We start from the raw sequence: 52835 nt of genomic DNA, 5'->3' as shown, positions 1-52835 counted from the left end.
CGAGACGAGCGTGCCGATATAGCCGCCATCGGTTGCCGATTTCCGGATCTGCGCGACGATTGCCGGCGTCAGCTGCGGCGGCGTGATCGTGCCGTCGATGACCGGGCTCGCACGAAAGCCGTCTTCGGTAATCTCGTTGACGAACGCGTTCGGGGTCCACAGCGACTGCACGCCCTGCCGGTCGACGTTGGGCAGAAAAATGACCGCCTGCGTCACCTTGTACAGCCGCGTCAGACCCTGCGGCGTCCAGATGCTGCCGTTACGCGCGCGCACCACGACAGTGATGCGGTTCGCGCCGAACAGATCGTTGCGGTACTTCTGGAAGGTCTGGATGTACTCGTGGCCGATCGGCATCTGCTTCTCGAAGCCGGCTTCCATGCGCAACTGCACGGCAAACACGGCCATGACCGCGGTGAAGATGCCGATCGCAGCCAGCACGACCGCACGGTGCCCGAAGAAAAGTTTCTCGAGGCTGATGACAAAGCGATTCAACACGGCGCTATCCTTCAAGTAGATCGGCGGTGCGCATCAGTGCGCACCGCCTTGCTGCGCTTGCTGCACTAGAAATTGCGCGTCGCGAACAGGCCCACGAAGTTCCGGTCTGCGTACGGCTGACCAGCCCCACCGTGCCCGCCAAAAAACGCCGTGTAATTGATCCCCGCCTGCCACGTTGCCGGGTTCTGGTTGAACAGCACGTAGACATTCAACGACTTGGCGCTCTGCATGTAATTGGCCGTGAAGGTCGGCGTATAGCCGTACAATCCGTCGGTGAAGGTCAAGCCGGGTGTGACCTGCCAGCCCGGGATCAAGCTGCCGTCGTAGGTCCAGTTGAAATCGAGCGTGAGTCCCACCGAACTCGACGTACCTTCGCCGGCGACGATCGGGTAACCCAGGCCCGAACCGTTGTTCAACCACGTGAAGTAGCCCGAGTCCGCCACCTGATGCGCGGTCTGCCCATCGACGGTCCGTGTCACGCCGTTCGAGCTGAGCCCCGGGTAGTAGATCCAGGTCAGTTCCGCGGTCAGCACTGCCATGTCCGCGTGAATCAGCTTGAGAAACGGATACTCGCTCTGCGTGAGATTGAGCTGGCCGTTGATGTCGTACTGGAACTTCTTCATGTCCATCCACTGCGAACAGTTGACGCCAGAAATTCCATTCGTGTTCAGATCGAGCGCCCCGTTCGCACCGAAGCAGCTGGACAGCGCGACCGCATCACGCGGCCGGTACGACAGCTCCGTGCCGATCGCCCAGTCGCCGAGGCCAAAGTTCGCGCTGGCGCCGAACAACTGCCGGTTCTCGAGATAGCTGAACTGGCTGGTGCCATTGGCCAGGGTCGAGAGAACCGGCGATTTGTCGGTATAGTTTTCGTAGTAGAAGCCGAAATTCACGTCAATGCTTTTCGGCCGGTAGCTGAGCTTGATGCCGAACTGCGGCTTGTATTCCTGCGGCAAGGCGGTCGTCGTCAACACACCGAAGGAGTTGTATGGAGATCCCGCATACTGGCCGTTGAGGAGTCCGCCGTTGATTGCGGACAGCGTGGCCCCACTGCCGCTGTTCGATCCGGCGATGGTTCCCGCATCGACACCATTGACGTTTGAGTTAGTCGAACTAACCGTTGTGGCGACGGCTCCACGCCCGAAGCTGTTACCGACCGACCAGTACGAGCCGACAGGCGGATAGCGGTTCCCGTTCCACTGAAACTGATAGTAGGCTTCGGTACTGAAACCGTCCGGCAGACCAGCCGCGAAACTCAGCATCGGCGCGGGCAGAAGCGCCTGTTTCAGCTGCGTTCCCGGGATGAGGAGCTTCTGAATGTCGAGCGAGTTGGTCTGATTGATGCCGCCCGAGGCGAAATAACTCTCTCCCCAGTTGATGACCTGGTTACCCAGACGCACGTGCGCGGGTTGGCCATTGATCGTGAAGTCCTTTTCGCCCCACAGGTCGAGCAGCTGAACGGGATATTCCACCTGCGCGAGCGCCGAGCTCGACAGCGGGGTCCGCGCGGTATCGGCGACGAGGAAGTCGTACATCGCGGTACCGCGGATCATGAACTTGTAGCCTTCGCTCGGCATCGTCAGCAGCAGTTCGCTGGTCGCGCTCAGGTACGTACTGAACGGCTGTCCCTTCCTGTAGTTCAGGTCCCCGTCGTCGCCCGAGCCCCACTGATTGACGTTGGCCGCGGCACCGCAGCCGTAGGCGTTCGGGTCGCCCGTCAGCGAACAGCTCGGACTCTTGGTGCGGATACCCGCACCCGCCGTCAGATTCGATACCCACGAGCCGTTGAGATCGCCCAATCCTGTCGAAAAGTCGTAGGCCTCCGAATTCGTCGACACCACGCCAAGCCCCATCAGCGCAACGGAAACCGATGCGCGAACCGCTTTTGTTTTCATGAGTCTTCCTCTGGTCGCCAGGGGCCAGACGAGCGCTTCCGCTCATCGGGCCCACTGCCCGTATTAGCGTTCGCTGACGGAACGCAGGTTTTCAGGCGTGTAGTAATCCGAACGGAATTGTGGAGAACCCGACGACTCGAAGTACTGGACATCCTGTCCGTCACCGATCACGCTCTGATCCGTCACGTAACGACCGGTGACCAGGTTGTATTGCGAGAACGGTTCCACGTCGCAGGTTCCGCCCAGCTCCCAGATCGGGATCGGATAGCTTTCCTTGGTTTTCCAGAGCTTGCCCTGCGCGTCGTAGTCCTCGCCTGCAAGCGCCAGATAGGTGTCCTCGTCGAGATACAACACCTTCTTCTGCGAGATGTGCCGCATGTTGGGCTTGAGCGTGGCCTCCACCACATAGACCCGATGCAGTTCGTAGCGGCGCGCGGACGGATCGATCTGATCCGGCTTGAACACCTCGTCGATGTTTCTCTTGAAGTCGTACATCGCGAAGTCGTTGTACGGCACGTAGATGTCCTTCTTGCCCGCGAGCTTCCAGTCGAAACGATCGATATCGCCATTGAAGAGCCACGGCTCATCCACCGTGTACTGGTTCTCGAAGCCGATCTGCGGCGCGTCGTAGTTGTACGACGGCATGCGACGCACCCGTCGCTGGCCCGGGAAGTAATAGAACGCGGGGCTGTCGTTGTTCGCGAAATTGTCGGTCTGCACGAGAGCCTGTCCCGCGAGCGCGGCCGGCGTCTCATAGGCGAAGTAGATCGAATACAACCCTTCGTCGGCGGTCAGCGGATTCGCACCTTTCTTGCCCCACGGCATGTACACCACCTGGTGACTCGTCACCGAAATCCATTCGGAACTGCCGGGACGCGGCGACACCATCGTATTGAGCTTCCCCCACTGGATGCCGACGCCACGATAGCGCGCAAGGTAGTTCCACATCGCTTCCTGCCCAGTCCTGGCAGCGGGAAACGGCAAGCCAGGCATAATGGCACTCTGCAGGTGATCGCCGCTCGCATCGAGTTTGGCGGTACCCGCGTTCTTCTTCGTGTTTTCCTGCACCCAGTCCGGGTAACCGCAGTCTCGATGCGTCGGATACACGTCCATCCGATAGTTCTTGATCTGCTTGAACATCGCGAGTTGACCGGGCGTGAGATTCTGCGCGTACTGGTCGACGTTAGCCGCCGTGATGGAAAAGAGCGGCTTCTCGGATTTGTAGGGCGAATAGTCGCTTCTCACCTTACCCGGCGACCACCCTGCCGGTGTCTGTTGCACACCCTTAAACACGGGGATTCGGCCATCCGCGCTGCCCGCTTTTTCCGCCCCGCTGACTGTCAGGTCTCCTGACGACTGTGCCCAGGCCGCCGTGATCGCAACAGCGCATGCGACCGCAAGACCTGCCTTGAGATGAAACTGCATGAGAGATCTCCCGTAACCATGAACTTTCCCGCGACCGGATCAGCGATCGGCTGTGACCTGCCAGCATCGAACGAAGCGCGGCATGGGCGGCGCACCTTCGATGCATGGCGCCCATTATTCCCAGAATAAAAGATTCGTCAACACGTTCTAGCCGACTTATCGCGTAGGTACTTTCTCTAATCCCTCAATTCGGAACTGTTAAAAATTACGGTCGACTGACGGGTACACTGGGCCGCGCGCCGTTTAAGGCAAGGCATTCGCCGGCGCGCGAGATCTCCACGCAGAATCTTTCAAATTGCCAACAGCACGCCTGGCGTTTTTCGCTGCAGTCCCGGGACCACGACCAGGGCCGGGAAAATCCGCTGCGCGCCTGGCGATCGGTGTCAGCCAGATAATCAATACATCTAAGTATTTCTGGCGAACTCGCGCACCGCTCCGGCCTCCGAACACGGTGTCGCCGCGTTCCCGCCTCCCCCACGCCCGCAGGGTATTCCCTGGCCCGCGAGCCAGGCAGCGATTGCCGAAAGTGGACAAGCCTCCACAACTCGTGGACCTACAGTAGAGCCGAGCTGGACGCATGCCATCGCACACGAATCGCCAGCTTTCAAAGCCGTCTGGCAATCCATGCCGGAACCTCACCCCGACGCACGCAGACACCATGATTGATCTTCAGAACCTGATTGACGGCCGGCGCTGCATGGCGCTGTCCGGCAGCACCTTCGAAAAGCACGCACCGGCAACCGGTACGTTGCTGGCCCACGTGCCGGCCTCGAACGCCCGAGACGTCGACCTTGCCGTGAAGTCGGCGCATGCCGCGCTGCGACACGGCCCGTGGGCAAGCGCAGGCGCTGCCGCCCGTGCGCGCTGGCTGCACCGCCTTGCCGATCTCGTCGAACGCGAGACCGACGCGCTGACCGCTCTGCTTGCGGACGAACAAGGCCGCCCCCAGGTCGAGATGCGCATGATGGACGTACCGATGAGCGTCGACACGCTCCGCTACTTCGCAGGCTGGGCCGACAAGCTTGAAGGCCGCGTGATCCCCACCGACGGATTCATGGGCCGCCCAACGCTGAACTACACCCAGCGCGTGCCTGTCGGCGTCGCCGCCCAGATCATTCCGTGGAACGCGCCGCTCATGATCGCCGTCTGGAAACTGGCGCCCGCGCTGGCCGCCGGCTGCACGGTCGTCATCAAGCCGTCGGAAGACGCACCGCTTGCCGTGGCGAGACTGGGAGAGTTGATCAGCGAAGCCGGCATTCCGGACGGCGTGGTCAACATCGTGCATGGCCTGGGTGCGGAGGTCGGCCCGGCGCTGGTGGCACACCCCCTCGTGAACAAGATCAGCTTCACCGGCAGCACCGAAGTCGGGCGCACGATCGCCTGCGAAGCGGCACGCACCTTCAAGCGCGTGACCCTCGAGCTTGGAGGCAAGGCGGCGCAGATCGTGTTCGCCGACGCCGATCTCGAGCAGGTCGTCCCGGCTCTGGCGATGGGGATGTTCGTCAATCAAGGACAGACGTGCGCCGCCGGCTCCCGGGTGCTGGTCCATCGCTCCATCGCTCAAGCCGTGGAAGCACGGCTCGTCGACGCGGCGCGCGCCATCCGCGTAGGACCGCCGTCGGACACCACCTCCCGGATGGGCGCGCTGATCAATCAACGCCACCTCGCGCGGGTACGCGCGCATATCGATGTCGCCCTCGCCGAAGGCGCAATCAGACTGGCGGGCGATGAAGCGGTTCCCGACAGCGGCTGGTTCATGAGGCCGACGATCCTCGGCGGCGTGCAGCCCGGCATGCGCATCGCCCGCGAAGAGGTGTTCGGTCCGGTCGGGATGGTCATTCCCTTCGACACCGAAGATGAAGCCGTCGACATGGCCAACGACACGTTGTTCGGCCTGTCCGCTTCGCTCTGGACTCGAGACATCGCTATCGCACACCGCGTCGCGCAACGTCTGGATGTGGGCGCCGTCGCAATCAATTGCTGGAGTCCACTCGATGCGCGTCTGCCCTGGGGAGGAACCAAGCACAGTGGCATCGGGCGCGATCTGTCGCGGGCTGCACTGGATTCCTATCTCGAGGAAAAGGTCGTCACCGCGGCACTCTGATTTTCGTCAAAAACACTTCGTGAGCGATACACCATGAACTATCAAAACCGTCAAAAGCGCTTCTGGCACCCGATGAGCTCGGCGGCCGCCGGCCATTCGACGCCGACCGTCGTCATCGTCCGCGGGGACGGCAATCACATTGTCGACGCCGACGGGAACCGCCTGCTCGATGGCGTCGGCGGGTTATGGAACGTCAACGTCGGCCATAACCGGCCGGAAGTGAAAGCGGCGATCGCCGCGCAAATGGATGAACTCTCCTACTACCAGACGTTCGACGGTGTGGCGCATCCGCGGGTCTACGATCTGGCGGATCGGCTCTGCGAAATGTTCAGGCAGGAGGATATGCAGCGCGTGATGTTCGGCAGCGGCGGTTCGGACGCCGTCGAAACCGCGTTGAAGATGGCACGCCAATACTGGGTCGCCGCCGGCGAGCCGTCGCGCACCCGATTCCTGTCGCTGCGCAATGGCTACCACGGCGTGCACATCGGCGGAACGTCGGTCGGCGGCAATGGCGTCTATCACTATAACCACGGTCCGCTGCTGCCGGGCTGCGTTCTTCTCGATACGCCATGGCTCTATCGCAACCCGTGGGATTGCGAGGACCCCGAGCAGCTCGTCGCGCACTGTATCAAGCAACTGGAGGAAGCCATTGCATTCCATGGTGCGCAGACCATCGCAGCGTTCATTGCGGAACCGGTGCAAGGTGCCGGCGGCTTGATCGTGCCGCCAGCCGCGTATTGGCCTCGCGTCCGGGAAGTCTGCAACCGGCACGGCATCCTGCTGATCGCCGACGAGGTCGTCACCGGGTTCGGCCGCGCCGGCAGCATGCTGGGAAGTCGCGGATGGGGGGTTGCACCGGACATTCTGTGTCTCGCCAAGGGCATCTCCGCCGGGTACGTTCCGCTGGGAGCCACGATGTACAACAAACGCATCGCGCAAGCCATTGAAGGTGGAAGCGGATTCTCGCACATGGTGATGCATGGCTATACGTACAGCGGACATCCCCTCGCCTGCGCGGCATCGCTCGCGGTGCTCGACATCGTCGAAGCCGAGGATCTGCCTGCCAACGCGGCGCGCGTCGGCAAGCATCTGCTCGAACAACTGCTGCCGCTGCGGGACGAATTCGAGACCGTGGGCGATGTGCGCGGGAAAGGCCTGATGCTGGCACTGGACCTCGTGACCGACAAAGCCAGTCGCACACCGCTCGATCCGACCGAAGGGTTCGCGGCACGCGTGGCCGATGCGGCGCGCAAACGCGGTGTACTGGTGCGCGCCATCGCGAACAAGGTGGTCATGTCTCCGCCGCTGACCCTGAAACTGGAGGAAGCGGATCTGGTGTCGCGGACCTTGCGCGAAGCATTGCGTGAATGCTGTTGAGATTTGCGTTAGTGCGATTGCCCACGCTTGCCCGACGGGTACATGAACGTTCCGCCGGGCACGCGTGCGCTACATCCTCACGGGCAGATTGACGCGCGAGGCTCGTACAGACACCAGTGGCAAGGTCGGAATGCCCGCCGACATTGCGTTTCATTCTTCAAGGAAGGTCAGGCGATATGGATACTCAAGCCAGCGATTACACCGGGGTCAAGTACCCCATCCAGCTGCGGCTGCTTCACTGGGTCCGGGCGGTCCTGATCATCGCCCAGTTGTGGATGGGATGGACCATGGTCCGACTGAACGACGCCGTTCCCGCCAAGTTCGACTGGTACTACCCTACGCACAAACAGTTCGGCATTCTCACGCTACTGGTCGTACTCGTACAACTGGCGATCCGCTCGATGAAGACCCTGCCGGCTCCGCCTGCAGGGCTCGCGACCTGGGAAAAGAAGTGTTCCAAAGCGGCTCACTATCTGCTGTACGGCCTGGCAATCGTGGTGCCGCTGATGGGTTACTCCATGTCCAGCACCTACACGCAAAGCGACGGCGTACCGTTTTTCCTGATCCAGCTTCCGGAGCTACTCCCCAAGAACGACAACTGGTTCAGAGTATTCCAGTGGTTGCATCGAACGCTGGCTTACACGCTGCTCGCACTCATCGTCCTGCACGTGCTCGGTGCGCTGAAGCATCGATTTCTCGATGCGGATCCGCGCAACGATGTCCTGCGCCGAATGCTATAGGAATGCGAAAACAAGGATCGTTTATCGGGCGTTCACTGGATTTCGACCATCAACTTCCGATGTGTTGTTAGAAGAGCCCCTGCTTTTCAAGCAAGCCACGCAAGCGCGGCTGAGCGTTCGACATCGACAGCGAATCCGCGAGTTCGATCAGAGGCAGTACCCGCCTTTTAATCTTCGCTGCATGGTTTTGCGCGATGTCCGAAATCCGGTGGTCGAGATACGGATTGCTGAACCGATCTCGAACGCTGGTCAGGTAGTCTTCGGCTTGACTCCGCATGCCCAACGTCGCGAAAACAGGCAGGACTTCCTCTTGCCAGACGGATTCGACTTCAGCGCGCATCTGCGAATCCTGCATCGCATCGAGCACCGTTTCGGACAGCGACCGCTGCCCGGTGAGCCACTGTTCTGCAAACCAGCTGTGGCCGAGGTTGAGGAAGAACAATTTCAACCGTTCGTGGCTTCGCAGGTCATCCGTCAAAATCATGCTTTCGTGCGTGCAGGGCAGCTCCATTCCCGGACGTCGCTCGATCGCCCAGAGTGCATATGGCTCGGCTACTGCCCCCACGGGATCGATCGGCTCCGACACGATCCGGTCCACGAGCGAATTCACCCAGATGCATTGATCCTGAACGTAGGCGAGGAAAGCGTCGGGCAATGACCATTGCATGGCCAGGCTGAGCACGATCCCGCGCAGCGCATCCCCGTTGTTCTCCACCAGTTCGCACGGGAAGATCGACACCCCGTCGCAGGCGCGTTCGCGCCAGCGCGAATGAAGCAAAGCGAGAAGCTTCGCGGGGTAGCTGCGGGGCACGGCACCGTCATGCGAAAGCAGAACCGCCGAGTCGCGCTCGTCGAGGCGATAGCCCGTGTCGCCGGTGTTCGACACGATGACCCGCACCTCTTCGATCGCCGCGCTGCGAACTGCCGCCCAGTCCCGATCGGCGATCCACGCGTCACGAATGGCACGGCAGACAACGGCTTTATCGATGACAACGCCCCGCTCTCTCCCGCGGATGCGAACCGGATAGCCGTCCTGCCTCGACAACGCGGCCACACGCGCGCGACTGGCGGGGTTGGCAGTCGTCTGCACGACGCTGATTCCGCCGATAGCGTCGCCGCGCTCCAGCGCTTCAGAAACGAATAGCGCAACATGCGCCAGCAGGAACCGGCTCGTACCGAACTGAAGTATGGGTTGACTCATGCCAGCTGTCCCGAACGATCCATGGAATGTGCTCAGCACTCCACCAACGCTTTCACCACAGTCTGCCCCGGATCCAGCAGGCGAGGAAACGCTTCGGGAACATCGGCAAGCCGCATTCGATGCGTATTCAGCGCCTGATCCGGAATGCGGCCAGCGCGCATCGCGTCCAGCACGGTCTCGAAGTCGGCGGTGGTCGCGTTGCGGCTGGCAAGCAAGGTGGTCTCACGCTTATGAAACTCCGGATCCGAAAACGTCACCTGCCCCGGCACGATGGAGATCAGCGTATAGGTGCCGCCGTGCGCCACGAATCCGAATCCGCGGTTCATCGCATCGATGTTGCCTGTCGCGTCGAAGACGACATCGAAAAACTCGTTGTTCGTGAGCGACGCAAGCTGTTCGCTGTCAGAAGGGCCGACAGCGACAGCAGCGTCTACCTCCAGTTCAGATTTGCAGAACGCCAGACGATCGGAACGCGTATCGAGACATGTCACATTCGCGCCCCGCAGCTTCGCGAAGATCATCGCGGCCATGCCGATCGGGCCAGCCCCGACCACCAGCACGCGTTGATCGGCCAAGACGTTCGCCCGTCGCACCGCATGCGCGCCGATGGCCAGAAATTCGAGCATCGCGGCCTGGTCGAGCGTGACGCCTTCGGCCTTGTGCACGAACTGCGCCGGTACGCTGAGGTACTCGGTGAGCGCGCCGTCACGATGCACGCCCAACACCTTGACGTCGACACAACAGTTCGTCTTGCCTTGCCTGCACGCGACGCAACTTCCGCACGACAGGTACGGCATGACGTAGACGCCATCGCCGGGAGCGAATCCCGAGTCCTGGTCGGCCTCGACGACCACCCCGGAAAACTCGTGCCCCATCACGCGCGGGTACTTCAGATAAGGCTGGTTGCCCGTAAAGATGTGCAGATCGGTACCGCAGATTCCAACGCGGGACACGCGTAGCAATACCTCACCGGCGGCTCGCGCCGGTGTGTCGGTCTGCTCCGCGCGTAGCACGCCGGGTGATTCGCAAATGACGCTAAGCATAGGGAGTTCCTTGTGATCAAATCATGCGTGGCAAAGCTGATGGCAAATCGGCGCCCGCGGCGCTTACCGCTCGTCTCGCGAGTTGCGAGCAATCCCGATATGCATGCGTCACGCGTGGCCCTTGGGAACAGGCGCATTGGCGGCAATCAGTCCTTCGTCGCTCAAGGCCTGCCAGTACTGCTGCGGTATCGGACGCTCGAACCATGCGATGTTCTGCTGCAATTGCGCAACGCTGCGCGCGCCCACGACGCACGAAACGACAGCCGGGTGAGCAAAAGGGAATTGCATTGCAGCCGCCGGCAGGGGGACATCGAAACGCCCACACGCTTCGGTTAAGCGCTGCACCTTCTTTACGACTTCGGGAGGCGCATCGCCATAGTTGAATTTGCCATTGCCGGCCAGCACGCCGGAATTGAACACACCGCCCACAACGATAGCCGTGCGGGCCCGCACGCAAGCGTCGAGCAGCGGTTCGAGCGCTGTCTGCTCGAGCAGCGTGTACCGGCCGGCCAGGAGGACGACATCCAGGGGCGCCTCGTTCATCGCATCAACGACGATTTCCCACTCGTTGACACCGAGGCCGATCGCACGGATCGCGCCGCTCTCGCGCAACTGTGTCAATGCCCGAAAACCACCGCCTTCGGTCAGTTGAGCCCAGTAGTGCCGGTGATTCTCACCATGGGTCATGGCCCCGATGTCATGCACGTACAGGATGTCGATGCGAGCCACCCCGAGCCGCTGCAGACTATCTTCGTAAGAGCGCATGATGCCGGCGTAGCTGTAATCGAAGACCGGCTGAAAGGGCAACGGCTCGGCCCACCCATCGTCTCCGGGCTGCACGCCGGCATCGGGACGCATCAGTCGGCCCACCTTCGTGCTCAGTACGAAAGCGTCTCTGTCATGCGCCACGAGCGACTGTCCAACGCGGCGTTCGGAAAGCGTGTATCCGTAGTATGGCGCCGTATCGAGGTAGCGCAGGCCAGCCGACCACGCAGCATCGACGAGCGCCTCTGAATCGGCCGACGAGATCGGACGGTACAGGCCGCCGAGCTGAGAACATCCGAGACCCAGGGCCGTCAGTTCTACTCCACTGCGCGGCAGGGTACGCATTTCGCGAGCATTGATCATCGGGTGATACGTGATTGACTGCGTCGATCATTGAACGGATGCCCAAACCGGTCCGCGTCGACCGCGCAAGCGCGGCGACGCGAACCAGGAGTGTCGTCAGTAAAGAACGTTCTTCGCTGTGGGGGAATCGAGGTTTTGTTTGTCGACCATCACCACGCCCGTATCGATATCCTTCGAAACAGGCTTATGTTCGATGACGTTCACGACGGTCTGGATGCCCTTGTACCCCATCTGATAGGAGCCCTGCACGGCGATCCCCTGGATCGTCCCGTCGCGCACGAAGTTTTGCAGATCCTGATTACCGTCGAACCCGATCGCGACGACTTTTCCTGCCTTCCCGGACTGTTTGAGCGCTCGCCCCACACCAATGGCAGTCGGCTCGTTCGCACCGAAAATTCCCTTCAGATCCGGATTGGCCGAAAGCACATCGGTGGTCTGATTCAACGCCGTCGCCATCTGGGACTGCGAGTAGTACGGACCGACGACCTGCAACTTCGAATGTGCCGCGAGGTATTTCTTGAAGCCGCCGACACGCCCGATTTCCGATCCGGCACCCGGCACGTAGGACATGAGCGCGATCTTTCCGCTCTGGCCGACGCGGTCGATCAAGGCCTGCGCACAAAGCTCACCGGCCTTCTCGTTGTCGGTCGACAGAAACGACTGGTAGTACTGCTTGCCGGAATCGGAGAGGGCGGAGTCGATCAGCACGACCGGGATATGCGCCTCCCATGCTTTCTTGATAGCCGGTACGAGCGCGTCGGGATCGGACGGCGCGAGCACGATACCCGCGACGTGCCGGTTGACGGCATTCTCGACCATGTTCACCTCATCCGCGATATCGGATTCGGCCGCCGGCCCCTGGAAGGTCATCGTGTATCCCTTCGCGTCGCTGAGCGCGGTTTGCGCGCCCTTTTGCACGTTTTGCCAGTAGTTCGAATTGACGGTCTTGACGATCACGGCGATTTCGCCGCCCGCGGCATACGCGCCTGTGCTGAACGCGGCGCACAACATCGCCGATGCCGCGAAAATAGAAAGTCTTTGCATGTCTCGCTCCTCTTTTTTCATGGTTGAACTGCGTTTGATTACCGCTTTTTGCTTCGCAACTGATCGATCCACACGGTGCCGAGAATCACGACGCCGATGATGATCTGCTGGATGAAACTGGATACCCCGTTCATGTTCAGGCCGTTGCGCAGCACGCCGATCACGAACGCGCCGATGGCCGTGCCCGAGATCGTGCCGACGCCTCCCATCAGCGACGTGCCGCCGATCACGGCGCTCGCGATCGCATCAAGTTCGTACATGACCCCTTCGTTGGGTTGCCCGGTCACGAGACGGGACATCAGCACGCAGCCCGTCACGCCAGCCAATGCGCCGGAAAGCACATAGGTGAACATCGTCACCCCTCGAACGTCGACGCCTGAAAGACGGGCCGCTTCGGGGTTGGAGCCGACCGCGTAGATGTGCCGGCCGAGCGAGGTCTTCGATAGCAGGATGGCGCCCGCGATGAAGAACATGACCATGATGACGACGGGATAGGGAACACCCGGAAATGTCGTATCCGGAAATCCATCGGCACCGATATGCGAGACCCGGAACAACGCGCCGTTGCCCAGAACACTGAACGCGCTGCTGAGATCCGAAACCGGCCTTGCTCCGGTAATCTGCAGCGCGAGACCGCGAGCGACCAGCATCATGCCGAGCGTCGCAATGAATGGCGGCAAGCCCATGCGCGTGACGCAGATACCGTTGACGTATCCGCACAGCGCACCTACCAGCACCCCGCACAGCATGGCAACGGGCACCGGCATGCCCGCCTTGGTGAGCAACGCGGCCGAAACGCCCGCGAGCGCAAGCACCGACCCGACCGACAGGTCAATGCCGCCGGTGATGATGACGCACGTGGCGGCAACGCCCAGGTAAGCGATCGACGTCACCTGCAAACTGACGGTCATCATGTTGCCGACCGAAAAGAATGCCGAACTGGTGATCGAAAACGCAATCACGAGTGCAACCAGGCTACCCAGGGCCGCGAACTTCTGAATGAGGTCGCGACGCCGCTGCCGCGCCGAGCGATCGGCGGGCTGGCTACGATCCGATGTCATTTCAAGCATGGGTACGCCCCGAAGCAAAGTGCATGATCTCCTCCTGACTGGTTTGTTTCGTTTCGAGAACGGCCGTTATCCGGCCCTCGTGAAAGACGGCGATCCGATCGGTCATCCCGAGCAGTTCAGGCAACTCCGAACTGATCAGCACGACGCCGACACCGTCCGCGGCGAGTTGATCCATCAGCCCGTAGATGGCGAACTTCGCACCCACGTCGATTCCGCGCGTGGGCTCGTCGAAGAACAGGATCTTCGATCCCCGGTACAGCCATTTACCGATCACGACCTTCTGCTGATTGCCGCCTGACAGGTTGCGAACGATCTGCTCGACCGATGGCGTGCGGATGGCCAGGTCATGCACGTAGCGACGCGCGATCGCGGCCTCTTCATCGAAGCGCAGGAAGCCCGTCCGCGACGAGATGCCACCGACATTGGAAAGCGTGATGTTCGCGGCGACGGACATCCCGAGCGCGAGGCCCTCCTGCTTGCGGTCCTCCGACAGGTAAGCAATGCCATGACGAATCGCTTCTCTCGGCGAGCGGATCGTCACGCGCTTGCCATGCAGTTCGATCGCTCCCTCGTCCAGCCGGTCCGCACCAAAAATCGCTCGGGCAACCTCGGTGCGGCCGGCCCCCATGAGGCCGGCAAAGCCGAGAATTTCGCCTCGACTCAGCTCGAACGACACAGGGCCAAATACCTCGTTGCGGCGCAGATCGCGCACGCTGAGCAGCACATCTCCGGTGGGCGTGGACTTTCGCGCGGGGTAGGCATCGTCGAGGGAGCGCCCCACCATGCGCGCGACGATGTCATTCACCGTCAACGCGGCGAAATCGTCTGTGGAGATATGCCGGCCGTCGCGCAGCACCGTCACGCGATCGACGATCTGCGCCATCTCGTCGAGGCGATGCGATATGTACAGGATCGCGACACCGGCCGCGCGGAGTTCCTGAATGATTCGAAAAAGCTGGGCGGTTTCCGATTCGGTCAAAGAGGACGTCGGTTCGTCCATGATCAGCACGTTCGAATCGAACGAAAGCGCCTTCGCGATTTCCACCATCTGTTGCTGCGCGATCGACAGCGTGCCCACCAGCGTCGTGGGAGCGACATCCAGGCCGATCCGTCGCAGGCAGAGCACTGCGTCGGCGTTGAGCTTGCGGGTATCGACGAACGGGCCGCGCTTCGGCTCGCGGGCGAGGTAGAGGTTCTCCGCCACGCTCAAATGCGGAACCAGGTTCAACTCCTGGTGAATGATCGCGATCCCCGCGGCCTGTGCCTCGGACGTCGAACCGAACCGGACCTCGGCGTCGCGGTAACGGATGGTGCCTTCGTCAGGCTGGTACTGGCCGCTGATGATTTTCATCAGCGTCGATTTGCCGGCCCCGTTCTCGCCGCAAACCGCGTGAACCTCTCCCGCTCGAAGGTCCAGACGGATGCCGTCAAGGGCGACTACGCCGGGAAATCGCTTCACTACGCCCTCGAGACGCAGGATCTCACGACCCGGAGGAGCGTCTCGATCGGCAACGACGAGGCTTGATGAACCACAGGGCGCTGTCATTACGTCTCCATGTCCAGCCGACCGTGCATGCGGTCAGTCCAATTTAGACGGATTAAAGCCAAAATCTACTATTTGGTCAAGCCAATATGTATTTATCTATATTGATCTTACCTCTAGCAAAAACCCTAACAGGGTCGCCAATCGCCCACGTGACAACGGTTACAAGCCGTCATGCTAGACTTCGACACACGCTCTACGGCCCCACACGGCGTTCCCTTTCACCCACTCGATGAAATCGACAGAACCCAAGCGGCTTTACCAATCCGTCGCCACCCAGATCCTCGCGTTGATCCGACAGGGCGACTTTCCGGCTGGAGAACGGCTGCCGCCCGAGCGTGAACTCGCGCTGAAACTGGGCGTGTCGCGACCGTCGCTGCGCGAAGCGTTGATCGCGCTGGAGATTGGCGGCCAGGTGGAAATCCGGATGGGAGCGGGCGTCTATGTCCGCGAGGCGGGTGAGAACGCCGCGGGTACGGTGGCCGCGCTAGGCGACAGCCCATCGGAATTGATGCAGGCACGAGCGGCCATCGAAGGCAGTGTGGTCGTGCTTGCCACGGCCCATACGACCGCAGCCATGCTGGATCGGTTACGTCGCACGGTCGAGCGGATGCGCCGGCTGGCCGCCGCCGGCAAATCGCCTGTTGAGGCGGACCGGCAATTCCATATGCTGATCGCGGAAGCTGCGGGCAATTCGGTACTCAGCCGCTATGTGGGAGAGTTGTTCGACAGCCGCCACGATCCAATTGCAGCCGCGATGCGAGGTCACACTGAAAGCGTCCAGACCTGGACGGCAGCCGTGCAGGAACATGAGGCTGTTCTCAAGGCTTTGCAGGCCGGCGACCCCATCGCGGCGCAAACAGCGATGCGCGCACATCTCATGGCTTCCGAAGAGCGCTGGATCAGCGGGGCATTGAAACAGGGCATGGAGTAAGCCGAGCCTCATGATCGCAGACACGGTCGGCGAACAACGGGCGATCCCGCCACGTGGTACAGCACCGTTTGAACATATGCGGCAGGCCTTCGCCGAGCAAGGGCCCGGCTTGCCCAACGTAGTGGTTGAAACACGTTCGACTACCGTGCAGAAGAGCCTCGTCACACGATCAGGATTCCTCATCTGCATCGCCGAGCCGATGTATGTCATTGAAAGTAAAGCGGGCGTATTCGATACACTCCAGGTTCCTGGCGTAGTGGGTCGACGCAAGTTAACCGCGTTTCGACGCCGGCACGGGATTTTACCGAGCCCAGCCATGAAGCTGCTGGAGCAATCAAGTCAGTTGACGGCACCAAATTCTTAGCGCCACGCACTCCTCATCGATTGCACCCCATACAGGTTATCTAGTGAGCAACAAGCAGCCGCGCAGCCAACGTCAACACGAAGGTGGGCGACATGACTGCTGTGCCTACCTTGAAGAACTACATCAAGCTCACCTGCTCGCTCTCCCGGCGAATCGCCGTGAGCCAGAGGATGGTCGCCAATGATCCAGTGATCGACAGATTCGGACCAAGATCTACACCAATCAGCAGGGCGCCGGTTACGCTCTCTGGACCATGCGCCTGCAGGACGATTGCGCTCGAGATGAGTCCGGCAGCGAGGTTGTTGATTGCCGCATAGCATCACCAGCTGAATGGCGAACGATATTCGTCCAATCGTCAATCAGCACATCGAGGTTTGCTTCGATGAAATCCGATAGAGCCATATGCGCCCCCGGTTTTCCAAAGCGATAGTGTACGCGGCGTTATGTGACGCGCCGGGCTGATACCGTCTGACGGACGTCTGCAAAGCTCCGCGCACATTTGGAGGCGTGCGCTCCAGGGCCGCTGGCCTGCGCGAAACGACCAGTCGAATTCCGGGATTCCCGCGACGCGGATCGGCCAGGGGGTCGCAGGCTTACGGCGACTCGACTGCCCCTTCTCGACTGCGGATTCATGTCCGCTTTACGCGCAAATGCAGACACCTTTCAGGCAATGCTGCTCTGCGTTTCGCCTAACTGCGGTACGCGAGTATGTCGTCGAAGATTGGGACTACGGCGAGACTAAGAAGAACGATTGCAAGAGGGATGGTGGCCACAAATCCCAGGTGTCTAAAGCCAACTGCGCCAGTAAGTCCGCCAGCCAGGAACGACATTAACAACGAACCAAGTAGTCGCAGCTTATTTCGATCACTGCAGACCAGGTCGTCTGACATTGCCCCGGTATTCCAATAGAGCAGCTTTCCAAGCTCGATGCCAATATCTGTCACGAGACCAGTGACGTGTGTGGTCCGAATCTCTGCTTTTGAAATCTTTGTGATCATGGCGTTCTGCAATCCCATCACATAGCAAAGAAGGCAGACAGTAGCCGGCACAAACAGTACCTGGCGCGCTTCCAGATTCGAGCCCAGTAAGCCAAAGAAGAGAAGCAGCGACGCCTCGAACATCAACGGCATTGCGTATCGACTATGAAAGTGCTTACGCCGCCCCCAGTTAATCAGGATGGCTGATGTGGCCGCCCCCACGAGGAATGACAGCAAGGAGCCCACCCCGGCCACCACCAGCTTGAGGTCGCCGAGCGCAAGGTTATCGGCCACCGACGACACAATGCCAGACATGTGGGATGTGTACTGCCCCACGGCAAAGAATCCGCCGGCGTTGGCCGCTCCAGCGACGAACGCGAGAGATCGCCCGAGACGACGATTTGTGGCATCGCTGCGCTCAGGCTTCGTGAAACCGCGAAAATAGTTGACGGGCATGCTGATTACCCTCGATATCGGCGACGTGGTCCGGCAAAGGTGCGCAGGAGTTAGCCGATCCTAACACGTGAAGACACTGATCTCTCCAGCCTGGCTCCGTGCATCGAATCCATCCAATGGGCGGTCGCCGCACGAATGGGAATGTCGGCTCAGGAATCAGTAACTGACTGCGTCGTAGAACTGCCGACCGTTTCTTTGTGGCCGTTCTCGGAAGTTCCCGGTTGGAAGTAACGGCTCTCGCATCGCCCACATTGGACGTTATATCGCTCGGACACCCTCACACAGCGGCGATTGGTAGCACGCTTGCCGTGATAATCCGGAGGATTTTAAGCGAAGCGGAAACGGCCTGATATTCGACAGTGACGAATCAGGCGTTCCGGGTCAGCGCGTGACGCTGCCCGTACTCTTCGGAAATGCCCACGAATTCAAACCTGGAGCACGCCAGTATAAGGGGCAGTCTTCGAAGCGCCGACGCCTGCCAACGGAGTTTCCCGTGCATCGACACTAAAAACGGCCACCGCGTCCCGCAACTGGGCTGCCTGCTGATCCAGGGAGAACGCCGCCGCGGTGGCCTGCTCGACCAGCGCCGCATTTTGTTGCGTCACCTGGTCCATCTGCGTGACCGCGATATTGACCTGTGCGATCGCCGTGCTTTGTTCTTCGGCGGCTGAAGCGATTTCCGTCATGATGCCCGTGGTTCGCGTGGCGGACGCCACGATCTCCGTCATCGTGCACCCGGCATCTTCCACCAGATCCGATGCCGCCGCGATCTGGGCGACCGATTCCGTGATCAATGCCTTGATCTCCTTTGCAGCCTCGGCGGAACGTTGCGCAAGCGCGCGCACTTCGCCGGCGACCACCGCGAAGCCTTTGCCTTGTTCGCCCGCGCGAGCCGCCTCGACTGCGGCGTTCAGCGCAAGGATGTTGGTCTGAAACGCGATGCCTTCGATCACGCCGATGATCTCGGTGACCCGGCTCGAATTGCCCGAGATGTGTTGCATGGACGACACCACCTGACCGATCTCCCGGCCGCCGCGTTGCGCGACAGTCGATCCCGAATCGGCGAATCCGCTTGCCAGTTTTGCGTTGTCCGCATTCAGGCGGACCGTGCTCGTGATCTGCTCCATGGTCGAAGCCGTTTCCTCAAGCGACGCCGCCTGCTCCTCCGTACGCTGCGAGAGATCGGCGTTGCCTTGCGCGATTTCGCCAGCGGTGACGGATATGGTTTCGCTCGTGTGTTGTATGTGCCGGACGATCGCGATCAATTGCGCCTTCATCGCGCTGAGCGAATGCATCAGGCTGATGTCGTCGCCCGGCCTGAGCGGGACGGCGACACGCAGATTGCCACTGGCCACGGCATTGGCAATCTCGGCGGCTTCGCCCGGCTCGCCGCCGAGCTGCCGGGTCAGCGAGCGCGAAATCCGCGTGGCCAGAACCACAGCGCAAGCGAGGGCCACGACGACCAGGATCGCCACCAGCCTGACGGTGTCGCGATACGCAGATTCGGCCGCCGCGCCCTCGTTCGCGGCGCCCTTTTCGAAGTGGTCCGCGATGGTTTGAATGTCTTTGTCGATGGCATCGCGAATGGGACCGGATTTACCTTTGAGGATCGCCATCGCCTGATCCGTCTGCCCTTGCGTCGCCAGGCTTCGCACCTGCATGTTGAACGCCATGTAGCGCGGCATCAGCTTTTGAATTTCAGCGAACACGCTGGCCTCTTCAGGCTCGCGGATAAACTTTTGAAGCTCGGCATTGGCACGATCGTAAGCCTCGACGCGCGGAGGCATGCGGGAATCCACGGCCTGCGCATCCGCTACCGACGATGCCGCCGCGAGCCGGTACTCCGACAGCCGCAGATTGGAAAGCGCGTCTCTCAGTTCCAGACTGGCTCGCATGCCGCCCAGCCAGCGGTCCCGCAACTGCGAGACGTGTGCGTTCTCGCCGCGGACTTCGACCAGCGAGCCCGCTCCGAGCGCGAGCAACAGCAACCCGATCAATGCGAAAGCCGTCGCAAGCTGCGTGGCAACCTTCATATTGGGCAACAAGGTCATGATCGAAGCCCTCTCATGCCGCCACAGCCGCGATCGCGCGTTCCGACCGCACCCACGCGGTCATGGCGCCCAGTCCGAGCACGGCAAGACAGACGATCGGCACGATCATCGGTCCAAACGCGGTTCCAGTGAGCTTGCCGGCGAGCGGCATCAGATTCTGGCTGAAAAAGCCGCCGAGATTGCCGATCGAATTGATCGCCGCGACGCTCGCCGCCGCGCGCGCGCCGGTGAAGTAGCGCGGCGGCATCGACCAGAAGCACGGATACAGCAGCGGAATGCACGCGCCGCCCAGCACGAGCGCGACGAAGCGCAGCGGCGTCGAGGGCAGCACGAGGCTCAGCAGGAAACCCAGCGCACCGAGCGCGGCGACGATCGCGATCGCCCGCAGGATGCTCTTCGCGCGGCGCAGCTTCGCCGGCAGGTACAGCAGCAGCAACACCGATAGTGCCCAGGGCAGCATGCTCAACATGCCGTTCATGCCGCTCGACACGCCGAACGATTTGACGAGCGTCGGCAGCCAGTAGGTCACGCCGTACAGCGACGTCGACATCAGCATGTAGGTTGCGGCGAACAGCATCACGCGCGGATCGAGCAGCGCCTTCCAGGGCTGCGCGTGTTCCGCGTGCTCCGGCTTCTCGCGCTCGAGCGCAGCCGCGACGACCTGCTTCTCGTCCTCGCTCAGGAAACGCGCCTCCCGGTACGACGCCGGCAGCAGCCTGAACACCGCGATGGCGACCAGCACGGCGGGAATACCGGTCGCGATGAACACCCACTGCCAGCCCGCGAGGCCCCAGACGCCGTTCAGGCTCAGCAGCCAGCCGCCCACGAGCGAGCCCAGCATGTTCGCGAGGGCACTGCCGAGCGTGAAGATGCCAAGCACGCGTGCCCGATAGCTTTGCGGGAACCACAGCGTCAGGTAATAGATCACGCCCGGATAGAAGCCGGCCTCGGCGACGCCCAGCGCGAAGCGCAGCCCGCAGAACACCTGCATCGAGGTCGTGAAGCCCATCAGCACGGTAATCGCGCCCCACGTGAGCATGATTCGCGCGAGCCACACGCGCGCGCCGAAGCGATGCAGCGCAAGCGTGCTCGGCACTTCGAACAGCAGATAGCCGATGAAGAACAGCGAAGAAGCGAGACCGAACGCGGCCTCGGTCATATGCAGACTGTGCACCATCTGCAGCTTCGCGAACCCGACGTTCTGCCGGTCGATGAACGAAATCAGGAACATCACGACGAGAATCGGCATCAGGCGGCGCGCCATCTTCGACATGACGTGCCGCTCTTTCGCGGATTGGGATTCAAGGTGCGGGGCGGCGTTCACTACAGACTCCTCAGTGGCTTCGGTCTTCTACGGTTCAGTCTGCTGCGCCCAGGTGGTAGCGCGCGAGCAGGAAATCGAACGGAAAAATTCAGGGGTAACGCAAGCACTACGTCGGATGGAAGCCGGCGAGCGTCGTCACGAACATCTCGTTCCAGGTGCGCGGTTTCGCCTTGATCGTGCCGACCATGTAGAGAAATTCGACGTAGTCCATCAGCAGGTCGGGCCACACCGAAAAGCGCGTCTCTGGCGCGGCGAGCATCTGCATCACGTCGTCGCGCGATACGTCGACGCGCGACGAAGCAACATAGATCGCGGCAGCGGCCTTGCGATCCTGAGCGATCAGGCGGTTCGCTTCGTCGAGCGCGCCGATGAATGCCGTCGCGAGCGCGGGCTCGGCATCGATCAGCCGCTTCGGGGCAAATACGACATCGAGTGTCAGCGGGCCGAGGACGTCGATCGAATCAACGACCCGATGAATGCCCGGCTGCCGCAATTCGAGCGTCGAGAACGGCGGCGACGTGAAGTGCGCGGTGACGCCACTCTCGCGCCGGAGCAGCGCCTGCATCGCCTGCGGATGCGGCAGGCTGATGGTGATCGAGTCGAGCCGCGCGAAATGCCCCGGCCCGAGCAGCTTGCTTGCGACCATCTGCAGGACCACCGCCGAGAGCGAGGTGCGGATGCCCGGCACCGCGATCCGGTCGGACGGCGTGAAGTCGCCGAGGGATGCGATCTGCGACCGGTTCGTGTTGAGCGACAGCGACGTCGTCGAAAGCCCGCTGATGCCGATCACCTCGACGTTCGGAATGCCGCGCGCCCGCGCCCACAACTCGATGAAGCCGGGCGCGCCCGCGGCGGCGAAGTCGAGCGTGCCGGCCATCACCGCATCGTCGACCGAATTGCCGCCGTCGAGCAGCACCCACTCGACGCTCACGTCGCGCAACCCGTGACGGGCGGCATGACGCTCGAACAGCCGCGCCTTCTCCATCACGAGCAGCGGCAGATACAGCAGGCCATAGCCCTTCGAGATCCGCACCGTTCGTGCATTCGACGAGCGCACCAGCGCAGGTGCGAGCGCCGCGCCGAGACCGGCCGCGATCAGCGCGCGGCGGCGCGGCGAAGGCCTTGCGCGATGACCTCCGCGGCCCTCCCCCTGGTGCATGTCGTGGTCTCCTCTGGTAATAATGCGGTCGTCGCCGCATGACTCATGCTTCGCAAGATTATCGAGTGAGTCTGAGAAAATGCTGACATCGGCTCCCCGGGGAAACCCTCAATCGAATTGAAGATCGGCAGGAACGGCACCATGCGCATTCTGGTAGTGGAGGACGACACGGAAATCGGTGCGGCGATCCAGAGCCGGCTGACGCGGCTCGGGCACGCCGTGGATCTGGAAGCGGACGGCGCAATGGCGAACAGCCTGCTGCGCGTCGAGCGTTTCGATCTCGTCGTGCTCGACGTGATGCTGCCCACGACGGACGGCTTCGCGATCCTGCGTAACCTGCGCGCCGCGGGCTCCACGACGCCCGTACTGCTCGTTACCGCGCGCTCGGCGATCGACGATCGCGTGAGCGGCCTCGGGCTCGGCGCCGACGACTATCTCGTCAAGCCGTTCGACTATCGCGAGCTCGAAGCCCGCGTGCAAACGCTCCTTCGCCGCAACAGCGGCCATGCGAACGACCTCGTCAAGCTCGGCGGCCTCGCGATCGACCGCAGCAGCCGGCTCGCCGAACTCGACGGCAAGCCGCTGTCGCTCTCCCGCCAGGAGTTCGCGCTGCTGGAAATCCTCGCCAGCCGTCCGCAGCGCATCTTTTCGAAAGACGAACTGCTGAACCAGCTGTTCAGCTTCGGCAACGAGCCGACCGCAAACGCGGTCGAGCAATACGTCACGCGCGTACGCAGGAAGCTGCAAGGCAGTTCGGTCGAGATTCGCACCGCGCGCGGCATGGGGTATCAGATTGCGACGCTCTGACTGGTTCCCGAAGACGCTGTTCGGCCGCACGCTGCTGTTCATCGCGCTGGTCGTCGCGTCGGGCGCGGCGGCGCTCGCGATGATCGCGCGGTACTACGCGGGCGTCGCGTCCGAGCGCGCTTACGACCAGCTGCTGGCGGGCGCGGCCATCCAGGTCGCGGAGAATCTCTACGTGCAGGGCGGCGTGCTCGCGCTCAATCCACCGGTGGCCGCGCTGTCGACGCTGTCGAGTTACGACCTCGTCTACTACAAGGTGGTCGATTCGCGCGGCGTCGTGGTGGCAGGCTCCGGCGACCTGCAGAGCCCGGTGAGCGCCGTCGCCGGCCGGCAAGGTCCCGAGTTCGCGAACGGCAGGTACCAGCAGCAGCGCATCCGGATGGCGGTTATCGCCCGCTATATGCCGGAGGAACGCACGCCGGGCTGGGCCGTGGTGACGGTCGCGCAGACGACGCACGCCCGGCAGCAGTTGACGAACGACATGAGCTTCAAGGTGTGGACGCTGATCCTGCTGATGAGCGTGCTCGCGATCGGCGCAAGCGGTCTCGCGATCCGGCGCGGCCTGCGCCCGCTCGCGCAGATCGAGACGATCATCGCCGCGCGCGATCCCGCCGACCTGCGCCCAGTTGCGGCTGACACGCCGAGCGAAATCGACGCGATCATCGGCGCGATCAACGGCCTGCTGCGCCGCCTCGCGGACCGGATGACGATCATGCAGCGCTTCATCGCCGACGCTGCGCACCAGATGCGCACACCGCTCGCGCGACTCGACGCACAGATCGAGCTGCTCGACAGCGAGACCGATCCGGCGCGCTACGCGGCGCGTCTCGACGCGCTGCGCGCAACGTCCGCGGACGTCGGCCGGCTCACCGGGCAGTTGCTGAATCACGCGATGGTGACTCATCGCACCGAGGTCGTCCCGCTGCAGCCGGTGGAACTGGTCGGTCTGGCGAAGGAAGTGCTCGGTCGCACCATCCCGCTCGCCGACGCACGCGACGTGCGGGTGGCGTTCGAAAGCGACGCGCGGCAGGTCTGCATTGCCGGCGATCCGATCAGCCTGCAGGAAGCGCTATCGAATGTGCTGCACAACGCGCTGCTGCACGGCAAGGCCGACGAGATCGGCGTCCGCGTCGCGTCGCTGCACGAGGCCGTGACGCTGACCGTGACGGACAATGGCCGCGGCATTCCTCGCGAACACTGGGAGATGGTGCTGCGTCCGTTCGAGCGGCTCGGCGAGGATGGGGCCGAGCGCGGCACAGGCTCGGGCCTTGGGCTCGCGATCGTGCAGGAAGTGATGAAAGCGCACGGCGGGCGAGTCGTCTTCGCTTTCCCTGAAACTGGCGGCTTTGCCGTCACGCTGGCGTTTTCGTCGCCAGGTGACGGGTAGCGCCAATAGAGATCGGTGTGGATTCCGCGTAGCCCCCCAACCCAGGCGCCACGTGTCCTCGTTCGTCCGCCTCAGAACTTCACTCTGATGCCAATGCCCGCTGTATTGCCTGTCGATTGTCCGGTGAGACTGTCGGACAGGTAGGCGGCATAGACGTCGGTGTGCTTCGACAGCGGAAGGTCGTATCCCACCGCCCAGGTGCGGCGGCGCACGCCCGACGAACCGCTGCGCTTCGAATACGCATATGAGGCGAGCACGGTACCCGAACCAAGCGGAATGCTTGCCCCCGCCTGACCTGTGCTGACACCGAACCCGCCTGGTTCGACGTGATCCTGGACGTGAAGATACTGGGCGTACAGCTTGACGACCTTGAAGTCATACGTCGCGGCGAACTGGACCGTGCTCTGACTTTGGAGGCCCGGAACACCAGGCAAGGCGGAACCGATATCGCCGGCCACCGCGCTGTAGTTCACGTACTGATAATCCACCGTAGCCGAAAAAGGACCGTGGAAGTACAGAAGCTGGGCGTCCCACTTATGCAGTCCTGCGTCGCCGGCTGCGTTGCCGAACGCATACATCGCGCCGCCTGTCAGGCCGTTGAAGAGCGGTGAGTGAAAGGCGACGGCGTTGCTCCAGCCCGTATCGCCGACAAGACCCTGTCCGCCTTCTCCCAGGTAGGTCTGCAACACGATCGGCGAAAACGTGAACGAATCGGCGAACGGATTGAACAGGATGGTGGCAACGAACATATCGGTCGTTTGCCGTCCGGCCGTGAACGTTCCATACGAAGACTCGATGCCGACATATGCATTGCGCGCGAAAAATACATCGCCCGGATAGCGCCCTGCCGCTCCATTCTGCGGCTGAAAAAAGCTTTCGAGCGTGAACAGCGCCCGGGCGTCTCCGCCAAGATCCTCAAATCCTTTGACGCCCCAGTAAGAGGTGGACATGCCGCCACCGCCCTCGACCCATGCATTGGCTGCACTAGGCTCCTTCGTTGCCGCAGCGAACACGTCTGCCTGACCATACAGGGAGACGCTCGACTGAGCGAATGCGGAAGCATTCGGCAACATGCACAGCACAGCCAGAATCGAGGTGACGGATCGAGCGAGAGTTTCCATTTTTACCCTATTTATTTTGTACTACTACATAATCCGGAAAAATTGATTTCGCTATGCAGTACCGCACTGACTTCCAGGCAACGCGTTGGACTCGTTATGGAACTTCCGCGCGGGCCTCGACCGTCATCCCCGCTCCGCGCCGTGGAGCGGGGGCGAAAATGCCGAATAGCGTGAATGCAATGGCGACCACGCCGAGGAACCACCATCCGCCCTGAAAGCCTGAAGCAGCGACAATGTGGCCGAATCCAAGCGGCACGGCAAACCCGCCGAGCGCAGCGAGCGACAGCATCAGGCCCGAGGCCGCCGGCACGTCGTGCAGCGGGATGCGGTCGGGAAACATCGCCGGCACGCTGAACCACGGCGTGAGCCCGACCATCGTCACCAGGCCAATCGCGATCGCGGCAACGTGAAGGCCGGAGGCATCCAGCTTCGGTAGCGCAACGATCACCAGCCCACTGACAATGAACGACCCGCAGATGAGGAGCTTGATCCTGCCGAAGCGGTCGGACAACCAGCCGCCCGCCAGCGCCGCGGGAATGCCGCTCAGCAGCAGCAGCGCGCCGAGCCGGCCACCTTCGGTAGGCGAGAAATGCAGGATGCGCTCCGCGTAGATCGGCAGAAGCTGCGCGATCGTGAAGAATGCGCCATATGAACCCACGATACTGAGTCCCCACCACCAAAGCGTGCTGTTTCCGAGCACGCGGCGCACTGCGCGCAGGTCGAGATGACCACCGGCAACCTCGCTCTCTTCCGCGCGCGGCGCGACTGGAAGCAGCAGAACCAGCACAAGGACGGAGAGCCCGACCGCTCCCGCGGCCATGACGCCAGATCGCCAGCCAATCGCCGCAACGACCATCGCCCACAGATAGAGCCCGCTTGCCGCCCCGACGGAGAACGCAACGCCCGTAGTCAGACCGATCGCGAGCGACAGTTCCTGTTCGCGAAACCATGCGCTGACGAGCCCGACGACGGCCCCTAGACAACACGCCCCCCCGGCGCCGGCGATGATGCGCGTGACGAGCATCACCGGGTAGGACGACACGGACGCACCCGCAATGGATGCCATCGCTTCGATCGCAATGCCCACGAGCAGCGCACCCCGCATGCCGATGCGCGCGGACAGCCAGCCGGCAGGCAGATGACACACGCCGTACCCGCCGACGAACGCCGCAACCAGTGCGGCGACCTGCGGAATCGCCAGCCCGTACTCGTGTGCAATGGATGGGAACGCGGGAACGATGCAGAACCAGTTCAGCGTGAACTGGAACACACTGGCGCACAGCAGGGCGAGCGCCAACCAGCGATTGTTCATGATCAGTATTCCTATATATCAAGCATATTTAAAAACATCTGATGGCTTTGCGACGCGGTTTCTCAGCACGCTGAGGCCGTCGATCTCGATCTCCACCACGTCGCCGTCGCGCAGCCAGCGGTCGAGTTCAAGCCCGCATCCTCCGCCGACCGTCCCGGAGCCAAGAAACTCTCCGGCATGCAAGGTCTCGTCGGCCGATACATGCTCGATGATGCGTTCGAACCGATGTCGCATGTCCTTCGTCGAGCCCTGCGACCACGGTTCGCCGTTGACCCGCACGGTGACGCTCAGATCATAAGGATCGGCAATCTCATCGACCGTGACGATCCATGGTCCGATCGCGTTGCCGGTATCGAAGTCTTTCCCTTTCGCCGGGCCGAACGGCCCCTCCATCTCGCGTTCCTGCAGATCGCGTGCGGAAAAATCGTTGAAGATCGTGAAGCCGAAAATATGAGCGCGTGCATTGCATGCGTCGATGTCCCGCCCGGCACGACCAATGAACACACCGAATTCCGCCTCGTAGTCGAGCCGTCGCGCTCGCGCGGGCCAGCGAATCTCATGCTCGTGACCGACCACATTGAAGCGGTTTGCCTTGTAGTAGATCGGCTGCTCGAAATAGACCGGCGGCAGCGATATCTGGCCGGGCGTGGGCAATGCGGAAGGATCGTCGCCCCGCCGCTCGGCGCGCAGACGAGCAACGGCAGCGCCAGCCTGGCGCATGTGCAGATCGAAGGTCGAGAAGTCGCGGATCTGCTCAGGCACTGGGACCGGGGAGCGCAGGCGGATAGCGTCAAGCGGTACGACAAAGGATTCACCGCCACTGTGCCGGTTGTCCAGTTCGCGCGCGATGTCGAGCGCTCTATCGCCTCCGCGGATCAGCTCGAGCATGTTCGCAAATGCCGGCAGCGGCTCGCCGTGCGCGGCGCGACAGGCAAGCTGCAGATCGATCATCTGTCCGCGCTCTGGATGGACGATGCCGACTCGTTCCGCACCGCTGTCCGTTACAAAAGTCGCGAGTTTCACGCGTCGGACTCCTTATCGAGAATAGCGACCGCACGCGTAAAACCAGCCGACGCGGCCTTGATCTTGTAGGGAAAACAGGACACCGTGAAACCCGTCGCGGGCAGCAGATGCAGGTTGGTCAGTTTCTCGAGTTGGCCATAACCGATCTCGCGCCCCGCCTTGTGGCCTTCCCAGATAATCGATACGTCGCCGGTCTGCGCGAAACGCGCACGCACATGGGAAAACGGCGCGTCCCAGCTCCAGGCGTCCGTGCCCACTACGCGTACGCCGCGTTCGAGCAGATAGAGCGTCGCTTCACGGCCCATTCCGCAGCCGCTGTGAATGTAGTCCGGCGTTCCATACGCCGCGGCGGCAGCGGTGTTCACCAGCACGATGTCGCGAGGACGTAGTATGTGCCCGATTCGCAGCAGTTCGGCCTCGACCTCCTCCGCGCTGACCACGTGGCCATGCGCAAGAGACCGGAAATCGAGCTTGACGCCCGGAGCAAAACACCATTCGAGCGGAAGTTCGTCGATACCGATCGCGCGCTCGCCGCGGTTCATCGTCGATGCGTAGTGAAGCGGCGCATCCATATGGGTACCGCAGTGCGTATGCATCACGAGATCTTCGACGGCCCAGCCTTCGCCATCCGGCAGATCGTCCGGACGCAGGCCGGGAAACATCGCGGCGATCTGTCCGGCACCATCCTGGTGACCGGTATAACGGATCCGCGGTTGCAAGCCGGGCGGGTCGGCAGGAACGTCGTTTTCGAGTGCGACGGACAGGTCGATAAAACGCAGGTGCTCGGTCTTCATAAGGGCTCCTTCGATGGCTGCATCATGCTCGCGCCACAGCCGCCAAACTATCGGTAGAAACCCGTTTATCGATAAAAATAGGTTTTGTTGACAAAATTCCCGACGCGTAGCAGGATCGCAGCATGCTCAGCGTCATCGCCTGCCATGGATCCCGGAACCAAAGAAACACTCACCGAAGCAATCCTCGCGCGTCTTGTCGAGGACATCGTGTCGGGCGCACTGCCGCCTGAACACAACCTGCGTATCGAACAGCTGAAGGAACAGTACCAGGTCGGAGCATCGCCTCTGCGCGAAGCACTGTCGAGGCTCACTTCGCTTGGCTTCGTCACGAACGAGACGCGTCGCGGCTTTCGCGTTGCGCCACTGTCGCCGGAGGATCTGCTCGACCTGACGCGCATGCGTGTGCTGGTTGAAGCGGAAGCGCTGCGCGATGCGATCGCCAACGGCGACACGCATTGGGAGATGGAAATCGCGGGAAGCTTCGCGAAGTTGTCGATGGCGGTCTCGCGCCCATACGCGCGTCCCGAGGAGGCGCGGCATACGATCGAGTCCGCGCACAAGAGCTTTCACACAGCGCTGCTCGGCGCGTGCCGGTCACACAGACTGATGGAGCTGCAGTCGATCTTCTACGACCAGGCCAACCGCTACCGTCACGTGATCCTGGCTGACGCCCAGACGCTCGACGGTTTCGTCGAGCGTCACGAAGCGCTGATGCTGACGGTGTTGAAGCGCGAACCCGAGCAGGCTATCGAACTGCTTGCGGAGCATCTGGAGATCACGCCGCGCGATGTTTACGGCGTAGCGGGCGCCGATCGATCACCGCTAACGGCACAGAGGAAAAGGGCTTCCTGACGCACTGCCCGCCGCGTCACTCAAGCAGTCGCTCGACTAACGCACGCGCATCAGCCAGCAACGCATCCCGATCGACGCCCGGGATCTCGCCGTCCTCCACCGCCACGCGTCCGCCGATGATGTTGTAGCGCACGCGCGCCGGCTCGCCTGCCGCAACCGGCGCGATCGCGACGTCGTGAAAGCCGCCGAAGCGCACGTCGTCCAGGTCGTACAGCACCAGATCCGCCGCCTTGCCCACTTCAAGCGTGCCGACCGCATCGAGCCCGAGCACGCGTGCCCCTCCTGCCGTGCCCCAATGGATCGTTTCTTCGACCGTCGTTGCCGCAGCGCCGCCTGCCGCCCGATGCACGAGCCACGCGAAGTGCGCTTCGTTGGTCATGCTGCCCGACTCGTTCGACGCCACGCCGTCCACCCCGAGCGACATCGGCACGCCGGCCGCCGCCATGCGCGGCGCCGGCGCGATACCGCTGCCCAGCCGCGCGTTGCTGACCGGGCAATGCGAGCACCCGCTGCCGCTCGCCGCGAGCAGCTCGATCTCCTCCGGCGTCATGTGCACGAGGTGCGCGAACCAGACGTCGGGCCCCAGCCACTCATGGTCCGCGACGAACTCGAGCGGCAGCTTGCCGAACCGCTCGCGGCAGAAGTCGACGTAACGCGTCGTCTCCGACAGATGCGTATGCAGCCGCAGGCCCATGCCGCGCGCCGCCCGTGCGACTTCCGGCAGCAGTTCGGGCGGCAGCGAGAACGTCGGCGTCGTCGGCGCGACGACGACACGCCGCAGCGCGTCCGGCCGCGGGTCGTGATAGCGCGACTTCAGCCGCTCGATATCGCCGAGCATCTGGTCGAGCGTTTCCGGTTTCAGCGCGACCTTCGAAAACCCCGGATGATCGCCCGCCGCCTGCAGCGCGCCGCCCCGGCATAGCACGAAGCGCATCCCGAACGCGGCCGCCTCGTCGAACAGCAGGTCGCCGGTCTCCGTCGTGCCGTCCGCGTGATACAGATAGTGATGATCCGCGCAGGTCGTCACGCCGGACAGCAGCAGCTCCGCGAACCCGAGCCGTGCCGCGACGCGCAGCATCTCCGGCGTGAAGCGCGCGAGGCGCGGATACGGCACTTCGGCGAGCCACGTCTGCAGATCGGCGTTGATGCCGGCGGGCACCGCCTTCAGCAGGTTCTGGAACAGATGATGGTGCGTGTTGACCCAGCCTGGATAGACGACGCACGAACGCGCATCGATCAACCGCTCGCCATCGCGCGGCTCGAGCCCCGGCGCGATTTCGTCGATGCGTCCGTCGCGGATGCGGATGTCGACCTTGCCGAGTCTCGCCGCGTCGCCGCGCAGCCCGCTCATCACCGCGATCGGCTCGCGAATCAGCAGCGCTTCTGGTTGTGCTTTCACGATTGCATGCCTCCTGGGCGGGTTGTCGAAACGCGCTTCGTCATTCGCGCACCATGTGGTGCGATTCCACCGCGATGTCGTCATGCGCGCCGTTGAGGAGCGCGTTCAGCACCACCGACACGAGACACGCGAGCACCACGCCGCTCTGCAGGAACGGCTGGGTCCACTCGGGCATCTGCCTGAACACCTGCGGCGCCATCACCGGAATCAGCGCGGTCGCCATCGTGAAGCCGACGATCAGCACGTTGTAGCGGTTGTTTTCGAAGTCCACCTTCGCGAGCGTCTGCACGCCGGCCGCGACGACCACGCCGAACATCGCAATGCCCGCACCGCCTAGCGCTGCAGATGGCGTCGACGCGACGACCGCGCCGATCTTCGGCACCAGCGCGACGACGCACATCAGGAGGCCGCTGATCGCGACGACCCAGCGGCTGCGCACGCCCGTCAGGATCACGAGCCCGACGTTCTCCATGAACGCGATGAACGGAAACGCCGCGAACATGCCCGCGATCGCGCTGGCGAGCCCGTTCGCGCGCAGCCCGCGGATCACGTCTTCCTCGCTGACTTCTTTCTCGACGATACCGCCGATCGCGACGAAGAGGCCCATCGACTCCACCATCTGCACGACCATCACGACGATCATCGTGAGGATCGGCACCACCGAAAACACCGGCAGGCCGAAGTGGAACGGAACCGGTACGGTCAGCCACGGCGCGTGACTCACGTTCGTGAAGTTGCCCATGCCGAGCAGGCACGCCACCACGCTGCCGACGATGAGCCCGATCAGCACCGCGAGATTGCGCACGAACGGCCTGCCGAACCGGTTGATCGCGAGAATCACGAGCGCGACGAGCAGCGTCACCGATAGAAACGGCAGTGCGCCGAACTGCGCGCTGCCGCGCCCGCCGCCCGCCCATTCGTACGCGACGGGGAACAGCTGCAGGCCGATCACCGTCACGATGCAGCCGGTGACGACCGGCGGAAAGAAGCGCCGCAACCGGCCGACGAGCGGCGCCGCGACGAGCGTAAACAGGCCCGCCGCGATCACCGCGCCGCACACGCCGCGAAAGCCGACGCCCGGGCTCGTGCCGATCGCGATCACCGGCCCGACGCTGCTGAACGCGACGCCCTGCAGGATCGGCAGACGCACGCCGAAGCGCCACACGCCCGCCGTCTGCAACAGCGTCGAGACGCCTGAGCAGAACAGCGCCGTGCTGATCAGCACGGTGGTGTCCGCGGGGGAAAGCTTCAGCGCCGATGCGACGATCAACGGAACCGCGATCGCGCCGATATACGCGACCAGCATGTGCTGCAGACCGAGCGTGATCATCTGCCGCTTCGGTAATACCTGGTCGACGGGATGCCTTGCAGTGTTCATCGAGTGTCTCCTGGATATCGTTCTGTCGTGCGGCTGCGGCGTTGCCCGGCCGCGGCGATGCGGGTCAGGCGGCGACGCTCGCCGCTACGCACGCATGAAAGCGGTCGGTCAACGCGGCACGATCGAGATCGCGGCCGATGAAAACGATGCGGCTCGTGCGCGGCTCGCTGCCCCACGCCTGCGCCGCGCGCAGCTCGATCACGTCGTGCACGCCTTGCAGCACGTAGCGATACGACTGACCCTGCACGGCGAGAATGCCCTTCATCCGGAACAGCGCTGTCTGGTCCGCCGCGCGCAGTTCCGCGAGCCACGTCTGCAACGCGCCGAGATCCATGTCCGCCTCCACCTCGATGCCGACCGAACTCACGCTGTCGTCGTGCTCGTGGTCGTCGTGATCCGCTTCGTGATGGGCGTGATGGTCGTGGTCCGCGTGCTGATGTGCATCCTCGCTCGTGCCGTGATGCTCGTGCTCATGTCCATGCGCATCTTCCGCGCGCTGGAACGATGCGTCCGACTCCACCAGTTGCTGCGAGAACTCCGACGCGCCCACGCCGAGAATGCGATCGAGATCGACGCGCGCATAGCTCGAAGTCACGATCTCCGCGGTGGCGTTCAGCCCGCGCACCCGGTGCATCAGCGCGCCGATCTCCGCCGGCGTGACGAGATCGACCTTGTTGATCACCACCCGGTCGGCACAGACCAACTGGTCGACTGCCTGGTTATCCCGACCATCCAGCACGATGTCGTCGAGATGCTGGCCGACGTGCTTCGCATCGACCATCGTCACGACCGCGTCGAGCGTCACCTGCTGCGCGATCGGATCGTCGATGAAAAAGGTCTGCGCGACCGGATACGGATCGGCGAGCCCGCTCGTTTCGACGATGATGTGATCGAGCCGCTCCGGCCGGTCGAGCAGCGTGCGCACGATCCACACGAGATCCTCGCGCACCGCGCCGACGCAGCAGATGCAGCCGTTCGTCATCTCGTAGATCTCTTCGGTCGACTCCAGCACGAGGCCGCCGTCGATGCCGATTTCGCCGAACTCGTTTTCGATCACCGCGATCTTGCGGCCGTGTTTCTCTCGCAGGATGTAGTTCAGCAGCGTGGTCTTGCCCGCGCCGAGAAATCCCGTCAATACCGTGACCGGAACGCGTTCGATCTCGCGGTGGGTTTCGTGAATCGGGTTCATCGCCTGTCTCCTGTCTTTCAAAGGTGGCGGGTCAGCGCCCGCTCTGGTTCATGCAAAAGGTTGCGGTGTCGCCGCTTCGGCTTCGGCTTCAGCCTCGCGCCAGCGCACCGCGGTGCCGGCGTCGAGACCGAACAGATCGAGCACGCGGCCGAGCGTGTGGCCGATCATCGCGTCGAGCGTCGCGGGCCGCGCATAGAACGCGGGCACCGGCGGCGCGACGATCGCGCCCATCTCCGCCACCGCGGTCATGTTGCGCAGATGCGCGAGCGTCAACGGCGTTTCGCGCGCAAGCAGCACCAGCGGCCGGCGCTCCTTCAACGTCACGTCGGCCGCGCGCGAGATCAGCGTGGACGACACGCCGGTCGCGATCTCCGCGAGCGTCTTCATCGAGCACGGCGCGACGATCATGCCGAGCGTGCGGAACGAGCCGCTCGAAATCGCCGCGGCCATGTCGTCGCAGCGGTACACGCAATCGGCGAGCGCCGTCACTTCCGCAAGCCGGTAGTCCGTCTCGTGCGCCATCGTCAGCAGCGCGCTGCGCGATAGCGTGAGATGCGTCTCCACGCCCAGTTCGCGCAGCAGTTGCAGCAGCCGCACGCCGTAGACGAAGCCGGATGCACCGCTGATGCCGACGACGAGCTTCGGCGCCGCGAAATTTGCGCGCGCGTTCATCGCCGCACTCCCGCCGCGGCATCGAGCAGTGCGCGCGCGCGTTGCCGCGCCGCGTCGCCCACCACCGCGCGCACGCCGTCGAACGACGCACCGCGTGTCGCGTCGATGCCCATGCGGGACGTCGTGCCCTGCGCCGTCGACGAAGGATCGAGCGGACTGCCCGGCAACCCGTCGACGACGAACAGATCGCGATGCGGCTGGAAGTGCGTCGCGATCGCCCACAGCACCTGTTCGTCGCTGGCGATGTCGATATCGCTGTCGACCGCGACGACGTTCTTCAGATACGGGTCCCAGCCGAGCAGCGCGAGCATGATCTGACGCGCTTCGCCGTCGCGGCTCTGTTCGAGCGACACGTAGCAGTGGAAATGCGTGCCGGAATTCGGGTAATGCAGCGCCTTGACCGCAGGAAAGCGTGCCTTCAGCTTCTCGCTCATTTCCGCCTCGCGCGGCAGGCGCGCGAGCGTCAGGTGTTCTGCGTACGGGCCGCCCACCACATCGACGAGCCACGCGTCGCGCCGACACATCACCGTGTCGACGCACAGCACGTTGTTGGTCGAACGGTCGGACGAGTAGCCGGTGAACTCGCCGAACGGCCCCTCCTCTGCCCATGCATCGGGATCGATCGAACCTTCCAGCACGAACTCCGCGTTCGCGGGCACGCCGATCCCGTAGCGCGGCGTGCGCACCAGTTCGAGCGGCGCGCCGAACAGCCCGCCCGCAATGGTCCGCTCGTCGACGCCGAACGGCACGCGCGCCGACGCCGCCAGCATGAAGAACGGATGCGCGCCGATCACCATCGCAACCGGCAGCGCTTCGCCGCGCGCCTTCGCGGTCTGCAGCATCCGCCACAGGTGCCCACGCGAATGCAGGCTCGTCGCGAGCGCATTGCGCGCGTGCCGCATCGAACGGTGGTAGCTGAGGTTCGCAATGCCCGTCACCGGATCTTCGGCGACGATCACCGCGTTCGTCACATACGGGCCGCGATCCGATTCGAAGTGGCGGATCATCGGCAACTGCGCGAGGTCGACGGCGTCGCCTTCGGTCACGCAGTCGAGCACGGCGCCGCTCGTCACGATGCGCGGTGCGAGCGGCGCATTGGCACGCTGCTGATACGCGTCGAACAGCGCATCGGGCGCGACGCCGAACATCCGGCCGATCCGCTCGCGAGACGCGAACAGGTTGGTCACGAGCGGCGCGGCGAGGCCCTCGATGTTCTCGCAGACCAGCAACGGATGCCGGCCGCGCGCCGCGAGCTCCGCGACGAGCGCCGTCACGTCCTGATCGGCGGACAACGGTTCGCGCACCGTCAGTACGTCGTGCGGATACGCATCGCGGTACGCGTCGACGAACGCGTGCGCATCCTGCGCATCGTGCGCGAGGCCCGCAAGCGGTTTGGCCATGATGAACTCCGTGACAGCAAGAGAGAGATCGCGTCTGCGCCGCGCCGCGATACAACACGGCGCACGACGCTTCGAGCATCAGACGTAGCTAACCTTCAGCCGCTGTTCCGCTTCGGCGAGGTCCTTCGGCGGCTTCGAGGGTTCGATGCCGACCAGCCGGGCGATGTTGTTGCCCATGTAGTCCTCGAGACCGTCTTCGTCGAGATCCATCCCGTGCGGCGCGGGCGAGCACAGCACCTCGAGTTCGCGCAGCCACATGCCCGGCTCGTTCGGCGGCGAGTCCGTGCCGAACACGATCTTGTCGCGCGGCAGCTGTCGCGCGAACTCGACGATCCGCGACTGGAAGCACCAGCCCGATTCGCAGTACACGTTCGGCGTATCCATCGCCATCCAGAACGCCTCGAACGAATAGTTGCCGCCCGTCTGGATACCGAAGTGACCGATGATGAAATTCACCATCGGGAACTCGCGGATGATCGGATAGAACATCGTCGGAATCGTGTACGGACCGTCGCCGGTGTGGATCAGCACGACCACACCGAGCTCCGCGCACTTCTTCATCGCGGGACGCAGCCAGTCGAGCGCGCGGTCGGGCCGGTAGCCGTGCATGTTCGCGTGCAGCTTCAGCATCTTGAAGCCGTACTCCTTCACGTGGAATTCGAGCTCGGCCGCACCGTTCTCCGGGCCCCAGCGCGGGTTGTACGTGAAGTTGCCGATGAAGCGGTCCGGGTACTTCTGCGTCAGCTCGGCGATGTACGACATGTAGTCGCGAATGCCGTCGCGGCCGCGGCGGTTGCCGTCGCGGTAGCCGGTATTGCCGGGCGGCGGCTGGATGAAGCCCATGTCGATGCGGCGCGGCTTGCCGTTGATCATGTACGGGCCATCCATCATCTTGATCAGACGCTCGCCCGTGAACGGCTCGCCGGTATGGCGCCATGCCTCGTCGACGAGGTTGGTCGGATGCAGGTGGGTATCGATGATCATCAGCGGGCTCCAGCGGTGGCGGTGAGTCCCTCGCGCTTCGCCGCTGCGCCGGACGACAGGTTCAGACGGGATCGTGCTTCCTCGACGCTGCGCGGCGGCGCAGTCGGTTCGAGGCCGATCATCCTGGCCACGTTGTTGCCGAGATAATCCTCGAGCGTGTCTTCATCGAGATTGAGCCCTTGCGGCGGCTCGTGACACAGCACTTCGAGCAGGCGCAGCCACATGCCCGGCTCGTTCGGCGGCGTGTCGGTGCCGAACAGGATCTTGTGCTTCGGCAGCACCTTCGCGAATTCGACGATGCGCGACTGCAGGCACCAGCCGGATTCGCAGTAGACGTTTGGCGCATCGAGCGCCATCTGGTAGGGCTCGAAGCAGTACACGCCGCCCGTCTGCACACCGAAGTGCGCGAGGATGAAGTTGACCGTCGGGAACTCGCGGATCAGCGGATACCACTCGGTCGGAATGCTGTACGGGCCATCGCCGGTGTGCAGCTTGACCAGCAGGTTCAGCTCCGCGCACTTGCGCAGCGCCGGACGCAGCCAGTCGAGCGCACGGTCCGGACGATACGCGTGCATGTTGGCCTGCAGCTGCACCATCCGGAACCCGTGCTCCTTCGCGTAGAACTCGATCGCCTCGGCGCCCGCCTCGGGGCCGCAGCGCGGGTTGTACACGAAGCAGCCGATCAGACGGTCCGGATACTTTTTCGTCAGCTCGACCGTGTACGCCATGTACGCGTCGATCGACTCGCGGCCGGACAGCTCGCCGTCGGTCCACGTGTAGATGGTGTTGCCCTGCGGGGGCTGGATGAACGCCTTGTCGATGCGGCGAGGTTTGCCGTTGACGAGGTAGGGACCGTCCATCATCTCGATCAGACGCTCGCCGGAGAACGGTGCGCCGTCGTGGCGCCACGCGAGGTCGACCAGATTGGTCGGATAACAGCTCAAATCGATGATCATGTGCTCGATCTCAGCAACGAGGTTGCATGGGACCGGAGCGAGCATTCGAGGGCTCACTCTGGCCGACACGGGGAGGCGCCGGCGAAGCCGGTGCCGTGTCGCGGTCAGGCCCATCGCGCCACCTGACCGCGCATCGGAACGAACCCTGGGAAGAACCCGTGGAACGCACCCGGCACGCGGTCAATGACGGCCCTTCACGAAGCGCAGCGTCGCGCTTCCCCCTCGCCGGCATCGAGTGTCACACTGATGTGCACTGCTGCTTGCGATGCAGTCTCACAAAACGAATTGGCTCTGTACAATATTTTTTGGACCCCTTCTTGATACGTTGCCGATATGGACATGCGTCTGCTGCGTTACTTCGCCGTGCTCGCCGACGAACTGCACTTCGGTCGCGCGGCCACGCGGCTGCATATCTCGCAGCCGCCGCTCAGCCAGCAGATCCGCATCCTCGAAGAAGAGATGGGCACCGCGCTGTTCGTGCGCTCGCAACATCGCGTCGAGCTCACCGAGGCAGGGAAAACACTGAAGGAACAGGTGCCGCTGATCTTCGCGCAGTTCGAACGCGCGATCGACCTCACGCGCTGCGCGGGCCGCGGCGAAGCGGGCAGCCTCGCGATCGGCATCATCAGCTCGGCGATGGTGGATCCGCTGCCGCGCGCGCTGCGCGACTTCGACACGCGTCACCCGCAGGTGCGCTGGACGCTGCATGAAATGACACCCGCCGCGCAGATCCAGGCGTTGAAGGAGAAGCGGCTCGACATCTGCTTCTTTCGCGTGATGCACGAAGACCCCGAGATTCGCAGCGAGGTCGTGATGCGTGAACCCGCGGTCGCGGTGCTGCCCGACGCGCATCCGCTCGCCGCGCAGCCGCAGCTCGCGCTCTGCGAGCTTGCGGGCGAGCGCTTCATTTCGTTCGGACGCCAGCAGTCGCAGCTCGCGCGCTATCTGCACGACTGCTGCGTCGAAGCGGGCTTCACGCCGGACATCGAACAGGAAGTGGTGGAAGTGCACACGCTGCTGTGTCTCGTGCGCGAAGGTCTGGGGGTGGCGCTGCTGCCGGCTTCCGCCCGCCAGCTCGCGACCGGCGGGGTCGCGTTCCGGCCGCTCGCGGCGCCGTGTCCCGATGTGTCGATGCATGCGCGCTATCGTGCCGACGATACGTCGCCGGTGCTCGCGCTCTTTCTCGCGACCGTACGCGAAGCCGCCGCTGCGATGCAGGGCAGCGGCTCAGGCGCCGCGTAGCGCCCGGTCCGTTACGCTAAATCAGCCGCCGTTCTGCGCGCGGGTCGCCATCGCCGTCACCAGCTCGACGATCGGCGCGACACGCGCGGTCTTGTCGCGCGGCCATACCGCGTACAGGTTGTAGTGCGTCGGGATCGACACGTCGGTCAGCGCGACGAGCTTGCCTGCGCGCCGCAAATCCGCCGCGAGCAGCCCGCGCGCGAGCCCGACGCCCACGCCTGAAGCCGCGGCCGCGATCAATCCGGCCGCATTGTCGAACACCGCGACCGCTTGCGGTTCGACCGCATCGAGACCCGCGGCGGTCAGCCATGGGATCCACGAACGCTTCGTATAGCCAAGCAGCGGCAGGCGCATCAACACGTCCGGATCGAGCGGCGCGGTTAACCCGTAGCGGGCCAGTAAAGCCGGCGATGCCACCGCGGTCAGCAGATCGCCGCAGATCAGCGTGTTCTCGAATCCGTCCCACTCGCCATAGCCGTAGCGCAGCGCGAGGTCCACCCGCTCGAACACGCCGCGCTCGTGCCGCGGTGCGGACAGCACGGTCAGCGTGGTATCGGGGAGCGCCGCCACCAGTTCGGGCAGGCGCGCTTCGAGCCAGTTCTGCGCGAGCTCGGGATCGACGTCGAGCATCAGGCGGTTCGGCACGCGGCGCTCGCGCACCGACGACAGTGCATGATCGATGCGCTCGAAGCCGTCCGCGAGCTGGTTCGCGAACAGCACACCCGCATCGGTCAGTTCGACCCGGCCGCCCGCGCGCAGAAACAGCGGCTGCCCGACGAAGTCTTCGAGCGTGCGGATCTGCTGGCTCACCGCGCTATGCGTCAACGCGAGCTGCCGCGCGGCGGCCGAAAAGCTGCGCGCCCGCGCCGCCGCGAGAAAGGCCTGCATCGACTGGATCGACGGATAGCGTTTCAGCATGACTGTTAGCCGGACTGACCGGCGTCCGCAGAAATTGTCGCTGGCGTTGCCGGCGGCGCGTTTTCGATAATGCCCTCATCCGTACCGCTTCGATGTAGCGCTCCGCCCGACATCGAACGTACTTCACGAAGTTGAGGAGACCGCGATGATCGAGATCACGATCAACGGCCAGCCGCATCAGCTCGACAATGTACCCGAAGACATGCCGCTCTTGTGGGTGCTGCGCGACCGGCTGCATCTGACCGGCACGAAGTTCGGCTGCGGCGGCGGCTTTTGCGGCGCCTGCACGGTGCATCTGGAAGGCGAGGCCGTGCGCGCGTGCCAGTTGCCGATCGCGGCAGTCGCGGGCCGGCACATCACGACGATCGAAGGACTCTCCGCCGACGGCACGCATCCGCTGCAGCTTGCGTGGGTCGCCGAGGACGTGCCGCAATGCGGCTACTGTCAGTCTGGACAACTGATGTCGGCGGCGGCGTTCCTGCACGGCAAGCCCGTGGTCAACGACGAATCGATCACCGCCGCGATGTCCGGCAACCTGTGCCGCTGCGGCACCTACGGCCGCATCCGCCGCGCGATCAAACGCGCGGCCGGCGTCGAACCCGCACGCGAAGGAGACGCATGATGCGCGCTCACGTTCCACTCGCGCGCACGCCGCATGAAGACGCGCGGCGCCGCTTCTTGAAGCAGGGTTCGGCACTCGTCGCAGCGGGGCTCGCGGTTGGATGCCGCCTGCCGGAGCCTTCGAAAGCACTGGCCTCCGCGAGCGGCGACCCCGCGCCGCAGCCGGGCGAGTTCGAACCGAATGCATGGGTGCGCGTGCTGCCGGACAACAGCGTGAAGCTCGTCGTGCACAAGCACGATTCGGGCACCGGCACGCACACCGCGCTCGCCGCGGTGGTCGGCGAAGAACTCGATGTCGATCCGCTGCGCGTCGACGTGATCACGCCCGAGAATCCATTCTTCCCCGCCTACATTCATCCGCTGTGGAAAGTATTTTCGACGGGCGGCAGCACCAGCGTCTCGCTCGAATACGACCGGCTGCGGCATGCGGGCGCGACCGCTCGCGCGATGCTCGTCAGCGCGGCGGCAGCGCAATGGAACGTGCCCGTGGAGTCGTGCACGACGAACGACGGTGAAGTACTCCATACCGGCAGCGGGCGGCACGCCACCTACGGGTCGCTCGCGCAGGCCGCCGCGCAGCTTCCGGCACCGCAACACGTTGTACTGAAAGATCCCGCGCAGTTCCGATACATCGGCAAGCTGCAGAAGAAGCGGGACGCGCGGCAGAAAGCGATGGGCCGCTTTCCGTACAGCGTCGACGTACGGCTGCCGGGCATGCTGGTGGCCGTCGTCACGCGCGCGCCGGTCATCGATGCACGCGTGCGTCACGTCGATTCGACCGATGCGCTGAAGGTGCCGGGCGTGCGCCAAGTGCTGCAGATTCCCGGCCGGCCGGATGTGCTGGGCGGCAATCAGGCGGGTGTCGCGGTGCTCGCCGACGACTACTGGTCCGCGCATCAGGGGCAGGCGGCGCTGAAGGTAGAATGGGAAGACAGCCCGATGGAAACCTTCGACAGCGCGACGCTGCCCGCCGCGCAGGCCGCATGGCTCGACCAGCCGGACGCGCGGGTCGTGCACACGATCCTCACTGGAACGCAAACCCCGTCGGGTGCATCCGGCACGCGCGCGATCGAAGCGGCCTACACGATGCCGTACAAGGCGCAGAACGCGCTCGAACCGATCAACGTGACCGTGTGGGCGAAAGACGGCGGCATGTCGTACTGGGGCGGCATCCAGGTGCCGTCCACCGCGCAGGAAGCCGCCGACGTGATCGCCGGCATCCCGGTCGAACGCGTGACGATTCATGAGCTCGTGTCGGGCGGCAGCTTCGGTTCGCGCGAATCGAAATACTGGCTGTTCGAAGCCACGTGGCTCGCGATGCAGACCGGCGTGCCGGTCAAGCTGATGAACAGCCGCGAAGACGAGATGCGCGCGCTGTTCTATCACTCGGCCAGCCATCATCGCGTGCGCGGCACACTGGATAACGCAGGCCAGCTTGCATCGTTCGAATTGCGCGCGGTGATGCCGGCCTCGCCCGAGCAGTGGGAACCGGGCTACTTCGATCGTCCCGACCGGATGGACTACAGCACGACCGAAGCGATCAACGATCGCGAATTCGCGTACACGGCGCCGCGCCTCGATATCGGTTGGGTGCGGCACGAAACCGGTGTGCCGACCGGCTGGTATCGCGCGGTCAGCTACATCCCGAACGTGTTCGCGGTCGAGTCGTTCGTCGATGAAGCCGCGCATGCGGCACAGCGCGATCCGCTCGCGTTCCGGCTCGCGCAGCTGCGCGACGATCCGCGCCACGCACACGTGCTGCGCGAAGCGGCCGCACGCGCCGGCTGGCATGACTCGCTGCCGCCGGGCACCGCGCTCGGCATCTCGACGAATCGCGCGTACGACAGCTATATCGCGGTGATCGCGCGCGTCGCGAAACGCGGCGACGGCGTGGTGGTGGAACGCCTGACGTGTGTTGCCGACTGCGGCCTGGCCGTGTCGCCGGCCGGCGTCGAAGAGCAGCTGTACGGCGGCCTCATGTGGGGCATGGGTCATGCGATGTTCGATCACATCGAGCTGCGTCATGGACAGGTCGCGCAACGCAACTTCGATACGTACCGCGTGATGCGAATGGCCGATATGCCGTCAGTCGATATCCAGATCGTGCAGGGTGCGCCCGGCAAGCCTGGCGGCGTCGGCGAACTGTCAAGCCCGTCGGTCGCACCCGCTGTCGCGAACGCCGTGTTCCGGTTGACCGGCAAACGGTTGCGCACCACGCCGTTCGCGCTCGACGCGATCGCAAAGACATAAGGATGCCGTAATATCACCGGCCGGCTTTTAGAACAGGTGGTGGATGCCCGTCAATATCACCGTCTGCCGGCCCGTCGACGCAGGCCCGATGCCGATCGTGTCCGCCACCGCGCCCGACCCTGCCTGCTCCACCATCACGTCCGCGTACAGCTGCGTCGCCTTCGACAGCGAATAGACGTTCGCGAGCGTCACCTGGGTCCATCGATGCCCCGCGAGCGTCGTCGTCCATGCACCCGCGCCGATCATATACGCGGGCGTGATCTGCACGTTCGCGCCGCCGTCGATCGCGCGGTAGTGCTCCGCGTGTCCGGACGTCTCGATGCGCACGTCGGTGAAGACCGCATGCAGCTGCACGCGGCCCAGCTGCATGCTGCCGCCGATGCCGGCGTTACGCACCGCATCGGCGACGAACGCCGCGTTGCTGCTCAGGTTCTCGCCTTCGAAACTCGTCAGGCCGAGGCCGCTCGCCAGATTCAACGTGCGGTCGTGGTATTCGGAATACGCGGCCGCGAGTTTGACCGGACCGTAGCCATAGGTCCCGCCGAAACTCATCGTGCGCCCCGCGGTGCTGCTCGACTGATTGGTGAAGCCATACATCGCGCCGAAGTTCAGGCCAGCAATCGTCGGGCTGCGATACTTGACCGTGTTCGACAGTTCGACCGGCACCGTGTTGCCCAGTCCATCGATATTGCCCGGATGAAACGCGGAGAAATCGCCAAGTGACTGCGCGTTCGAAAACGGTCCGACCATCTCGAAGTGGAAATCGGTCTGACGCCCGAGCGTGATCGTGCCGAAGCGGTCCGAGCTGATACCGACATACGCCTGCCGGTTGAACAGCGTGCCGGCGCTCGACATCGCGCCGCTGATCGTCGAGAAACCGGATTCGAGCTTGAATACCGTCTTCAGGCCGCCGCCCAGATCCTCCACGCCAGTCAAGCCCCAGCGGTCCGCCTGAAACGTGCCCTGCTCGGCGATGAATGCGTGGCCGCCATGCAGATTGCTCACATAGCCGACACCCGCATCCATGCTGCCGTATAGCGTGACGCTGCTCTGCGCGCGGACGTTGGCCGCACCGGCGGCCAGGCAAAGGGCGAGCGCAACCCGACTCTTGTTCATAAGGGCCTCTTCGATCGACAGAAAGGAATTGGGCCGGCACGACGCCGGCGTCAGATCAATGCGATGCGGACGACAGGGTTTGATACAGGATCGCCGCGCCGGACACGATGGCGAACGCCATCACGCTGATGCGCAACACTTTGGCATTGAGCCGCTGATGCACGTGCTGGCTGATGAACGCGCCGGCGATCACCGGCGGCACCAGCAGCAGCGCGGACGTGAATTTCGCTCCGGTGATCTGGCCGGTCACGCTCAGCATCGCGAGCGACAGCGCCTCGCCGATCGCGAAACACAGCGCGATGGTGGAACGCAGCGCGGACGCCCGGTAGTGCTGGAACACCATCGCGAGCGCGGGCCCGCCGATGCCGGTCGCGGTCTCGGTAATGCCGGTCACGGCGCCGGCCGCCACCAGCGCATGGCGGTTCGGCGTGAAGCGCGGCGCGCACAGCGTCGCGACGGCGGCGGCGATCGTCGATGCGCCGATGAACAGGTTCAGGTCGTGTGCCGAGATGCGCGAGATGATCCACACGCCCGCGACCGCACCCGCCGTTCTGCCGACGGTGATCCACACGGTGCCGCCGGAATCCAGCGCGGGCCGTTCGCGCCACGCGAGATAGACGTTCAACGGCAGCATCAGCATCAACAGCGATACCGGCAACAGCCCAGGTTCGATCAGGCCGATCACCGGCGCGCAGATCAACGCGAAGCCGACACCGACCGCGCCCTGGATGAAAGCAGCGATGGCAACGGTCGCGGCAAGGAAGAAGAACACAGTCAGACTCACGTTCGGCTCACTCAATCGAAGGTTGCACAGGACGTCTGCGGGACGGGTTGCAACGATGGCGCCCCATGCACACGCTGGATCGGCGCGCGCGCCACTGCCGCGCTCGCGATTTCGGCCACTTCATGCAGGAACGCGCGCGCGTCCCAATCCGTCGGCCAGCCCTGCCACAGCCGCAGCTTTCCGCCGACGAAGACCGCGTCGATCTGGCTGCGGTTCGCCAGTCTCACCAGCTCCCACGTCAGATCCCACGACGGCCGCATTTCCGGCACATCGAGATCGACCAGCAGAAAGTCCGCGGCTTTTCCGGGTGCGATTTCGCCGATGCGGCCCTGCAGGCGCAACGCATCGGCGCCGCCGCGCAGCGCGCGATCGAGCCATAACGTGCCCGCGCCGCACGACGAATCGCCGGTGGCAAGACCCGACGCGAAACGCTGCGCGGTTTCGGCCGCATCGAGCAGGCGAAACGCGTCGCTGCGCGTGCCGTCGGTGCCGAGGCCGAAGCGGATGCCGAGCGCCGCCATCTGCAATGCAGGCGCAATCGCATTGCCCTTCCACGAACTCGCGACCGGGTTGTAGCTGACGGCTGCACCCGTGCTCGCGAGCAGATTCAGTTCCGTTGGCGTGACGAGCGTCGCGTGGGCGATCAGCGTGTGCGGACCGAGCGCGCCCGCATAATGCAGATGCTCGATAGGCCGCATCCTGCGCCGCACGATCGAGCGTTCGACGGCAGCGAGGTGCTCGTTCGCGTGGGTCTGGAACACCGCGTCCGCTTCCGCGCACATCGAGGCAACGGTCTGCAGCATGCCGTCCGAACCGGCTTCCGGCACCGAGATCGCCAGCGACGGATGCACGAGCGCATGGCCGTCCCAGCGCGCCAGATGCTGCTGCGCGCGCACGACGATCGCGGCACGCGCGCGGGCGTCGATGTCGTCGGCGAGATCGTTGCAGATCAAACCAAGCACGCAGCGCACCCCGACTTCCTGGGTCGCGGATGCGATCGTCGCAGCGTCGCCGCTCGCGCGCGTGCCGGCATCGCAGACCGTCGTGAAGCCGCCGCGCAGCGCTTCGAGCGCGGCCAGCTTCGCGGACAGATACACGAGGTTTTCGTCGAGACAGTTTTCGAGCGGCACCCAGATGCGCCGGTAGATCTCCGACGGCTCGCCGAACGCGAGCGCTTTGCCGAACGACTGCGTCAGATGATGATGCGCGTCGATGAAGCCCGGCATCAGCAGCTTGTCCGGCAGCGCGAGCGGTTCGAGATGCGGATGGCTCGCGACGATCTCGTCGGCGGGACCGACCGCGGTGAACTTGCCGCCCGAGACGACGACGGCGTAGCCGCGCGTAGGACCGTCGGCGAGCAGCACGTGGCCGGGCACGAGCAGCAGCGTGTCGGATTTCAACGCGCCCTGCAGATCGGCGGCCGTGAGAGAAGCAGTATTCATGAGCATGGCGTTTCCGGTGAACGGGATTCAGTGGCACGAATGGTTGTCGTTGATGACCGCTTCGAGGCGCGCGCCTGGGTCGGCGCGACGGTCATTGGCGGCGTCGCGCCCACGCCAGTGCAGATGCTCGAACAGCGCATTGACGATGACGGCGGTCAGCGCGCCCATCGCGAGACCGTTGCCGAGCACGATCTGCAACGTGGCGGGAAAGCGGCCATAGAGGCCAGGCACGACGATCGGCAGCACGCCCATCGTCAGCGCGGCGGCGAGCGTGTACATGTTGGCGCGCGAGCGCAGATCGACTTGCCGCAGCAGGTTGATGCCCATCACGCCGATGATCGAAAACACGATCAGCGCGGTGCCGCCCACCACCGGCGCGGGGATCGCGTTCGCGAGCCGCCCGAGCGGCGCGAGCAACGCGATCACGACCAGCAGCGCCCCCGCCGTCGCGGTGACGAAGCGCGAGCGCACGCCGGTCGCCTGCACGATGCCGATGTTCTCGCTGCTCGTGATGATCAGCGACGTGCCGAACACGCCGCCGATGATCGACATCAGCGCATCGCCGCGAATCGTCTTCGGCACCTCGGTTTGCGGATCGATCTCCTTGTCGACCACTTCGGCGATCGCCACCGTCTGCCCCGTCGCTTCGGCCATCGAGATCACGCTGAAAATCAGCAGCGGCAGCGCGGCCAGCACGTCGAAATGCGGGATGCCGAACGGCAGCGGCGTGGGCATCGTGACGATCGCGCCGCTCCACACATCCGCGAAGCTCATCAGCCCAAGCGACCAGGCGAGCACCGCGCCGGCGAGCAGGCCGAGCAGCACCGCCAACTGGCCGAGCATGCCTTTGAACAGCTTCGCGAACAGCACCGTGAAGCCGACCGTGGCCAGCGCGAGACCGATGCCGGCCGGGCTGCCGAACTCGGCCGTGCCTGGCTTGCCGACGATCACCACGCCGTAGATGCGGATCAGGTTCACGGCGACGAGGATCAGCATCGTGCCGATCACGATGCGCGGGAAAAACTTCAGACAGCGCGCGAACACCGGCAGCAGCAGGAAATAGAACACGCCGGTCAGGATCGTCGCGCCGGCGGCGGTGGCGAGATCCGTCTGCTGCGCGATCAGCACGAACAGCACGACCGGCGCGCCGCCCGGCACCATGATGAACGGCAGACGCGCACCGAATTTCAGCGGCCCGAACGACTGCAGCAGCGTGCCGAGACCGCAGACGAGGAAGGTCGCGCTGATCAGGTCGACGGTCAGCGCGGACGAGAGCCCGAGCGCTTTCGCGACCAGAAACACCGCCGTGATCGGCGACGCCGCCACGACCAGCACGTGCTGCAACCCGAACAGAAAGAGCCTCGCGAGCGGCAGGCGCTCGTCGACGGCATGGACCGACGGTACGTGAACCATGACAGTGTTGCCTCCTGTGCGCCGCGCGGACCTGAGTTCGTCCGGTTTCGGCGGTTTCGCGTCCCAAATCGATTTGGGATCGAGATTTAAAAAATGGGCGACTGCCCCAAATCGATTTGCGACTGTAGAATCAACCTACATTTTTCGGTTGTCAAGCGGGGAAATCGGCAGGGTTTTCCCGCTTCGGGCGCCGCTCATTCGTCAGATGAACGGGCGGCGCACGCGTGAGAGAATCCGCCATCGGAGCGGGAGTGACGTGGAAAGAAACAGCAAAAAGCCGGGCAAAACCGCTGGCAAAGACGCGAGCAACGAGCCGGACCCAACCGCGGGCAAGGCCAGGCAGCGGCCCACCATCGCCGACGTCGCGCGCGCCGCGGGCGTCTCGACAACGACAGTCTCGCATGCGCTGAACGACAAGGGCTACGTCGATCCGCACACGCGCGAACGCGTGAAGGACACCGCCCGCGCGCTCGGCTACCGGCCAAGCGTGCGCGCGCAACGGTTGCGCACGGGCGAGGCGCATACGATCGCGCTGATCTCATCGATGCCGTTCGAGATCGCGGGCGGCGCGTCGCGGCTCGGCTTCCTGATGGAGGTGGCCGCCGTCGCCGCGGCCGCCGCGCTCACCCGTGGGCTCGCGCTCGCGCTGGTGCCGCCGATGATGGCGGGCCGCCTGCCGCTCGAACAGCTCGACATCGACGGCGCGATCGTCATCGAACCCACTGCCGACGATGCGAACGTCGCGCACCTGCAGGAGCGCGGCCTGCCCGTCGTGTGTCTCGGCCGTCAGCCGGGCAACGATGCGGTGCCCTACGTCGACATCCATTCATCGGCGACCACCGCGCTGCTGCTGAACCATCTGCACGAGCAAGGCTGCAAACGGATCGCGCTGCTCGTCGGCGCGCAGCAGCGCAACTCGTACATCGAAGCGCGCGACGCGTACGAGCGCTTCTGCGCGGCACATCGAATGGCGCCGGTCATCGCGGTCGCGGATGAATCGGGCGGGGAAGCGGCCGGTTACGCGACCAGCGCGCGCCTGCTTGAAGAGCATCCGGACGTGGATGGCCTGTGCGCACTCGTCGATGCATTCGCGGTCGGCGCGGTGCAGGCGATCGTCGGGTATGGGCGACGCGTGCCCGGCGACATCAAGGTCGTCACGCGCTACGACGGCACGCGCGCGCGCAGTTGCCGGCCGCCGCTGACCGCCGTCGATCTGCATCTGGACGACATGGCGTCACAGGCCGTCGACCTGCTGTTCGCGCATCTGGCCGGCGCGGGCGGCGCGGCATCGGTCGCGCCAGCGTTGCCGACGCTGGTGGCGCGGGAATCGTCGGGCGAGCGCAGCGAGCACTGACGGCGCGGCATGCGCCCTGCACCGTCAGCCGTCTCAGACCCTACGCAGACTAAGCGAACGCGCCACGCGCATCGATCGAGAAGATCTGCACGGCCCGGTTGAGACCGGCCGCCTGATCTTCGAGCGAGTGCGCAGCCGCGGCCGCCTCCTCGACGAGCGCGGCATTCTGCTGCGTGACTTCGTCCATCTGCGTGACGGCGCGCGCAACCTGGTCGATGCCGTTGCTCTGCTCTTCGGACGCCGCCGCGATTTCGCCCATGATGTCGGTCACGCGCTGCACCGCGCCGATGATGTCGCCCATCGTGCGTCCCGCCTCGCCGACCAGCGCCGATCCCGACTGCACGCACGCCACCGAGTTATCGATCAGCTCCTTGATTTCTTTCGCCGCCGCCGACGAGCGTTGCGCCAGGCTGCGCACCTCGCCCGCGACCACCGCGAAGCCGCGGCCCTGCTCGCCCGCGCGCGCTGCCTCCACCGCCGCGTTCAACGCGAGGATGTTGGTCTGGAACGCGATGCCTTCGATGATCGTGATGATGTCGGCGATTCGGGCCGAGCTGTGGTTGATGTCGCCCATCGTCCCGACTACGCGGCCCACCACCTCGTTGCCGCGGTTCGCGATTTCCGATGCATTGGACGCCAGCTGGCTGGCCTGGCGCGCATTCTCCGCGTTCTGCTTCACCGTGCCGGTCAGCTGCTCCATGCTCGACGCGGTCTCCTGCAGCGCGGACGCCTGCTCTTCCGTGCGCGAAGAAAGATCCGTATTGCCGGCGGAGATCTGGCGAATGGCCGTCGCGATCGATTCGCTGCCGGTACGTACCGAACGCACCGTGTCCGTCAGGCTCTGCTGCATCTTCGCGATACCGCTCAGCAGCTGACCCATTTCGTCATGCGTGCGCGCGGCCACGGGGCGACGCAGATCGCCCGCCGCGATCGCATCGAAGTGCCCGAGCGCTTCAGCCAGCGGACGGCCGATCGCACGCCGCAGGTTGACATACGTGCCCAGCGCCGCGAGCAAACCCGCGCACAGCGCGACGATCGTCACGATCCTCAGGGTTCCGAACGATGACTGCGCGTCGTCGAAACCTCGCGCGGCCTGGTCCGCCTGAAATTGCCGCAGCGTATCGTCGGCAGCGGACAGCGCGGCGTAGGTCACCTGCAGATGGTTCGCGCCCTCGGCAACGTGCGCCTGATCCCCCGCCGCGACGATCTTCGCGAAGTCGTCGAGCGCCGTCTTGTAGATATCGCGCTTGCTCTGGACGTCGTGGGCAATCCGGTCTTCTTCCGCATCGCGCGGCAGCGCGCGGTAGCGGTCCCACCACGCGTGCGACTTGTCGTACAGCATGCTCGCGCGTTCCGCGGTCTTGGCGGCGTCCGGCGTGCCGATCATGAAGGCAGCACGATCCAGCGCCATCCGCGCACGCGCGGCGAAGATCTCGGCATTGTCGATATCGGTCGCGCCGGGCATCTGGTTCGCGACGGTGTCGCGGTAGGCACTGTTCGCGCGCCCCATGCCGACCAGCCCCAACGAGCCGGTCGCAATTAGCAAGGCCGCAAGGAACGCCATGGCCAGACCAATACGCGCCTTGATGGAAATACTCCGCTTTTGCATGTTTGTCGGTTCCCTGCGCATCGAGGAAGACATGCGCCGACATGCGATGCGCTTCGTGCCGGAGCCGACGCCTCTTTTTGCGCCATCTCTCCAATAACGGCCGCTTTGCCGGGAACCGCATTCGGGTAACCACTGCCTGCCGCCAGTCTTTTGCGTCGTGGCTCCCGATGCTTCCGCAACCTTTCCAGCCGTGACGATCTTAGCGTAAACCATAATATGGCATACCATATTACGCGCCGTTGACCTGTCCAGCAGGCCGTGCCCGCAGATCATCTGCGAGACGACGACCACCCGCCGGAATCCTCTACAACGCGCCCAGCCGGGACTCGAGGGCGCAGGCATCGCCTCATCACGACGACGACAACGACCATGAAAAGCATTCGGAACCTGACCATCGCCGGCAAGATTGGCATCGCATTCGCCAGCGTGATCGTGACCTTCGCGATCAGTGCCGGCATCTGCGTGTCCAGCATCCGGGCCATCGACCAGAAGCAGAAAGACATCGCGGCATCGGAAGACGTGCTGCTGCTGCTGAAGGACGGCACGGCGGACTACCTGAACATCGTGTGGGCCGTGCTGGCCAACAACCTGAACGGCAAGCCCGGGCACAAGGAATGGATCGTCAAGCACGGCGGCGACTTCGGCACGCGGCTCACCGCGTTGCGGTCGATCGACGCTACGCCCGACGGCGCGACGCTCGCCGGCGACGCGCAGCAGCAGTACGACGCGTGGCTGCGCACGGTCGTGAATCCGCTGGTGGACGAGCGCAAGAAGGTGGACGAGTTCACGGTCAATGTGAGCGACCTGTCCGAGATGACCGAAGGCTTCGGCTCCTACCTCGGCACGGAAAAGCTGATCGCGGCCGTCGACAAGCTGGACGCCTACGAGCGCGACCGGATGACCGCCACCCGCAACGAACTCGAGTCGCTGCGCACGCGCATGTACGCGACCATCCTGACTTCGTCGCTGCTCGCGGTGCTGGCAGCGATTCTCGCGGGCGGCTGGCTTGCGCGCATCATCTCGCGTCCGCTGAAACAGGCCGTCGCGCTCGCCACGCGCGTCGCCGAGGGCGATCTGACGACGCGCATCGACACCTCGTCGACGGATGAAACCGGGCAGCTGATGCTGAGCCTCAAGACGATGAATCAAAGCCTGTTGAAGATCGTCGGGCACGTGCGAGCCGGCACCGACGGCATCGCCATCGCATCGAGCGAAATCGCGGCCGGCAACTTCGATCTGTCGTCGCGCACCGAGCAGCAGGCGGCCTCGCTCGAAGAAACGGCGGCGAGCATGACCGAGCTGACGGAGACCGTCCGACAGAACACCGACAACGCCCGTCACGCGAACACGCTCGCCGCGCGCGCATCGGGCATGGCCGACGCCGGCAACGAAGCGGTGCTCGGCATGGTGCAGACCATCGGCCAGATCAGCGGCAGTTCGAACCGGATCTCCGAAATCACCGGCGTGATCGAGGGCATCGCGTTCCAGACCAACATCCTCGCGCTGAATGCCGCGGTCGAAGCCGCGCGCGCTGGCGAACAGGGCCGCGGCTTCGCAGTGGTGGCCAGCGAGGTCCGCAGCCTCGCGCAGCGTTCGGCCACGGCTGCGAAGGAGATCAAGGAACTGATCGGCTCGTCCGTCGAGATGATCCAGGGCGGCGCGAAGCAGGCCGCGGACGTGGGCGAAACGATGGGACAGGTCAAGCACGCGATCAAGCAGGTGTCCGACATCGTCGCGGAAATCGCCGCGGCTTCGGAGGAGCAAGGCCGCGGCATCGAGCAGGTCAACCTCGCGGTCAACCAGATGGACCAGGTGACGCAACAGAACGCCGCGCTCGTCGAGCAGGCGGCGGCCGCGGCGCAATCGCTCGAAGAACAGGCGACCACGCTGAAAGGCGCGGTGGCGATCTTCAAGCTCGCCGGCGCGAATTGACACACCTGTGGAAAACCTTCGCCCGCCGACATTTTTGACGCGCTTTTCGCGTGCCATATGATGGCATACCATAATCTCGCCCAGCCGCAAACCGCGACCGCAGGGCCCCCGAGCACTACCTCCGCACGTCTCGCCGCTGGCCTGCGGCAACCGTAATGCGCGCCGGCCACGGCCCCATCGTCACCACTACGCAGTCGAATCGGAGAATGACAATGAGCAGCAGATGGACCCTGTATATCGCGCCGCTGATCGCCGCGTGCGCGGCGACCGTGGCGTCGGCGCCGGCCGCGTACGCCGCCGGCCAGATCGTGTTCACGAGCTGGGGCGGCACCACGCAGTCGTCGCAGCAGAAAGACTGGGCGCAGCCGTTCACGCAGCAGACGGGCATCAACGTGCTGATGGATGGCCCGACGGACTACGGCAAGCTGAAAGCGATGGTCGACAGCGGCAACGTGAGCTGGGACGTGGTCGACGTGGAAGGCGATTTCGCGTTCGCCGCGGAGAAGGCGGGGCTGGTCGAGCCGATCGATTATTCCGTCGTGAACAAGAGCGA

At 64.0% G+C, this 52835-nt stretch carries 42 protein-coding genes and 3 pseudogenes; 14 read left to right on the top strand and 31 right to left on the bottom strand.

Going from position 1 to position 52835, the window contains the following annotated elements; translation table 11 throughout:
- The 3 genes and pseudogenes from DVS29_RS32050 to DVS29_RS32040 form a co-directional block, all read right to left on the bottom strand.
- Positions 1 to 495 (bottom strand): annotated as a pseudogene (locus tag DVS29_RS32050) (RND family transporter); the annotation flags it as partial.
- A 65-nt stretch (positions 496 to 560) separates the two neighbouring features.
- Entirely contained in the window at positions 561 to 2390 is a 1830-nt protein-coding gene (locus DVS29_RS32045) for a DUF1302 domain-containing protein (protein ID WP_118184550.1), read from the bottom strand.
- A 63-nt stretch (positions 2391 to 2453) separates the two neighbouring features.
- The gene (locus DVS29_RS32040) at positions 2454 to 3815 is read right to left on the bottom strand and encodes a DUF1329 domain-containing protein (RefSeq protein WP_118184549.1); all 1362 of its coding nucleotides are present in this window, start codon (positions 3813 to 3815) and stop codon (positions 2454 to 2456) included.
- A 658-nt stretch (positions 3816 to 4473) separates the two neighbouring features.
- On the opposite strand from DVS29_RS32040, the gene DVS29_RS32035 reads away from it, so the two are divergent.
- The 3 genes from DVS29_RS32035 to DVS29_RS32025 all read left to right on the top strand — a co-directional run bounded on the left by DVS29_RS32035 (position 4474) and on the right by DVS29_RS32025 (position 8036).
- Entirely contained in the window at positions 4474 to 5919 is a 1446-nt protein-coding gene (locus DVS29_RS32035) for an aldehyde dehydrogenase family protein (protein WP_118184548.1), read from the top strand.
- A 33-nt stretch (positions 5920 to 5952) separates the two neighbouring features.
- The gene (locus tag DVS29_RS32030) at positions 5953 to 7296 is read left to right on the top strand and encodes an aspartate aminotransferase family protein (protein WP_118184547.1); all 1344 of its coding nucleotides are present in this window, start codon (positions 5953 to 5955) and stop codon (positions 7294 to 7296) included.
- A gap of 176 nt (positions 7297 to 7472) precedes the next feature.
- A complete protein-coding gene (locus tag DVS29_RS32025; RefSeq protein ID WP_118184546.1) occupies positions 7473 to 8036 on the top strand; it encodes a cytochrome b in 564 nt (187 codons plus the stop codon).
- A 67-nt stretch (positions 8037 to 8103) separates the two neighbouring features.
- Here the strand turns inward: DVS29_RS32025 and DVS29_RS32020 are convergent, their stop codons facing one another.
- From DVS29_RS32020 to DVS29_RS31995, 6 genes are all read right to left on the bottom strand, one after another.
- Positions 8104 to 9237 carry a mannitol dehydrogenase family protein gene (locus tag DVS29_RS32020; protein ID WP_118184545.1) on the bottom strand — a complete coding sequence of 378 codons (1134 nt, stop codon included), beginning with the start codon at positions 9235 to 9237 and terminating at the stop codon, positions 8104 to 8106.
- A 32-nt stretch (positions 9238 to 9269) separates the two neighbouring features.
- A complete protein-coding gene (locus DVS29_RS32015; RefSeq protein ID WP_118184544.1) occupies positions 9270 to 10280 on the bottom strand; it encodes a zinc-binding alcohol dehydrogenase family protein in 1011 nt (336 codons plus the stop codon).
- Between the two features lie 108 nt (positions 10281 to 10388).
- Positions 10389 to 11405 carry an aldo/keto reductase gene (locus tag DVS29_RS32010; RefSeq protein WP_118184553.1) on the bottom strand — a complete coding sequence of 339 codons (1017 nt, stop codon included), beginning with the start codon at positions 11403 to 11405 and terminating at the stop codon, positions 10389 to 10391.
- 99 nt (positions 11406 to 11504) lie between these two features.
- Positions 11505 to 12452, bottom strand: a complete 948-nt coding sequence (locus tag DVS29_RS32005; RefSeq protein WP_118184543.1) for an ABC transporter substrate-binding protein — start codon at positions 12450 to 12452, stop codon at positions 11505 to 11507.
- Positions 12453 to 12490: 38 nt separating this feature from the next.
- Positions 12491 to 13522 (bottom strand): ABC transporter permease, encoded by a 1032-nt coding sequence (locus tag DVS29_RS32000; RefSeq protein WP_118184542.1) that lies wholly within the window; start codon positions 13520 to 13522, stop codon positions 12491 to 12493.
- Positions 13515 to 15068, bottom strand: coding sequence for a sugar ABC transporter ATP-binding protein (locus tag DVS29_RS31995; RefSeq protein ID WP_118184541.1), 1554 nt, complete (start codon positions 15066 to 15068; stop codon positions 13515 to 13517). Before DVS29_RS31995 ends, DVS29_RS32000 begins: the two co-directional genes overlap by 8 nt.
- A 229-nt stretch (positions 15069 to 15297) precedes the next feature.
- Here DVS29_RS31995 and DVS29_RS31990 point away from each other — a divergent pair, with 229 nt between their 5' ends.
- A complete protein-coding gene (locus DVS29_RS31990) occupies positions 15298 to 15999 on the top strand; it encodes a FadR/GntR family transcriptional regulator (protein ID WP_118184540.1) in 702 nt (233 codons plus the stop codon).
- Between the two features lie 10 nt (positions 16000 to 16009).
- Positions 16010 to 16363, top strand: a complete 354-nt coding sequence (locus DVS29_RS31985) for a type 2 periplasmic-binding domain-containing protein (protein WP_240655912.1) — start codon at positions 16010 to 16012, stop codon at positions 16361 to 16363.
- A gap of 40 nt (positions 16364 to 16403) precedes the next feature.
- Here the strand turns inward: DVS29_RS31985 and DVS29_RS38035 are convergent.
- The 5 genes and pseudogenes from DVS29_RS38035 to DVS29_RS31960 all read right to left on the bottom strand — a co-directional run.
- Positions 16404 to 16670, bottom strand: a pseudogene (locus tag DVS29_RS38035) (ArsB/NhaD family transporter); the annotation flags it as partial.
- Between the two features lie 382 nt (positions 16671 to 17052).
- Entirely contained in the window at positions 17053 to 17796 is a 744-nt protein-coding gene (locus tag DVS29_RS31975) for a YoaK family protein (RefSeq protein ID WP_118184539.1), read from the bottom strand.
- A 425-nt stretch (positions 17797 to 18221) separates the two neighbouring features.
- A complete protein-coding gene (locus DVS29_RS38205) occupies positions 18222 to 19847 on the bottom strand; it encodes a methyl-accepting chemotaxis protein (protein ID WP_118184538.1) in 1626 nt (541 codons plus the stop codon).
- Between the two features lie 13 nt (positions 19848 to 19860).
- Entirely contained in the window at positions 19861 to 21120 is a 1260-nt protein-coding gene (locus DVS29_RS31965; RefSeq protein WP_420816180.1) for an MFS transporter, read from the bottom strand.
- Positions 21121 to 21277: 157 nt separating this feature from the next.
- On the bottom strand, positions 21278 to 22330 hold the full coding sequence (locus tag DVS29_RS31960; RefSeq protein WP_118184536.1) for an ABC transporter substrate-binding protein: 1053 nt from the start codon (positions 22328 to 22330) through the stop codon (positions 21278 to 21280).
- Positions 22331 to 22471: 141 nt separating this feature from the next.
- On the opposite strand from DVS29_RS31960, the gene DVS29_RS31955 reads away from it, so the two are divergent.
- Entirely contained in the window at positions 22472 to 23137 is a 666-nt protein-coding gene (locus DVS29_RS31955) for a response regulator transcription factor (RefSeq protein WP_118184552.1), read from the top strand.
- Positions 23124 to 24521, top strand: a complete 1398-nt coding sequence (locus DVS29_RS31950) for a sensor histidine kinase (RefSeq protein WP_118184535.1) — start codon at positions 23124 to 23126, stop codon at positions 24519 to 24521. The genes DVS29_RS31955 and DVS29_RS31950 overlap by 14 nt, the downstream gene beginning before the upstream one ends.
- A 71-nt stretch (positions 24522 to 24592) precedes the next feature.
- Here DVS29_RS31950 and DVS29_RS31945 read toward each other — a convergent pair whose 3' ends face one another.
- The 4 genes from DVS29_RS31945 to DVS29_RS31930 form a co-directional block, all read right to left on the bottom strand.
- Entirely contained in the window at positions 24593 to 25642 is a 1050-nt protein-coding gene (locus DVS29_RS31945; RefSeq protein WP_118184534.1) for a porin, read from the bottom strand.
- A 94-nt stretch (positions 25643 to 25736) separates the two neighbouring features.
- Positions 25737 to 26954, bottom strand: coding sequence for an MFS transporter (locus DVS29_RS31940; protein ID WP_118184533.1), 1218 nt, complete (start codon positions 26952 to 26954; stop codon positions 25737 to 25739).
- An 18-nt stretch (positions 26955 to 26972) separates the two neighbouring features.
- Positions 26973 to 27977, bottom strand: a complete 1005-nt coding sequence (locus tag DVS29_RS31935; protein WP_118184532.1) for a fumarylacetoacetate hydrolase family protein — start codon at positions 27975 to 27977, stop codon at positions 26973 to 26975.
- Positions 27974 to 28771: a cyclase family protein gene (locus DVS29_RS31930; protein ID WP_118184531.1), complete on the bottom strand. Its 798-nt coding sequence runs from the start codon at positions 28769 to 28771 to the stop codon at positions 27974 to 27976. The genes DVS29_RS31935 and DVS29_RS31930 overlap by 4 nt, the downstream gene beginning before the upstream one ends.
- Positions 28772 to 28915: 144 nt before the next feature.
- Between DVS29_RS31930 and DVS29_RS31925 the strand changes: the two genes are divergently transcribed.
- On the top strand, positions 28916 to 29623 hold the full coding sequence (locus DVS29_RS31925; protein WP_118184530.1) for a GntR family transcriptional regulator: 708 nt from the start codon (positions 28916 to 28918) through the stop codon (positions 29621 to 29623).
- A 16-nt stretch (positions 29624 to 29639) separates the two neighbouring features.
- Here DVS29_RS31925 and DVS29_RS31920 read toward each other — a convergent pair whose 3' ends face one another.
- The 7 genes from DVS29_RS31920 to DVS29_RS31890 form a co-directional block, all read right to left on the bottom strand.
- Entirely contained in the window at positions 29640 to 31022 is a 1383-nt protein-coding gene (locus DVS29_RS31920; RefSeq protein WP_276314357.1) for an isoxanthopterin deaminase, read from the bottom strand.
- A 40-nt stretch (positions 31023 to 31062) separates the two neighbouring features.
- The gene (locus DVS29_RS31915; protein ID WP_118184528.1) at positions 31063 to 32400 is read right to left on the bottom strand and encodes a nucleobase:cation symporter-2 family protein; all 1338 of its coding nucleotides are present in this window, start codon (positions 32398 to 32400) and stop codon (positions 31063 to 31065) included.
- 64 nt (positions 32401 to 32464) lie between these two features.
- Positions 32465 to 33589 carry a CobW family GTP-binding protein gene (locus tag DVS29_RS31910; RefSeq protein ID WP_118184527.1) on the bottom strand — a complete coding sequence of 375 codons (1125 nt, stop codon included), beginning with the start codon at positions 33587 to 33589 and terminating at the stop codon, positions 32465 to 32467.
- 48 nt (positions 33590 to 33637) lie between these two features.
- Entirely contained in the window at positions 33638 to 34261 is a 624-nt protein-coding gene (locus DVS29_RS31905) for a UbiX family flavin prenyltransferase (protein ID WP_118184526.1), read from the bottom strand.
- Positions 34258 to 35661, bottom strand: a complete 1404-nt coding sequence (locus tag DVS29_RS31900) for a UbiD family decarboxylase (RefSeq protein WP_118184525.1) — start codon at positions 35659 to 35661, stop codon at positions 34258 to 34260. The genes DVS29_RS31905 and DVS29_RS31900 overlap by 4 nt, the downstream gene beginning before the upstream one ends.
- A 78-nt stretch (positions 35662 to 35739) precedes the next feature.
- Positions 35740 to 36645 (bottom strand): amidohydrolase family protein, encoded by a 906-nt coding sequence (locus DVS29_RS31895; protein ID WP_118184524.1) that lies wholly within the window; start codon positions 36643 to 36645, stop codon positions 35740 to 35742.
- Positions 36645 to 37601 (bottom strand): amidohydrolase family protein, encoded by a 957-nt coding sequence (locus tag DVS29_RS31890; RefSeq protein ID WP_118184523.1) that lies wholly within the window; start codon positions 37599 to 37601, stop codon positions 36645 to 36647. Before DVS29_RS31890 ends, DVS29_RS31895 begins: the two co-directional genes overlap by 1 nt.
- A 333-nt stretch (positions 37602 to 37934) precedes the next feature.
- Between DVS29_RS31890 and DVS29_RS31885 the strand changes: the two genes are divergently transcribed.
- Positions 37935 to 38843: a LysR substrate-binding domain-containing protein gene (locus tag DVS29_RS31885; protein ID WP_118184522.1), complete on the top strand. Its 909-nt coding sequence runs from the start codon at positions 37935 to 37937 to the stop codon at positions 38841 to 38843.
- A gap of 21 nt (positions 38844 to 38864) precedes the next feature.
- Here the strand turns inward: DVS29_RS31885 and DVS29_RS31880 are convergent, their stop codons facing one another.
- Entirely contained in the window at positions 38865 to 39761 is an 897-nt protein-coding gene (locus DVS29_RS31880) for a LysR substrate-binding domain-containing protein (RefSeq protein ID WP_118184521.1), read from the bottom strand.
- A 145-nt stretch (positions 39762 to 39906) separates the two neighbouring features.
- Between DVS29_RS31880 and DVS29_RS31875 the strand changes: the two genes are divergently transcribed.
- Positions 39907 to 40383, top strand: a complete 477-nt coding sequence (locus DVS29_RS31875) for a (2Fe-2S)-binding protein (protein WP_118184520.1) — start codon at positions 39907 to 39909, stop codon at positions 40381 to 40383.
- Positions 40380 to 42632 (top strand): xanthine dehydrogenase family protein molybdopterin-binding subunit, encoded by a 2253-nt coding sequence (locus DVS29_RS31870; protein WP_420816179.1) that lies wholly within the window; start codon positions 40380 to 40382, stop codon positions 42630 to 42632. The genes DVS29_RS31875 and DVS29_RS31870 overlap by 4 nt, the downstream gene beginning before the upstream one ends.
- Positions 42633 to 42659: 27 nt before the next feature.
- Here DVS29_RS31870 and DVS29_RS31865 read toward each other — a convergent pair whose 3' ends face one another.
- Genes DVS29_RS31865 through DVS29_RS31850 form a run of 4 tightly spaced genes read right to left on the bottom strand, consistent with a single transcriptional unit; the run spans position 42660 to position 47387 of the window.
- Positions 42660 to 43748, bottom strand: coding sequence for a porin (locus tag DVS29_RS31865; protein ID WP_118184518.1), 1089 nt, complete (start codon positions 43746 to 43748; stop codon positions 42660 to 42662).
- Positions 43749 to 43803: 55 nt separating this feature from the next.
- A complete protein-coding gene (locus DVS29_RS31860) occupies positions 43804 to 44532 on the bottom strand; it encodes a sulfite exporter TauE/SafE family protein (RefSeq protein WP_118184517.1) in 729 nt (242 codons plus the stop codon).
- Between the two features lie 11 nt (positions 44533 to 44543).
- Complete coding sequence (locus DVS29_RS31855; protein ID WP_118184551.1) at positions 44544 to 45974, bottom strand: amidohydrolase family protein; 1431 nt, start codon at positions 45972 to 45974, stop codon at positions 44544 to 44546.
- A 27-nt stretch (positions 45975 to 46001) separates the two neighbouring features.
- Positions 46002 to 47387, bottom strand: a complete 1386-nt coding sequence (locus tag DVS29_RS31850; RefSeq protein ID WP_118184516.1) for a uracil-xanthine permease family protein — start codon at positions 47385 to 47387, stop codon at positions 46002 to 46004.
- Positions 47388 to 47643: 256 nt separating this feature from the next.
- On the opposite strand from DVS29_RS31850, the gene DVS29_RS31845 reads away from it, so the two are divergent.
- Positions 47644 to 48741, top strand: coding sequence for a LacI family DNA-binding transcriptional regulator (locus DVS29_RS31845; protein WP_205962559.1), 1098 nt, complete (start codon positions 47644 to 47646; stop codon positions 48739 to 48741).
- 49 nt (positions 48742 to 48790) lie between these two features.
- Here the strand turns inward: DVS29_RS31845 and DVS29_RS31840 are convergent, their stop codons facing one another.
- Positions 48791 to 50350, bottom strand: a complete 1560-nt coding sequence (locus DVS29_RS31840) for a methyl-accepting chemotaxis protein (RefSeq protein WP_118184514.1) — start codon at positions 50348 to 50350, stop codon at positions 48791 to 48793.
- A 369-nt stretch (positions 50351 to 50719) separates the two neighbouring features.
- Here DVS29_RS31840 and DVS29_RS31835 point away from each other — a divergent pair, with 369 nt between their 5' ends.
- Positions 50720 to 52282, top strand: coding sequence for a methyl-accepting chemotaxis protein (locus DVS29_RS31835; RefSeq protein WP_118184513.1), 1563 nt, complete (start codon positions 50720 to 50722; stop codon positions 52280 to 52282).
- 212 nt (positions 52283 to 52494) lie between these two features.
- Positions 52495 to 52835, top strand: a pseudogene (locus tag DVS29_RS31830) (ABC transporter substrate-binding protein); the annotation flags it as partial.

The organism is Paraburkholderia phosphatilytica (genome assembly GCF_003443895.1).
In the GTDB taxonomy this organism is placed as follows: Bacteria; Pseudomonadota; Gammaproteobacteria; order Burkholderiales; family Burkholderiaceae; genus Paraburkholderia; species Paraburkholderia phosphatilytica.
This window is presented reverse-complemented; position numbering and strand designations above follow the sequence as displayed.

What these genes read in the sequence shown, in the direction of transcription:
- DVS29_RS31915 (WP_118184528.1), bottom strand. Translation starts at nt 32,400, where the DNA reads ATGAACACTGCAAGGCATCCCGTCGACCAGGTATTACCGAAGCGGCAG.
- DVS29_RS31985 (WP_240655912.1), top strand. Translation starts at nt 16,010, where the DNA reads ATGATCGCAGACACGGTCGGCGAACAACGGGCGATCCCGCCACGTGGT.
- DVS29_RS32045 (WP_118184550.1), bottom strand. Translation starts at nt 2,390, where the DNA reads ATGAAAACAAAAGCGGTTCGCGCATCGGTTTCCGTTGCGCTGATGGGG.
- DVS29_RS31960 (WP_118184536.1), bottom strand. Translation starts at nt 22,330, where the DNA reads ATGCACCAGGGGGAGGGCCGCGGAGGTCATCGCGCAAGGCCTTCGCCG.
- DVS29_RS31940 (WP_118184533.1), bottom strand. Translation starts at nt 26,954, where the DNA reads ATGAACAATCGCTGGTTGGCGCTCGCCCTGCTGTGCGCCAGTGTGTTC.
- DVS29_RS31965 (WP_420816180.1), bottom strand. Translation starts at nt 21,120, where the DNA reads ATGTCGAAGATGGCGCGCCGCCTGATGCCGATTCTCGTCGTGATGTTC.
- DVS29_RS31890 (WP_118184523.1), bottom strand. Translation starts at nt 37,601, where the DNA reads ATGATCATCGATTTGAGCTGTTATCCGACCAATCTGGTCGACCTCGCG.
- DVS29_RS31835 (WP_118184513.1), top strand. Translation starts at nt 50,720, where the DNA reads ATGAAAAGCATTCGGAACCTGACCATCGCCGGCAAGATTGGCATCGCA.
- DVS29_RS31925 (WP_118184530.1), top strand. Translation starts at nt 28,916, where the DNA reads ATGGATCCCGGAACCAAAGAAACACTCACCGAAGCAATCCTCGCGCGT.
- DVS29_RS31990 (WP_118184540.1), top strand. Translation starts at nt 15,298, where the DNA reads ATGAAATCGACAGAACCCAAGCGGCTTTACCAATCCGTCGCCACCCAG.
- DVS29_RS31930 (WP_118184531.1), bottom strand. Translation starts at nt 28,771, where the DNA reads ATGAAGACCGAGCACCTGCGTTTTATCGACCTGTCCGTCGCACTCGAA.
- DVS29_RS31850 (WP_118184516.1), bottom strand. Translation starts at nt 47,387, where the DNA reads ATGGTTCACGTACCGTCGGTCCATGCCGTCGACGAGCGCCTGCCGCTC.
- DVS29_RS31840 (WP_118184514.1), bottom strand. Translation starts at nt 50,350, where the DNA reads ATGCAAAAGCGGAGTATTTCCATCAAGGCGCGTATTGGTCTGGCCATG.
- DVS29_RS31945 (WP_118184534.1), bottom strand. Translation starts at nt 25,642, where the DNA reads ATGGAAACTCTCGCTCGATCCGTCACCTCGATTCTGGCTGTGCTGTGC.
- DVS29_RS32005 (WP_118184543.1), bottom strand. Translation starts at nt 12,452, where the DNA reads ATGCAAAGACTTTCTATTTTCGCGGCATCGGCGATGTTGTGCGCCGCG.
- DVS29_RS31855 (WP_118184551.1), bottom strand. Translation starts at nt 45,974, where the DNA reads ATGAATACTGCTTCTCTCACGGCCGCCGATCTGCAGGGCGCGTTGAAA.
- DVS29_RS32000 (WP_118184542.1), bottom strand. Translation starts at nt 13,522, where the DNA reads ATGCTTGAAATGACATCGGATCGTAGCCAGCCCGCCGATCGCTCGGCG.
- DVS29_RS38205 (WP_118184538.1), bottom strand. Translation starts at nt 19,847, where the DNA reads ATGACCTTGTTGCCCAATATGAAGGTTGCCACGCAGCTTGCGACGGCT.
- DVS29_RS32035 (WP_118184548.1), top strand. Translation starts at nt 4,474, where the DNA reads ATGATTGATCTTCAGAACCTGATTGACGGCCGGCGCTGCATGGCGCTG.
- DVS29_RS31865 (WP_118184518.1), bottom strand. Translation starts at nt 43,748, where the DNA reads ATGAACAAGAGTCGGGTTGCGCTCGCCCTTTGCCTGGCCGCCGGTGCG.
- DVS29_RS32020 (WP_118184545.1), bottom strand. Translation starts at nt 9,237, where the DNA reads ATGAGTCAACCCATACTTCAGTTCGGTACGAGCCGGTTCCTGCTGGCG.
- DVS29_RS31910 (WP_118184527.1), bottom strand. Translation starts at nt 33,589, where the DNA reads ATGAACCCGATTCACGAAACCCACCGCGAGATCGAACGCGTTCCGGTC.
- DVS29_RS31905 (WP_118184526.1), bottom strand. Translation starts at nt 34,261, where the DNA reads ATGAACGCGCGCGCAAATTTCGCGGCGCCGAAGCTCGTCGTCGGCATC.
- DVS29_RS31880 (WP_118184521.1), bottom strand. Translation starts at nt 39,761, where the DNA reads ATGCTGAAACGCTATCCGTCGATCCAGTCGATGCAGGCCTTTCTCGCG.
- DVS29_RS32015 (WP_118184544.1), bottom strand. Translation starts at nt 10,280, where the DNA reads ATGCTTAGCGTCATTTGCGAATCACCCGGCGTGCTACGCGCGGAGCAG.
- DVS29_RS32030 (WP_118184547.1), top strand. Translation starts at nt 5,953, where the DNA reads ATGAACTATCAAAACCGTCAAAAGCGCTTCTGGCACCCGATGAGCTCG.
- DVS29_RS31900 (WP_118184525.1), bottom strand. Translation starts at nt 35,661, where the DNA reads ATGGCCAAACCGCTTGCGGGCCTCGCGCACGATGCGCAGGATGCGCAC.
- DVS29_RS31975 (WP_118184539.1), bottom strand. Translation starts at nt 17,796, where the DNA reads ATGCCCGTCAACTATTTTCGCGGTTTCACGAAGCCTGAGCGCAGCGAT.
- DVS29_RS31955 (WP_118184552.1), top strand. Translation starts at nt 22,472, where the DNA reads ATGCGCATTCTGGTAGTGGAGGACGACACGGAAATCGGTGCGGCGATC.
- DVS29_RS31885 (WP_118184522.1), top strand. Translation starts at nt 37,935, where the DNA reads ATGGACATGCGTCTGCTGCGTTACTTCGCCGTGCTCGCCGACGAACTG.
- DVS29_RS31870 (WP_420816179.1), top strand. Translation starts at nt 40,380, where the DNA reads ATGATGCGCGCTCACGTTCCACTCGCGCGCACGCCGCATGAAGACGCG.
- DVS29_RS32040 (WP_118184549.1), bottom strand. Translation starts at nt 3,815, where the DNA reads ATGCAGTTTCATCTCAAGGCAGGTCTTGCGGTCGCATGCGCTGTTGCG.
- DVS29_RS31875 (WP_118184520.1), top strand. Translation starts at nt 39,907, where the DNA reads ATGATCGAGATCACGATCAACGGCCAGCCGCATCAGCTCGACAATGTA.
- DVS29_RS31895 (WP_118184524.1), bottom strand. Translation starts at nt 36,645, where the DNA reads ATGATCATCGATACCCACCTGCATCCGACCAACCTCGTCGACGAGGCA.
- DVS29_RS31995 (WP_118184541.1), bottom strand. Translation starts at nt 15,068, where the DNA reads ATGACAGCGCCCTGTGGTTCATCAAGCCTCGTCGTTGCCGATCGAGAC.
- DVS29_RS32025 (WP_118184546.1), top strand. Translation starts at nt 7,473, where the DNA reads ATGGATACTCAAGCCAGCGATTACACCGGGGTCAAGTACCCCATCCAG.